The 56,117-nt window shown below is 66.4% G+C and carries 47 protein-coding genes, 11 tRNA genes and 1 other RNA gene; 40 read left to right on the top strand and 19 right to left on the bottom strand.

Annotated features, from left to right (window positions below; all coding sequences use genetic code 11):
- Positions 1-293 precede the first annotated feature (293 nt).
- The 4 genes from KVS69_RS07615 to KVS69_RS07600 all read left to right on the top strand — a co-directional run bounded on the left by KVS69_RS07615 (position 294) and on the right by KVS69_RS07600 (position 3,335).
- On the top strand, positions 294-1,379 hold the full coding sequence (locus KVS69_RS07615; protein WP_093534607.1) for an OmpA family protein: 1,086 nt from the start codon (positions 294-296) through the stop codon (positions 1,377-1,379).
- 178 nt (positions 1,380-1,557) lie between these two features.
- The gene (locus KVS69_RS07610; RefSeq protein ID WP_068849519.1) at positions 1,558-2,076 is read left to right on the top strand and encodes a hypothetical protein; all 519 of its coding nucleotides are present in this window, start codon (positions 1,558-1,560) and stop codon (positions 2,074-2,076) included.
- Positions 2,077-2,095: 19 nt separating this feature from the next.
- Positions 2,096-2,935: a pseudouridine synthase gene (locus KVS69_RS07605; protein WP_217537655.1), complete on the top strand. Its 840-nt coding sequence runs from the start codon at positions 2,096-2,098 to the stop codon at positions 2,933-2,935.
- Between the two features lie 55 nt (positions 2,936-2,990).
- The gene (locus tag KVS69_RS07600) at positions 2,991-3,335 is read left to right on the top strand and encodes a hypothetical protein (protein WP_095364542.1); all 345 of its coding nucleotides are present in this window, start codon (positions 2,991-2,993) and stop codon (positions 3,333-3,335) included.
- Between the two features lie 13 nt (positions 3,336-3,348).
- Here the strand turns inward: KVS69_RS07600 and kbl are convergent, their stop codons facing one another.
- Positions 3,349-4,560 carry a glycine C-acetyltransferase gene (kbl, locus tag KVS69_RS07595; protein WP_068849526.1) on the bottom strand — a complete coding sequence of 404 codons (1,212 nt, stop codon included), beginning with the start codon at positions 4,558-4,560 and terminating at the stop codon, positions 3,349-3,351.
- A gap of 150 nt (positions 4,561-4,710) precedes the next feature.
- Here kbl and KVS69_RS07590 point away from each other — a divergent pair, with 150 nt between their 5' ends.
- A complete protein-coding gene (locus KVS69_RS07590) occupies positions 4,711-5,412 on the top strand; it encodes a TorF family putative porin (protein WP_184124935.1) in 702 nt (233 codons plus the stop codon).
- Between the two features lie 186 nt (positions 5,413-5,598).
- On the opposite strand, the gene tdh is transcribed toward KVS69_RS07590, so the two are convergent.
- Positions 5,599-6,621, bottom strand: a complete 1,023-nt coding sequence (gene tdh, locus KVS69_RS07585) for an L-threonine 3-dehydrogenase (RefSeq protein WP_210131951.1) — start codon at positions 6,619-6,621, stop codon at positions 5,599-5,601.
- A gap of 345 nt (positions 6,622-6,966) precedes the next feature.
- On the opposite strand from tdh, the gene KVS69_RS07580 reads away from it, so the two are divergent.
- From KVS69_RS07580 to KVS69_RS07550, 7 genes are all read left to right on the top strand, one after another.
- Positions 6,967-9,132 carry a S46 family peptidase gene (locus KVS69_RS07580; protein WP_217537654.1) on the top strand — a complete coding sequence of 722 codons (2,166 nt, stop codon included), beginning with the start codon at positions 6,967-6,969 and terminating at the stop codon, positions 9,130-9,132.
- 566 nt (positions 9,133-9,698) lie between these two features.
- A complete protein-coding gene (locus tag KVS69_RS07575; RefSeq protein WP_068849534.1) occupies positions 9,699-10,343 on the top strand; it encodes a histidine phosphatase family protein in 645 nt (214 codons plus the stop codon).
- Between the two features lie 60 nt (positions 10,344-10,403).
- Positions 10,404-11,678: a bifunctional tetrahydrofolate synthase/dihydrofolate synthase gene (gene folC / locus KVS69_RS07570; RefSeq protein WP_217537653.1), complete on the top strand. Its 1,275-nt coding sequence runs from the start codon at positions 10,404-10,406 to the stop codon at positions 11,676-11,678.
- 101 nt (positions 11,679-11,779) lie between these two features.
- On the top strand, positions 11,780-12,805 hold the full coding sequence (locus KVS69_RS07565; RefSeq protein ID WP_217537652.1) for an SPOR domain-containing protein: 1,026 nt from the start codon (positions 11,780-11,782) through the stop codon (positions 12,803-12,805).
- Positions 12,806-12,820: 15 nt separating this feature from the next.
- The gene (locus tag KVS69_RS07560; protein ID WP_217537651.1) at positions 12,821-13,618 is read left to right on the top strand and encodes a CvpA family protein; all 798 of its coding nucleotides are present in this window, start codon (positions 12,821-12,823) and stop codon (positions 13,616-13,618) included.
- A 29-nt stretch (positions 13,619-13,647) separates the two neighbouring features.
- A complete protein-coding gene (gene purF, locus KVS69_RS07555; RefSeq protein WP_068849542.1) occupies positions 13,648-15,114 on the top strand; it encodes an amidophosphoribosyltransferase in 1,467 nt (488 codons plus the stop codon).
- A 72-nt stretch (positions 15,115-15,186) separates the two neighbouring features.
- Positions 15,187-15,975, top strand: coding sequence for a ferritin-like domain-containing protein (locus KVS69_RS07550; RefSeq protein WP_217537667.1), 789 nt, complete (start codon positions 15,187-15,189; stop codon positions 15,973-15,975).
- Between the two features lie 257 nt (positions 15,976-16,232).
- Here KVS69_RS07550 and KVS69_RS07545 read toward each other — a convergent pair whose 3' ends face one another.
- Positions 16,233-17,720, bottom strand: coding sequence for a DUF2235 domain-containing protein (locus tag KVS69_RS07545; RefSeq protein WP_217537650.1), 1,488 nt, complete (start codon positions 17,718-17,720; stop codon positions 16,233-16,235).
- Between the two features lie 218 nt (positions 17,721-17,938).
- Here KVS69_RS07545 and KVS69_RS07540 point away from each other — a divergent pair, with 218 nt between their 5' ends.
- On the top strand, positions 17,939-19,195 hold the full coding sequence (locus KVS69_RS07540) for a zinc-dependent metalloprotease (RefSeq protein ID WP_217537649.1): 1,257 nt from the start codon (positions 17,939-17,941) through the stop codon (positions 19,193-19,195).
- A 47-nt stretch (positions 19,196-19,242) separates the two neighbouring features.
- On the opposite strand, the gene lpxH is transcribed toward KVS69_RS07540, so the two are convergent.
- The 9 genes from lpxH to KVS69_RS07495 all read right to left on the bottom strand — a co-directional run bounded on the left by lpxH (position 19,243) and on the right by KVS69_RS07495 (position 32,745).
- On the bottom strand, positions 19,243-19,983 hold the full coding sequence (gene lpxH, locus KVS69_RS07535; protein ID WP_093533243.1) for a UDP-2,3-diacylglucosamine diphosphatase: 741 nt from the start codon (positions 19,981-19,983) through the stop codon (positions 19,243-19,245).
- A gap of 163 nt (positions 19,984-20,146) precedes the next feature.
- Positions 20,147-20,686, bottom strand: coding sequence for a phosphatase PAP2 family protein (locus KVS69_RS07530; RefSeq protein WP_217537648.1), 540 nt, complete (start codon positions 20,684-20,686; stop codon positions 20,147-20,149).
- The gene (locus tag KVS69_RS07525; protein ID WP_217537647.1) at positions 20,667-21,803 is read right to left on the bottom strand and encodes a glycosyltransferase family 1 protein; all 1,137 of its coding nucleotides are present in this window, start codon (positions 21,801-21,803) and stop codon (positions 20,667-20,669) included. The genes KVS69_RS07530 and KVS69_RS07525 overlap by 20 nt, the downstream gene beginning before the upstream one ends.
- 146 nt (positions 21,804-21,949) lie before the next feature.
- Positions 21,950-24,868 (bottom strand): TonB-dependent receptor, encoded by a 2,919-nt coding sequence (locus tag KVS69_RS07520; RefSeq protein ID WP_217537646.1) that lies wholly within the window; start codon positions 24,866-24,868, stop codon positions 21,950-21,952.
- A gap of 345 nt (positions 24,869-25,213) precedes the next feature.
- On the bottom strand, positions 25,214-26,740 hold the full coding sequence (ppx, locus tag KVS69_RS07515; protein ID WP_095364536.1) for an exopolyphosphatase: 1,527 nt from the start codon (positions 26,738-26,740) through the stop codon (positions 25,214-25,216).
- Positions 26,741-26,865: 125 nt separating this feature from the next.
- Positions 26,866-28,947 carry a polyphosphate kinase 1 gene (gene ppk1 / locus KVS69_RS07510; protein WP_093533246.1) on the bottom strand — a complete coding sequence of 694 codons (2,082 nt, stop codon included), beginning with the start codon at positions 28,945-28,947 and terminating at the stop codon, positions 26,866-26,868.
- Entirely contained in the window at positions 28,944-30,284 is a 1,341-nt protein-coding gene (phoR, locus tag KVS69_RS07505) for a phosphate regulon sensor histidine kinase PhoR (protein WP_068849559.1), read from the bottom strand. Before phoR ends, ppk1 begins: the two co-directional genes overlap by 4 nt.
- A gap of 18 nt (positions 30,285-30,302) precedes the next feature.
- Positions 30,303-30,992, bottom strand: coding sequence for a phosphate regulon transcriptional regulator PhoB (gene phoB / locus KVS69_RS07500; RefSeq protein WP_068849561.1), 690 nt, complete (start codon positions 30,990-30,992; stop codon positions 30,303-30,305).
- A 112-nt stretch (positions 30,993-31,104) separates the two neighbouring features.
- The gene (locus KVS69_RS07495) at positions 31,105-32,745 is read right to left on the bottom strand and encodes a M48 family metalloprotease (RefSeq protein WP_095364538.1); all 1,641 of its coding nucleotides are present in this window, start codon (positions 32,743-32,745) and stop codon (positions 31,105-31,107) included.
- Between the two features lie 107 nt (positions 32,746-32,852).
- Between KVS69_RS07495 and grxC the strand changes: the two genes are divergently transcribed.
- From grxC to KVS69_RS07480, 3 genes are all read left to right on the top strand, one after another.
- Positions 32,853-33,149: a glutaredoxin 3 gene (gene grxC, locus KVS69_RS07490; protein WP_217537645.1), complete on the top strand. Its 297-nt coding sequence runs from the start codon at positions 32,853-32,855 to the stop codon at positions 33,147-33,149.
- Positions 33,146-33,538, top strand: a complete 393-nt coding sequence (locus KVS69_RS07485; protein WP_217537644.1) for a carboxymuconolactone decarboxylase family protein — start codon at positions 33,146-33,148, stop codon at positions 33,536-33,538. Before grxC ends, KVS69_RS07485 begins: the two co-directional genes overlap by 4 nt.
- A gap of 190 nt (positions 33,539-33,728) precedes the next feature.
- The gene (locus tag KVS69_RS07480) at positions 33,729-34,736 is read left to right on the top strand and encodes an isocitrate dehydrogenase (protein ID WP_217537643.1); all 1,008 of its coding nucleotides are present in this window, start codon (positions 33,729-33,731) and stop codon (positions 34,734-34,736) included.
- A 184-nt stretch (positions 34,737-34,920) separates the two neighbouring features.
- Here KVS69_RS07480 and KVS69_RS07475 read toward each other — a convergent pair whose 3' ends face one another.
- Positions 34,921-35,679, bottom strand: a complete 759-nt coding sequence (locus KVS69_RS07475) for a Bax inhibitor-1/YccA family protein (RefSeq protein ID WP_068849571.1) — start codon at positions 35,677-35,679, stop codon at positions 34,921-34,923.
- A 162-nt stretch (positions 35,680-35,841) separates the two neighbouring features.
- Between KVS69_RS07475 and KVS69_RS07470 the strand changes: the two genes are divergently transcribed.
- From KVS69_RS07470 to KVS69_RS07395, 16 genes are all read left to right on the top strand, one after another.
- A tRNA-Pro gene (locus tag KVS69_RS07470) sits at positions 35,842-35,918 on the top strand.
- Positions 35,919-35,964: 46 nt separating this feature from the next.
- Positions 35,965-36,041, top strand: a tRNA-Arg gene (locus KVS69_RS07465).
- A gap of 47 nt (positions 36,042-36,088) precedes the next feature.
- Positions 36,089-36,165, top strand: a tRNA-His gene (locus KVS69_RS07460).
- 84 nt (positions 36,166-36,249) lie between these two features.
- Positions 36,250-36,325 (top strand) — tRNA-Lys (locus KVS69_RS07455).
- Positions 36,326-36,504: 179 nt separating this feature from the next.
- A tRNA-Lys gene (locus KVS69_RS07450) sits at positions 36,505-36,580 on the top strand.
- A 124-nt stretch (positions 36,581-36,704) separates the two neighbouring features.
- Positions 36,705-36,789, top strand: a tRNA-Leu gene (locus KVS69_RS07445).
- A 191-nt stretch (positions 36,790-36,980) separates the two neighbouring features.
- The gene (gene tig, locus KVS69_RS07440) at positions 36,981-38,276 is read left to right on the top strand and encodes a trigger factor (RefSeq protein ID WP_068849573.1); all 1,296 of its coding nucleotides are present in this window, start codon (positions 36,981-36,983) and stop codon (positions 38,274-38,276) included.
- Between the two features lie 65 nt (positions 38,277-38,341).
- Complete coding sequence (gene clpP, locus KVS69_RS07435; protein ID WP_038690153.1) at positions 38,342-38,968, top strand: ATP-dependent Clp endopeptidase proteolytic subunit ClpP; 627 nt, start codon at positions 38,342-38,344, stop codon at positions 38,966-38,968.
- A 125-nt stretch (positions 38,969-39,093) separates the two neighbouring features.
- Positions 39,094-40,383: an ATP-dependent Clp protease ATP-binding subunit ClpX gene (gene clpX / locus KVS69_RS07430; protein ID WP_068849575.1), complete on the top strand. Its 1,290-nt coding sequence runs from the start codon at positions 39,094-39,096 to the stop codon at positions 40,381-40,383.
- Between the two features lie 141 nt (positions 40,384-40,524).
- Positions 40,525-42,990, top strand: a complete 2,466-nt coding sequence (gene lon, locus KVS69_RS07425) for an endopeptidase La (protein WP_068849576.1) — start codon at positions 40,525-40,527, stop codon at positions 42,988-42,990.
- 205 nt (positions 42,991-43,195) lie between these two features.
- A complete protein-coding gene (locus tag KVS69_RS07420) occupies positions 43,196-43,468 on the top strand; it encodes an HU family DNA-binding protein (RefSeq protein ID WP_068849578.1) in 273 nt (90 codons plus the stop codon).
- An 11-nt stretch (positions 43,469-43,479) separates the two neighbouring features.
- Positions 43,480-43,554 (top strand) — tRNA-Val (locus tag KVS69_RS07415).
- Between the two features lie 27 nt (positions 43,555-43,581).
- Positions 43,582-43,658, top strand: a tRNA-Asp gene (locus tag KVS69_RS07410).
- A gap of 114 nt (positions 43,659-43,772) precedes the next feature.
- A tRNA-Asp gene (locus KVS69_RS07405) sits at positions 43,773-43,849 on the top strand.
- Positions 43,850-43,937: 88 nt separating this feature from the next.
- Positions 43,938-44,014, top strand: a tRNA-Asp gene (locus KVS69_RS07400).
- A 134-nt stretch (positions 44,015-44,148) separates the two neighbouring features.
- Entirely contained in the window at positions 44,149-46,122 is a 1,974-nt protein-coding gene (locus KVS69_RS07395) for a peptidyl-prolyl cis-trans isomerase (RefSeq protein ID WP_217537642.1), read from the top strand.
- Positions 46,123-46,194: 72 nt separating this feature from the next.
- On the opposite strand, the gene KVS69_RS07390 is transcribed toward KVS69_RS07395, so the two are convergent.
- Both KVS69_RS07390 and gloB read right to left on the bottom strand, forming a co-directional pair.
- Entirely contained in the window at positions 46,195-47,397 is a 1,203-nt protein-coding gene (locus tag KVS69_RS07390; RefSeq protein WP_217537641.1) for a lytic transglycosylase domain-containing protein, read from the bottom strand.
- Positions 47,394-48,161: a hydroxyacylglutathione hydrolase gene (gene gloB / locus KVS69_RS07385; RefSeq protein WP_217537640.1), complete on the bottom strand. Its 768-nt coding sequence runs from the start codon at positions 48,159-48,161 to the stop codon at positions 47,394-47,396. The genes KVS69_RS07390 and gloB overlap by 4 nt, the downstream gene beginning before the upstream one ends.
- A gap of 11 nt (positions 48,162-48,172) precedes the next feature.
- On the opposite strand from gloB, the gene KVS69_RS07380 reads away from it, so the two are divergent.
- From KVS69_RS07380 to dnaQ, 3 genes are read left to right on the top strand one after another with little or no spacing between them, the layout of a single operon-like run.
- Complete coding sequence (locus KVS69_RS07380; RefSeq protein WP_068849585.1) at positions 48,173-48,817, top strand: methyltransferase domain-containing protein; 645 nt, start codon at positions 48,173-48,175, stop codon at positions 48,815-48,817.
- 12 nt (positions 48,818-48,829) lie between these two features.
- Positions 48,830-49,282 (top strand): ribonuclease HI, encoded by a 453-nt coding sequence (gene rnhA, locus KVS69_RS07375; protein ID WP_068849587.1) that lies wholly within the window; start codon positions 48,830-48,832, stop codon positions 49,280-49,282.
- A 4-nt stretch (positions 49,283-49,286) separates the two neighbouring features.
- Positions 49,287-50,012: a DNA polymerase III subunit epsilon gene (gene dnaQ / locus KVS69_RS07370; RefSeq protein ID WP_068849589.1), complete on the top strand. Its 726-nt coding sequence runs from the start codon at positions 49,287-49,289 to the stop codon at positions 50,010-50,012.
- A 46-nt stretch (positions 50,013-50,058) separates the two neighbouring features.
- On the opposite strand, the gene KVS69_RS07365 is transcribed toward dnaQ, so the two are convergent.
- Entirely contained in the window at positions 50,059-50,763 is a 705-nt protein-coding gene (locus KVS69_RS07365) for a protein phosphatase 2C domain-containing protein (protein ID WP_068854556.1), read from the bottom strand.
- A 171-nt stretch (positions 50,764-50,934) separates the two neighbouring features.
- Here KVS69_RS07365 and KVS69_RS07360 point away from each other — a divergent pair.
- Positions 50,935-51,025: transfer RNA gene (locus KVS69_RS07360), tRNA-Ser, on the top strand.
- 240 nt (positions 51,026-51,265) lie between these two features.
- Positions 51,266-51,670 (top strand): DUF6165 family protein, encoded by a 405-nt coding sequence (locus KVS69_RS07355; RefSeq protein ID WP_217537639.1) that lies wholly within the window; start codon positions 51,266-51,268, stop codon positions 51,668-51,670.
- On the opposite strand, the gene KVS69_RS07350 is transcribed toward KVS69_RS07355, so the two are convergent.
- Positions 51,652-52,704, bottom strand: a complete 1,053-nt coding sequence (locus KVS69_RS07350; RefSeq protein ID WP_217537638.1) for a glycosyltransferase family 9 protein — start codon at positions 52,702-52,704, stop codon at positions 51,652-51,654. The two genes, KVS69_RS07355 and KVS69_RS07350, sit on opposite strands and share 19 nt — an antisense overlap.
- A gap of 21 nt (positions 52,705-52,725) precedes the next feature.
- Between KVS69_RS07350 and KVS69_RS07345 the strand changes: the two genes are divergently transcribed.
- On the top strand, positions 52,726-53,475 hold the full coding sequence (locus KVS69_RS07345; RefSeq protein ID WP_068849604.1) for a 3-deoxy-D-manno-octulosonic acid kinase: 750 nt from the start codon (positions 52,726-52,728) through the stop codon (positions 53,473-53,475).
- A complete protein-coding gene (locus KVS69_RS07340) occupies positions 53,475-54,230 on the top strand; it encodes an MBL fold metallo-hydrolase (RefSeq protein WP_210131920.1) in 756 nt (251 codons plus the stop codon). Before KVS69_RS07345 ends, KVS69_RS07340 begins: the two co-directional genes overlap by 1 nt.
- 38 nt (positions 54,231-54,268) lie before the next feature.
- Here the strand turns inward: KVS69_RS07340 and ffs are convergent.
- Positions 54,269-54,365: signal recognition particle sRNA small type (gene ffs / locus KVS69_RS07335), an RNA gene on the bottom strand.
- Positions 54,366-54,753: 388 nt separating this feature from the next.
- On the opposite strand from ffs, the gene sugE reads away from it, so the two are divergent.
- Entirely contained in the window at positions 54,754-55,071 is a 318-nt protein-coding gene (gene sugE / locus KVS69_RS07330; protein WP_093533257.1) for a quaternary ammonium compound efflux SMR transporter SugE, read from the top strand.
- 21 nt (positions 55,072-55,092) lie between these two features.
- On the opposite strand, the gene KVS69_RS07325 is transcribed toward sugE, so the two are convergent.
- Positions 55,093-55,713 (bottom strand): cation transporter, encoded by a 621-nt coding sequence (locus KVS69_RS07325; protein WP_217537666.1) that lies wholly within the window; start codon positions 55,711-55,713, stop codon positions 55,093-55,095.
- Between the last annotated feature and the right edge of the window lie 404 nt (positions 55,714-56,117).

Below are 56,117 nucleotides of genomic sequence, written 5' to 3'. Positions count from 1 at the left end.
ACAAACTGCATCAAATACTGTGGCGAGCCTTTGAAAACTCTGGGAAAGTCCTGAAAAGCCTTGCCATTGTTGGGTCTTGCGGAAGTTCACCAACCTGTATAGGGTGCCACCAGCTGGACCCGGAGGAGGTCTGGTCGCTGATTTCACATGTTACGTGACCGTTAACATCGCCTTCACTCCCCTGAGCATAATGTTCGCGGCGGTGGCGTGCTGAATCGGCAGTCTTAAACGACGCAGTAGTGCTGGCCCATGCCTCTACCGGTTTCATACCCCCGAAATAGGAGCTGTATTACATGAACAAGAAGATCCTCACTGCCGCGCTGCTGGGCGGCCTGGCGTTTGCCCAGGCAGCCTCCGCGCAGGATTTTGATGACCGCTGGTACCTGACCGGTTCGGCCGGCTTCAACTTCCAGGATAGCGACCGTACGACCAACGACGCTCCGTTCGTTACCCTGGGTCTTGGCAAGTTCATCAGCCCCAACTGGTCGCTGGACGGCGAGCTGAACTATCAGAACCCGAACTTCGACGACAACCAGGACCTGAACTGGAGCCAGTACGGCGCCTCGATCGACCTGCGCCGCCACTTCATCTCCGAAGGCCGTGGCTGGAACCCGTACCTGCTGATGGGCCTGGGCTACCAGAAGTCGGAAGAGGAATACAACAACTTCCCGTCGCCGGACAGCCCGGGTGAGCGCAAGGACGGCAACTTCGCCGCCAAGCTCGGCGTCGGCCTGCAGACCACCTTCGACAAGCGCGTTGCGGTCCGCGCCGAAGTGGCCTACCGCGGTGACTTCGACGACAAGAGCGTTGCCGCTGCAGACGAAAGCTGGTTTGGCGACGTGCTGGCCTCGGTCGGCGTCGTGATCCCGCTGGGCCCGCCGCCGGCTGCCGCGGTTGTTGCCCCGCCGCCGGTTGCCCCGAGCTGCGCAGACCTGGATGACGACGGTGACGGCGTCAACAACTGCGACGACAAGTGCCCGAACTCGCAGCCGGGTCAGACCATCGGTCCGGACGGTTGCCCGGTGCCGGTCTCCATCGACCTGAAGGGCGTCAACTTCGACTTCGACAAGTCGAACCTGCGTCCGGACGCCGTGGCGATCCTGTCCGAAGCTACCCAGATCCTGGTGCGTTACCCGGACATCCGCGTCGAAGTGGCTGGCCACACCGACCTGTGCGGCAAGGATGACTACAACCAGAAGCTGTCCGAGCGTCGTGCGACCGCCGTGTACAACTATCTGACCCAGAACGGCGTCGCCGCCAGCCGTCTGGCCGGTCCGATCGGTTATGGCGAGAGCCGTCCGCTGGAGCAGACCCCGCAGACCTTCCCGGCCTGCAAGAGCGAGAAGAACCGTCGTACCGAGCTGAACGTCCAGAACTAATCGTTCCGGAACATCAGTTTCAGGAAAGGGCCCGGCATTGCCGGGCCTTTTTTTTGCCTTGTTTGCCAGGAATCAACAATAAATCCAACAAGTTGCCGTATTCATTGAATGTGGGATCTTGAAAGCCGTTGTGGCGCTGTTAAACTCGGTGCGTCACCCTCTTTCCTGGATGCATCCCATGCTGCGTATCGCACTGGCCGCCGCACTCGGCCTGGCCCTGGTTCCCACCGCTTACGCAGCCGTGGATTGCTCCGCTTCGGCCACCAGCGTCAAGCCGCTGCCGTTGCCGGCCACCGCGATCGCCCCGGTGGCGTCCGAGCTGTACATCCGCAACGTGCAGCTGGGCATGCCCGCCGGCGTGCTGACCTCCAACTTCGACCAGCAGCAGTCGCTCGACCGCGTGCTGCAGCGCCTGCGCATCGATGGCTGCCAGAACATCGCCAAGGCGATGCCGGGCGCGCCTGCGATCAAGCCGAACGATCCGGCCGCCTACAAGCCGCAGACCGAGTTCGACAACACGCCGTGGCGCTTCGACATGAGCCAGAACGGCAAGCGCATGACCGCCGATGAGTTCGACGCCTGGATGAAGTCGCGCGGCGTGCGCGTGGTCAAGCCGCGTGCGGCCGCCGCCGCTGCACCCGCGCCCGCGCCGGCCGCCGAAGCACCGGCTGAGACCAAGCCGGGCGGCAAGAAGTAAGCAACGCGCGCGGCGCCCGATGCGTAACCGTCGCCCTCCCGCCGCGCCCACCGCTCGACCACGCCGCGATCCGCGGCGTGCGTACGCCCCCGCCAGACCTACAGCCCAGCCCAGCGATGCGCCACGCCACGGGCTGGCGCGCGTGCTGTCCAAGGCCGGGCTGTGCTCGCGCACCGAAGCGGCGCGCTGGATCGGCGAGGGCCGGGTGACGGTCGATGGGCGCACCATCAACAACCCCGAATTCCCGATCATCGACGGCCGTCACGTGGTGCGTGTCGATGGCCAGCCGTTGGATGCACCGCGCCGCCTGCACATCGTGCTCAACAAGCCGCGCGGCCTGGTCACCACCGCGCAGGACGAGCAGGGCCGCGACACCGTGTACCGCTGCTTCGATGGGGCGGGGCTGCCGTGGCTGGCGCCGGTCGGGCGGCTGGACAAGGCCAGTGAAGGCCTGCTGCTGTTCAGCAACGACCCGCAGTGGGCTGCGCGGCTGACCGACCCCAGCACCGGGCCGGACAAGACCTACCACGTCCAGATCGATGCCATTCCCGATGCCGCGCAGCTGGCTGCGCTGTGCAGCGGCGTGGACGACGACGGCGAATTCCTGCGCGCCCGCCAGGCACGCCTGCTGCGCAGTGGCGACAAGACCGCCTGGCTGGAAGTGGTGCTGGAAGAAGGCCGCAACCGCCATATCCGCCGCCTGCTGGCGGCCTTCGACATCAACGTGCTGCGGCTGGTGCGCGTAGGCATCGGCCGGCTGCCGCTGGGCACGCTGGCCAAGGGTGCCTGGCGCGAACTGGAGCCGCACGAGCTGGACCTGCTGACCGCCACGGCCGATGTCGCCGTGGCCGATACCTGAGATTGGGCAAGGGATGGCCTGCGACCGAGATTTCGTCACCTACCGGGAGAATGCCATGTACGCCCACCCCCTGACCCGTTCCCTGCTGCGCAGCGCCTGGCTGCTGCTGCCTGCCGCACTGCTCAGCGCCTGCGGCGGCCATAAGGAGGTGGCCAAGGCCACGCCGCCGCCGGTGACCGACAAGATCGTGGAGATCCAGCCCACCGAACGCGATGGGCGGGGCGCCTATCGCTTCCACATGAGCAACGGCGAAAAGCGCATGAGCGCCGACGAGTTCGATGCGTGGATGAAGGCCAACGGCATCCGGGTCGCCAAGGGCAACCCGAATGCAACGCCGGCGGCCAAGCCGGTGGTGGTGGCCAGCAAGGAAGACGCGAAGGGCAAGAAGAAAAAGAAATGACGCGCGATGCGCGTCAGCCCTTGATCACGCCCAGCTCCAGGCCGATCCGGGTGAACGCATCAATCGCCCGGTCCAGGTGTGCGCGGGTGTGCGCCGCGCTGATCTGGGTGCGGATGCGGGCCTGGCCCTTGGGCACGACCGGGAAGAAGAAACCGATCGCATAGATGCCTTCCTCGAGCAGGCGCTCGGCGAACTTCTGCGCCAGCGGCGCGTCGTACAGCATCACCGGGCTGATCGGGTGCACGCCGGGCTTCACGTCGAAACCGGCGGCGGTCATCTTCTGGCGGAAGTAGGCGGTGTTGTCGGCCAGCGTGGTGCGCAGGTCGTCTGCAGCGGCCAGCATGTCGAATGCCTTGATCCCGGCGGCGACCACGTGCGGCGGCAGCGAGTTGGAGAACAGGTACGGGCGCGAACGCTGGCGCAGCAGCTCGATCACTTCGGCGCTGGCGGTGGTGAAGCCGCCCAGCGCGCCGCCCATGGCCTTGCCCAGGGTGCCGGTGATGATGTCGATCTTCTCCAGCACGCCCTTGACCTCGGCCGAGCCGCGGCCGGTGGCGCCCAGGAAGCCGGTGGCGTGGCACTCGTCGATGTGCACCAGCGCGTTGTACTTCTTCGCCAGCGCGGTGATCTCATCGAGCGGGGCAATGAAGCCGTCCATCGAGAACACGCCGTCGGTGGTGATCAGCTTGGTGCGGCAGCCAGCCGCATCGGCCGCCTGCAGCTGGGCTTCCAGGTCGGCCATGTCGCAGTTGGCGTAGCGGAAGCGCTTGGCCTTGCACAGGCGCACGCCGTCGATGATCGAGGCGTGGTTGAGCGCGTCGGAGATGATTGCGTCGTTTTCGCCCAGCAGCGGCTCGAACAGGCCGCCGTTGGCGTCGAAGCAGGCCGCGTACAGGATGGTGTCCTGCTTGCCGAAAAAGCCGGCGATCTGCTGCTCCAGCTGCTTGTGCAGGTCCTGGGTGCCGCAGATGAAGCGCACCGAGGCCATGCCGAAGCCGTGGCTGTCCAGCGCGTCCTTGGCCGCCTGGATCAGGTCCGGGTGGTCCGCCAGGCCCAGATAGTTGTTGGCGCAGAAGTTCAGCACCGTGCGGCCGTCGTCCAGGGTGATCTCGGCCGACTGGGGGCTGGTGATGACGCGCTCGGACTTGAACAGGCCCTGGGCGCGGATCGCCTCCAGTTCCTCAACATAGTGCTGGGTGAGCGGGGCGGTCGGGGCATCGGTCATGGCAGGCGGTCATCGGCACGGGGAAAACCGGGATTTTACAGCCCACCGCAGGAAACGGTTGCAGATGGGATTGTTGCATCGCAATATCAATCAGGTTAAGAATCCGTAAACACTCGCTGCATCCACCCCCACGTCCCGGAGAGATCCCGCATGAACCACGCCACGCGCTGTACTGCCGCCGCTGTGCTCTGCGCCGCCTTGCTTGCCCCGTTTGCCGCCAGTGCGCAGGACGAGGCCGAATCGCCGTTCAGCTGGAACGTCACCGGCGTGTCCGATTACGTGTTCCGCGGTGTCTCCCAGACCGACGAAGACCCGACCGTGCAGGCCGGCTTCACCTACACCTCGCCGGTCGGCCTGTACGCCGGTGTGTGGGGTTCGGGCGTGGACTTCGGCGACGGCGGCCCGGATGCCGAAGTCGATTACTTCATCGGCTACGGCGTCGACGTCACCGACAGCGTCAACTTCGACGTGATGCTCAACCACTACAGCTACCCCGGCTCCAGCGAACTGGCGTACACCGAGCTGATCACCAAGACCAGCTTCGCCGAGCACTACAACGTGACCGTGGCCTACACCAACGATGTCTGGAACACCGACACCGATGGCTGGTACTTCGCCGCAGGCACCGAATGGGCGCTGCCGAACGAGTTCAACCTGACCGCCAACGTCGGCCGCAGCACGTTCGAAGACGGTGTTGCCAAGGACTACACCGACTGGAACATCGGCGTGAACCGCACCTGGGGCCTGTTCACCCTGGGCCTGGGCTACTACGGCACGGACGGCAACGGCCGCGACAATTCCGGCAAGCTCGCCGACAACCGCGTGGTGTTCACGGTCGCCATCGGGCAATAACGCGCGTTTGGCCGGCAAAGAAAAAGGCACCCGATGGGTGCCTTTTTCGTACCGACCAACGGTCGGCACCTACCGCAATTTTCGTACCGACCAACGGTCGGCACCTACCGCAATTTTCGTACCGACCAACGGTCGGTACCTACCGCAATCTGGGAGGTCACGACCGTTGGTCGTGACCTCCCGGCATCAGTTCCAGCTCAGGACCACCTTGCCGGCCTTGCCCTGTTCCATCAGGTCAAAGCCCTTCTGGAATTCGTCGATCGGCAGCTGGTGGGTCATCACCTTGCCGAGCGGGAAGCCGGACAGCACCAGCTGGGTCATCTTGTACCAGGTCTCGTACATCTTGCGGCCGTAGATGCCCTGCACGGTCAGGCCCTTGAAGATGATCTTGTCCCAGTCGCAGCCGGCGCCCTTGGGCATGATGCCGAGCATGGCTATCTTGCCGCCGTGGTACATGCAGTCGAGCATGTCATTGAACGCGCGCGGGTTGCCGCTCATTTCCAGGCCCACGTCGAAGCCCTCCATGTGCAGTTCCTTCATCACGTCCTTCAACGAGGTGTTGGCCACGTTGACCACGCGGGTGGCGCCCATGTCGGCGGCCAGCTTCAGGCGGAAGTCGTTGACGTCGGTCACCACCACGTTGCGGGCACCGATGTGCTTGCAGATGCCGGCGGCGATGATCCCGATCGGGCCCGCACCGGTGATCAGCACGTCTTCGCCGATCACGTCGAATTCCAGCGCGCAGTGCGCGGCATTGCCGTACGGGTCGAAGAAGGCGGCCAGCTCGGACGGGATCTGGTCGGGGATCGGCCACAGGTTGCTGGCCGGCATCACCATGTATTCGGCAAAGGCGCCGTTGACGTTCACGCCGATGCCCACGGTATTCGGGCAGAGGTGCGGGCGGCCGCCGCGGCAGTTGCGGCAGTGGCCGCACACGATGTGGCCTTCGGCCGACACGCGCTGGCCGATCTCGTAGCCGGTCACCCCCGGGCCGATCTCGGCGATGCGCCCGACGAACTCATGGCCGATGGTCAGGCCTGGCTTGATCGTGCGCTGGCTCCACTCGTCCCACAGGTAGATGTGCAGGTCGGTACCGCAGATGGCGGTCTTCTCCAGCTTGATCAGGACCTCGTTCGGGCCCGGCACCGGCACCGGCACTTCTTCGAGCCAGATGCCCTTGGCGGCTTCACGCTTGACCAGGGCCTTCATTGTTTGCTGCGCCATCGGGGTGGAACTCGTCTGGGGGGAAAGGAGGAATTATAGGGCGGGGCGGGGGATTCACATGTTGCGCTGCCGTACCTGCCGGTAGCGCCGGCCGTTGGCCGGCTGCTCTTCATTCGGGGCCCATGAACGCCTGACGGGTGGCGTCGGTGGGTCTAAACGTCGGACGGATGGCATTGATCGGGTGGGCAACCGGGTTCGGACGCTTGCGCCGCGCTGCGCGCGGTGTCCGGCCAACGGCCGGACCTACGAAATGTTACGGGCACACCGGGATCCGGATAAACGACCCATTGGCCCGGCTACAATCGGCGGTTCTTTCACCAGGGGCCGCCCATGCGCTCGAACCTGCTTGCCTTCTCCGTCGTCGCCAGCCTTGCGCTGGTCCAGGCCGCCCATGCCGCTGAGGGCATGTGGGTGCCGCAACAGCTGCCGGAAATCGCCGGGCCGCTCAAGCAGGCGGGCCTGAAGCTGTCCCCGGAACAGATTTCCGACCTGACCGGCGACCCGATGGGCGCGGTGGTCGCGCTGGGCGGCTGCACCGCCAGCTTCGTGTCCCCGCAGGGCCTGGTGGTGACCAACCACCATTGCGCCTACGGTGCGATCCAGCTCAATTCCACCGCCGAGAAGAACCTGATCAAGGACGGCTTCAACGCGCCGGCCCTGAAGGATGAGCTGAGCGCCGGCCCGAACGCGCGCGTGTTCGTGCTCGACCAGATCACCGATGTCACCGACCAGGCCAAGGCCGCCATCGCCGCCGCCGGCAAGGACCCGCTGGCCCGCACCCGCGCGCTGGAAGCCTTCGACAAGGCGCAGACCGCCGCCTGCGAAGCCGATGCCGGCTTCCGCTGCCGCCTGTACAGCTTCTCCGGCGGCAACACCTACCGCCTGTTCCGCAACATGGAAATCAAGGACGTGCGCCTGGTCTACGCGCCCCCGGGCAGCGTCGGCAAGTTCGGCGGCGACGTCGACAACTGGATGTGGCCGCGCCACACCGGCGATTTCTCGTTCTACCGCGCCTACGTGGGCAAGGACGGCAAGCCGGCGGCGTTCTCGGCCGACAACGTGCCGTACCAGCCCAAACACTTCCTGAAATTCGCCGACCAGCCGCTGGGCGCAGACGACTTCGTGATGGTGGCCGGCTACCCGGGCCGCACCAACCGCTACGCACTGGCTGCGGAATTCAACGAAACCGCCAGCTTCACCTACCCGACCATCGCCCGCCACTACAACGCGGTGCTGGACCTGATCGCCAAGGCCGGCAAGGCCGATCCGGACGTGAAGGTGAAATACGCCGCCACCGCCGCCAGCATGAACAACGTGGCCAAGAACTACGTGGGCCAGCTGGAAGGCTTCAAGCGCATCGACGCGGCGGGCCAGAAGCAGGCCGAAGAGGCTGCGGTGCTGGCCTGGCTGAAGAAGCAGGGCGCTGCCGGCAAGCCGGCGCTGGCCGCGCACGCGCAGCTGGTCAAGCACCTCGATACCAGCAAGAGCACCCGCGAGCGCGATCTGTTCGTGGGTCAGTTCAACAACACCTCCGCCGTCGGCGCCGCGCTCGCCCTGTACCGCCTGTCGATCGAGCGCGCCAAGCCCGACGCACAGCGCGAAGCCGGTTACCAGGAACGCGACCTGCCGACCATCGAAGGCAGCCTGCGCCAGATGGACCGCCGTTACGTGGCGGGCATGGACCAGCAGCTGCAGCAGTACTGGCTGAACCAGTACGTGGCCCTGCCGCCGGCCCAGCGCACCAATGAGGTGCTGAACCAGTGGCTGGCCGGCAGTGATGCCGCCGCCGTGGACGGCCTGGTCAGGAAACTGTCCGGCACGAAGCTGGGCAGCCTCGACGAGCGCCTGACCTGGTTCAAGGCCGACCGCGCCGCCTTCGAAGCCAGCACCGACCCGGTCATCCAGTACGCCGTGGCGACCATGCCGGCCCTGCTGCAGCAGGAAGAGCAGAAGAAGACCCGCGAAGGCGAATCGCTGCTGGCCCGCCCGGCCTACCTGCAGGCCGTGGCCGACTACAAGAAGAGCAAGGGCGAATTCGTCTACCCGGACGCCAACCTGTCACTGCGCATCACCTTCGGCAACGTCATGGGCTATGGCAAGGACGGGGTGAACTACACGCCGTTCACCACCCTGGAAGGCGTGGCAGCCAAGGAAACCGGCGAAGATCCGTTCGATTCGCCCAAGGCCCTGCTGGATGCGGTCAAGGCCAAGCGCTACGGCGGGCTGGAAGACAAGCGGATCGGTTCGGTGCCGGTCAATTTCCTCTCCAACCTGGACATCACCGGCGGCAACTCCGGTTCGCCGGTGCTGGATGCGCACGGCAAGCTGGTCGGCCTGGCCTTCGACGGCAACTGGGAATCGGTCAGCTCCAACTGGGTGTTCGACCCGGTGATGACCCGCATGATCGCGGTGGACAGCCGCTACATGCAGTGGATCATGCAGGAAGTGGCGCCCGCGCCGCAGCTGCTCAAGGAGCTGAACCTCACGGCCAGGTAACGCAAGGGACGGCGCAGCCGTCCCTAACGTCGCTTGTCGACGGCCCGAAGGGTGCCCACTCCGGTGGGCATACCGTTGGTCGTTACACCGGTTAAAGAAACCCCGCGGCAACGCCGCGGGGTTTTTTTCGTGCTGGATCAAACGCGGCTGCCGGTGAATCGAGCGCCGGGGCGGCATACCCTTTCCGGCGAATGTCCCCCGGCGTCGGCCGGAGGCCGACACCTCCTCCTTTAATTCGCCTCCAAGGGTATGCCGCCCCGGCACTCGATCCACCGGCGTTGCACCGTGACGTCCGCTTTTCCCTGCCAACCGCAAGCCGAGCCCCGTCGCGGCCGGTAGGTCCCTGGCAAATTAAAGGAGGAGGTGTCGGCCTCCGGCCGACGCCGGGGGACATTTGCACAGGGGCCTGCCGGCCGCGGCGGGGCCCTCAACGCTCGCGATGAACCTGATCGAAGATGGAGGAAGAACCGTTTGCTCGGCAAGGTATGATGGCCGCTCCCCCCGATCATTCACATCACGTGAACGATTGCGACTGTTCTCCTCTCCCCCAAGGACCTCTAGTTCGCATGCGCATCCTGCTTGCCCGCCACGGCGAAACCCCCTGGAATGCCGAAGGCCGTTACCAGGGCCAGATCGATATCCCGTTGTCGCCGATCGGCGAAGCCCAGGCCCAGGCCCTGGGTGAACGCCTGAAGTCGGTGGACATCACCCGTGCCGTCGCCTCGCCGCTGTCGCGGGCGCAGCGCACCGCGCAGCTGGCCCTCGGTGCCGAGCGCGCCGGCATGCTGCTGACCGAGCCGGAACTGCAGGAAATCGCCCACGGTGAGTGGGAAGGCCTGCTGGCCAGCGAAATCAATGAAAAAGACCCCTCGCGCCTGCAGGCCTGGCGCGACGAGCCCGATACGGTGCTCATGCCAGGCGGCGAATCGCTGCGGCTGGTGCTGGACCGCAGCTGGCGCGGCCTGGCCCGCGCCGCCGAAGGGCTGGGCGAGCACGACACGCTGTTGGTCGTGGCCCACGACGCGGTCAACCGGGTGATCCTGTGCCGGATCCTGGGCCTGCCGCTGTCGCGGCTGTGGACCTTCCGCCAGGCACCGACCACGCTCAACCTGCTCGAAGGCGCCGACCTGGACAGCCTGGAAGTCGTGCGCCTGAACGACTGCGCGCATCACACGCCGTTCTTTGGTGAAGCGAAGCATCGGGCGTTGTGAGTTTTTCGGGTTGCCGACTGACAGTCGGCACTACATTTGCCGTTACCACGATTTATTGCCATGACCAGTACCCGCCCGCATTCCCTCGCCGAATGGCTCAGCTACATCGAGCAGCAGCACCCGGCCACCATCGACATGGGGCTGGAGCGCGTGCGTGCAGTGGCCTCCGCCATGGGCCTGGGCCAGCCGGCGCCGCACACCATCGTGGTCGGCGGCACCAACGGCAAGGGCTCTACCGTGGCCTTCATCGAGGCGATCGCGCGGGCGGCGGGCTGGAAGGTGGGCGCGTACACCTCGCCACACCTGCTGCGCTACAACGAGCGCGTGCGCATCGATGGTGAAGACGCCTCCGATGCGGCGCTCATTGCCGCCTTCAATGCCATCGAAGACGCGCGCGGCAATACCACGCTGACCTACTTCGAGTACGGCACGCTGGCCGCATTGCACCTGTTCGCGCAGGCCGGGCTCGACCTGGCCGTGCTGGAAGTGGGGCTGGGCGGGCGCCTGGATGCGGTCAACATCGTCGATGCCGACGTTGCGGTGATCACCACCGTGGACATCGACCATGCCGACTGGCTGGGCGAGGACCGCGAAGCGATCGGTGTGGAAAAGGCCGGCATCATCCGCGGCTGGAAGCCGGTGATCCTGGGCGAGACCGATCCGCCCTCCAGCGTGCTGGCGCGCGCCTACCTGCTGGGCGCCAATGCGATCCGCGGTGGCAGCGATTTCTTCGCCGATACCATCGACGCCCAGCACTGGTCCTGGCGTGACGTGGGCTTCCGCATCGAACTGCCGATGCCGGCGCTGCGCGGCCCGATCCAGCTGCGCAATGCCGCCTCGGCCATCGCCGCGCTGCGCGCGCTGGACAAACCGCTGCCGCGCGCGGCCATCGTCGAGGGCGTGGCCCAGGCCCGCATCCGAGGCCGCCTGCAGGCGTTCGAGCGTGATGGCGTGGAGGTGCTGGTCGATGTCGGCCACAACCCGCAGGCCGCGCGCGAGCTGGCGGCGGCCCTGAAGGCCGCAACGATCACTGGGCGTACCGTGGCCGTGTTCGCCGCATTGCAGGACAAGGATGCCGTCGGTGTGGTCGAGGCACTGGCCGACCGCGTCGATGGCTGGCACCTGGCCGGGCTGGAAGGGGCGCGCGCACAGAGTGCGACGGCATTGCTTGCCCGCCTGGCGGGCACCGCCGCCGCTGCGGCTGCCACCCATGACGACGTGGACACTGCGTTGCAGCAGGCGCTGTCGGCGGCCAAGGCCGGCGACCGCGTGCTGGTCTTCGGTTCCTTCCACACTGCCGCGCAGGCCTTGCTGTGGCTCGAGAACGCCCGCTGAGGCGGGCAACTAGCGACAACGTTCAGCCGTCTTCGACGCCGCACGCGCGCGCGCCCGTATAATCGCCGTGGCATTCCGCCGCGCCGCCCTGCCAGCCTTCCGTGGATACTCCTCTGAAACAGCGACTGATTGGTGCCATCGTCCTGGTGGCGTTGGCCGTGATTTTCCTGCCCATGCTGGTCAAGGGGCCTGCCCCTGACAGCGGCGTGGCCAACGTGCCGATCACTGCGCCGGACGCGCCGGCCGATGGCCAGTTCCAGACCCGCGAACTGCCGCTGGTGGCCCCCACCGGTGGCGCCACCGGCCTGCAGAGCGGGGTGTCCACCACCCAGCCGCTGCAGCCCGATGCAACCGCACCGGCCGAGCCGGCGGCCGCCGATACCTCGCCGGCGGTGGCCGCAGGCAACTATGCGGTCAGCTTTGGCGCCTACGGCAGCCAGGCCGACGCCAACGCGGTGATCGCGTTCCTCAAGAAGGCCCAGCTGCCTGGCTTCAGCGAACCGGCCACGATCAACGGCCGCCAGGCCTGGCGGGTGCGCGTGGGGCCGTATGCCGATCGCGCGCAGGCCGAAGCGGCACGCCTGGAAGCGGTCAAGGTGCGCAATGACGTCAAGGCCGAAGTGGTGACGCTGGACGCGCGCGCCGATACCGCCGTGGCTGCGGCCCCGGCGCCGGCCACCGCAACGGCACCGGCTGCATCCAGCGCCGCTGCCGCGCCTGCTGCCGCCACGGTGAAGACCGAAACGCTGCCACCGGAACCGGTGGCGGCCGCCAAGCCGGCGCCGAAGCCGGAGGCCCCCAAGCCGGAGCCGAAGCCGGCGGCGGCCAAGCCCGAACCCGCCACCGCGGCCGCCAAGCCCGTGGCCGTGCCGACCGCACCGGCGGCCAGCAGCGTCGGCTTCGCCGTACAGCTGGGCGCGTTCGGCCAGGCGACCGAAGCCAACGCGCTGCGCGACAAAGTGCGCGCGGCCGGCTTCAGCGCCTTCGTGGAGCAGGTACGTACCGACAAGGGCACGCTCAACCGCGTGCGCGTCGGTCCCGTCGCCAACCGTGCCGAGGCGGAGAACCTCAAGGCCCAGGTTGCGTCGAAGGTCGGCGTGGCCGGCATGGTCCGGCCGCATCCCTGATGCGGCCCCCCGCACATGATTGATTTCGTGCTGCTGGCGGTGATCGGCATCTCGACCCTGCTCGGGGTCATGCGCGGATTCGTCAGCATCGTCATCAGCACGTTCTCGTGGCTGCTGGGCGGCTGGGCCGCACTGATGTTGGGGCGCAGCGCCGCTGCGTGGTGGTCGGCGCCGGCGGCGCCGGGCACCGGCCACTATTTCGCCGGCTACCTCACCGTATTCCTGCTGGTCATGGTCTCGGTCTGGGCGATCGGCCTGGTGATCCGCCAGGCGGTGCGCTCGACCAGCCTGAACGGCGCCGATCGCATGATGGGCGGCGGCCTGGGCCTGGCCCGGGGCGGCCTGATCGCCTGCGCGCTGCTGCTGCTGGGTTCGTACACCCCGCTGACCCGTGAAGCGACCTGGCGCGAGTCGCACCTGCGCGCGATGCTCGACCCCGGGGTGGGCTGGATGCAGGCCAAGATGCCGCGCATGCCGGAGCTGCCGCAGATGCCCAACCTGAAGGACATGCAGGGCCTGCAGGGGCTGCCGACGGCGCTGCCGGAGGTGAACATGGCGCAACTGCCCATCGGGGAGTTGGGCAAGCCGGGCGCGACAGGCGATAATGGCGTCCTTGGCCAGTTGCTGGGTGGGCGCGGATGGCCGCGACCGCTGGATGAGACCCCGCAGCAGGCGGTGGACCCCGCCGATGTGTGGGCCAACCAGGCACGGCCAGGCTCCCCCCAGAACATCGACCCGGCGCTCGTGCGCCCGGACGACACCGCTCCGGCACGGAACGGTTCCCCCGGCCAGGCACGGCCACCTTCACAGTAGATGGGCCCAGCCCAGCGGAGATTCGCACCATGTGTGGCATCGTCGGTATTGTCGGCAACCAGAACGTCGCCGGGCAGTTGTATGACGGCCTGACCGTCCTCCAGCATCGTGGCCAGGACGCGGCAGGCATCGCCACCGCCGATGGCACCCGGCTGCGCGTGCAGAAGGCCAACGGCCTGGTGCGCGATGTGTTCGACGCCAAGACCATGTCCACCCTGGAAGGCCGCGTCGGTATCGCCCATGTGCGCTACCCGACCGCCGGTTCGGAAGGCATGGACGAGGCGCAGCCGTTCTACGTCAATTCGCCGTACGGCATCGCGCTGGCCCACAACGGCAACCTGATCAACACCGAGGCGCTGCGCCAGCAGGTGTTCGAACAGGACCGCCGCAACGTGAACACCGATTCGGACAGCGAAGTGCTGTTGAACGTGTTCGCGTTCGAGCTGGACGCGCAGCGCCAGCTGACCCCGGAAGCGGCGATCCGTGCGGTGGCTGGCGTGCACCGCCGCTGCAAGGGTGGCTATGCGGTGATCAGCGTGGTGCTGGGCCTGGGCCTGGTCGCGTTCCGCGACCCGCACGGGATCCGCCCGCTGGTGCTGGGCAAGCGCGCCCACGCCGAAGGTGATGAGTACATCGTGGCCTCCGAATCGTCGGCGCTGGACGTGCTGGGCTTCCAGCGCGTGCGCGATGTGCGCCCGGGCGAGGCGCTGGTGATCACCGCGCGTGGCGAGCTGTTCTCGGAAGTGTGTGCCGAGCCGGCCGAGCACAGCCCGTGCATCTTCGAGTACGTGTATTTCGCGCGTCCCGATTCGATGATCGACAACGTGTCGGTGCACAAGGCGCGCATGCGCATGGGCATCAAGCTGGGCGAGAAGATCCTGCGCCTGCGCCCGGACCACGATATCGACACCATCATCCCGATCCCGGATACCTCGCGCGATGCCGCGCTGGAAATCTCCAATGTGCTGGGGGTGAAGTACCGCGAGGGCTTCATCAAGAACCGTTACATCGGCCGCACGTTCATCATGCCGGGGCAGGGTGAGCGGGTGAAGTCGGTGCGCCGCAAGCTCAACCCGATCCACCTGGAGTTCCGCAACCGGGTGGTGCTGCTGGTGGACGATTCGATCGTGCGCGGCACCACCAGCCAGCAGATCGTGCAGATGGCGCGCGACGCCGGTGCGCGCAAGGTCTACCTGGCCAGCGCGGCACCGCCGGTGCGCTATCCGAACATCTACGGCATCGACATGCCGGCGGCCGAAGAGCTGGTGGCGCACAACCGCAGCGTGGAGGAAATCGAGGCGCACCTGGGCTGCGACTGGTTGATCTACCAGGACATCGAGGACATGGAAGCGGCGGTGCGCGAAGGCAACCCGGAGCTGAAGTCGTTCGATTCGTCGTGCTTCAACGGCGTGTACCCGACCGGTATCGAGCCGGGCTATTTCGAGCGCATCCAGCAGTTGCGTTCGGACGATGCCAAGCACAAGCGCCGCGCCTGAGGCCTGGCGGTGAGCGCGACGTTGCCGCGGGACGAGGCGGCCGGTGATCTGCTGCGCGCGGCGCAGCAGTGCATGGCCGAGGCGGACCCGCTGCGCAAGGTGGCGCTGACCCAGCAGTACGCGGCGCAGTTCCGCGCGGGGCAGTTGAAGGTGCGCGCGGATGCGCCGCCGCCGGAGCCGATCCGGATGCCGGGGCGGCCGTCGCAGTTGCAGCTGGTGCATCCGCGCGATGTACCGCGGCGGGGCTTGGGCAATGCGGAGGGGCGGGCGGCGTTCATCCATGCGATCGCGCATATCGAGCTCAATGCCATCGATCTGGCGTGGGATGCGGTGTATCGCTTCCGCGGGCTGCCGGGGTCGTTCCATGCGGACTGGGTGGGGGTGGCCGACGATGAGTCGCGCCACTTCCTGCTGTTGCATGGGCGGTTGCAGGCGCACGGCCACGACTACGGCGATTTCGCCGCGCACAACGGGCTGTGGGAGATGTGTGAGAAGACGGCGCACGATGGCCTGTCGCGGATGGCGCTGGTGCCGCGGGTGCTGGAGGCGCGCGGGCTGGATGTCACGCCGGGGATGATCACCAAGCTGCGTTCTGCCAATGACCATGCTACTGCCGATGTGCTGGAGATCATCCTGCGCGAGGAAGTGGCGCATGTGGCGGCGGGGACGCGCTGGTATCGCTGGTATTGCGAGCGTGCGGGTGTGGAGCCCCGGGCGCGTTTCATCGCGCTGTTGAAGGAATATGCCAACGGGTTTCTATATGGCCCGTTCAATCTTGAGGCGCGGTTGTTGGCTGGGTTCGAGCAGGATGAGCTGGCGGACCTGATCGAGCAGGCGGGTCGTACGCCTTCAAGATCGTAGTGCCACGCCATGCATGGCTGCTCTCCGTTCCGGCGTCATGAACGCGTAGTGCCACGCCATGCGTGGCTGCTCTCCGTTCCGGCGTCATGAACGCCTGAGACACGGCTCCGGACACTCCTGACGCCGGACAAAATGATCGACGCGGAAACGATTCGCCTTCGGATGCTTGTGCCGCGCGTTGCGCGGTTGCCACGCATGGCGTGGCACTACGAATTGCTACGTGCTTGCGGCGGCTTCATGCTGGGAATCCCGCCGCGCTAAACGTTCCGTAACACTACGCGTGTTCCGTCTTCTGTTGGCCGGTTGATGTAAAACAATCCCGGCCCGGGCCGATACGGCAATTCGCGCGTTGCATCGTCGGCGGCATACAACAACGCGGTGTCGCCGAGCGCGTCGAAATTCCAGTGTGCTGATTGCATCAGGTAACGCTTTCGCAACAGCCGTTCCTGCGCTGCATCGAGTGCTTGGCCTGCCAGCAGGCGTGCGGCAATGGGCTTCAGCTCATCCGGCAGCGCCATTGCCGGATCCGCATCCGGCGTGCGTGCCCACATCACGCCGGCGGCTGCCGCGCGCTGGTGGATGAGCCGCAGTGCGACCAGCTGGTAGCGCCAGTCGATCTCCCGCTTCAACACCACTGCGGCATGCGCGAACAGCACCCATTGCGGCAGCACGCTGTCGCTGCCGGCCACGCGCATCTGCTGCCAGCGATGCCATACGTCGACCCAGACGTTGTCCTCGCCCAGGCCCAGTGCGGCCTGCCATCGCCGGCAGGCGGCCTGCGCGCGTGCGTAGACCTGGGTGCTGCGCAGCAGGGCCAGCGGCGGGGTGGTGGTGTCGGGTACGTCGTGGGTGCGGATGCGCTGGCCCTGCGGGCGGGTGAGTAGTTTTGGCCCTTCGATGCGCTGGTCGTAGCCGCCGCCGATGTTGGCGTGCACGCCGGGCAACGCGATCTCTTCGTGTTCGGGCGCGACGGAGGTCAGTGCGAAGTAGTGGCGGTGCTCGTCGCGCGCTGTGAGCTGGACCACCTTGTCGGCGCAGCCGGCGGGCAGGGTGACGTGGGGCAGTTCGTCGCGCTGGCGCGCGTCGATCGCAACCACGGTGTCGAACAGGCCGACGAAGCGCACCGGGCGGATGGCAGGGGCCGATGGCAGTGTCCAGCCGGTGCGGCGCAGCTGTTCCTGCAGCCAGAGGCGGCCGTCGGGGGCGTTGAGCCGGTTGATCGCGTCGCGCGCGGAGGCGGCGCCGCGCGAGAAGCCGAACAGGTCCAGGCGGACCGCGGTCAATGCGTGGGGCGGCAGGGTGCTGGCCAAGGCGCGCAGTGCTTCGGGCAGGCGTACGTCGAGGGCGCGGTGGACCTTGGCTATGACGCCGCTGGGGCCGATGCCGAACGCCAGCCCCATCAGGTCGTCGTCCTTGCCGGTGCGGGTGCCGGCGCCTTCGATGTAGATCGCCAGGGACAGCGTGCCGGGCAGTGTCGGCGTAGTCCGCCGGTGGTCGGGGTAGAGCGCGTGCAGTCGCGCGATGTTGGTCAGTCCGTTGCTGAAACTGCTGGTCAGGCGGCTCTGGTAGGGCGACGCGTCGTCGGCCAGGACGGCGGGGGCGGGTGGGCGCGGTGCGGGGGTGGTGCTGCCGGGGGGGCGCGAGGCGTGCAGCAGGTTGTCGGCGTTGTTGCGGGTGCCGTCGAAGAACAGGCCGATCTGCAGCGTGACCGGCACGGTGGTCGTCGGAGTGGGCTGCCCTGCCATGGCCTCGGTTCCCCTGTCGATGCGCGTTTAAGGTAGCGCGAAAGCGACACAGGCGCGACGTAACTGAACCGCTGTGGCCGCCGGTCACAGTTCGGAAATCTCATTGGTGCGCTCTATTGAATTCACGCGATCGATTGGCGCCAGATGGTGTGGCCTGCCGACAGGGGCGGTGGCGCGAACACGTTCACTTCCGAAGTTCACTCAACGAGAGAGGCGACATGATGTCCAGTTCGATGAGAAAGACCGCAGGTGCGATCACGTTGTTCCTGGCCGCCGTGGGTACGGCGGCGGCGGCTCCCCTGTTCCAGCCGGTGACGGTGTTGAGCCGGGCCGCTGCGGCCAGCCAGCCGGCCGCGCAGGCGGTGTTGTCGGCGCCCTCCAGCGCCGCCGTGCAGGAAGTCCGCGTTGAGGCCGGCGCGGTGGTGGCGGCGCAACGGCAGCTGGAGTTCGAGCTGCTCGGCACGCCCGTGCAGGCGCTGCAGCAGCGGGTGGAGAACCTGCCCGATGGCGGCAGCATCTGGTACGGCAGCCTGCAGAACGCGGGGTCGAAACTAACCCGCCAGGCCGGTACGCAGGATCCGGGCAACTCGGTGATCCTGGTGCGCAATGGCGATACCGTCACCGGTTCAATCCGCAAGGACGGCACGCTGTACCGGCTGCGTCCGCTCAGCGATGGCCGCCATGTGCTGGTGCAGGTGGATGAGTCGCGCATGCCGGCCGAACACCCGGCCGACTACAACACGCTGCCGAAGATCGAGATGCCGGCCAGTGATCGCGCCGGCATTGCGGCGGCCTCGTCGGGCACGCCGGCCACCATCCGGGTGCTGGTGGTGGCCACCAACGCGGCGGTGAACGCCTATGGCGGCAACATGCAGTCATTGGTGCAGCTGGCGGTGGCCGAGTCGAACCAGGGTTACACCAACAGCAACGTCGGCATCACCATGCAGCTGGCTGGGTACCAGGCCGTGGCGTACACCGAGACGGGGAATTTCAGCACTGACCTGGCACGCTTCCGCTCGACCAACGATGGCTACATGGATGCCATCCACGCCACCCGCAACAGCACCGCAGCCGACGTGGCAGTGCTGATCATCAACAACAGCAGCTACTGCGGGCTGGCATCCGGGATCGGCTCGACGGCATCGAGCGCTTTCGCGGCCGTGTATTGGGACTGCGCTACCGGCTACTACTCGTTCGCGCATGAGATCGGCCACCTGCAGAGCGCGCGGCACGATATCGCCACCGACTCCAGCACCTCGCCGTATGCGTACGGCCATGGGTATCGCTACCAGCCGGCCACCGGCGCGCGCTGGCGCACGATCATGGCCTACGACTGCACCTCAGGCTGCCCGCGCCTGAACTTCTGGTCCAATCCCAACATCAGCTACAACGGGATTCCGATGGGCATCGCCTCCAGTGCCGACAACCAGCGCGTGCTGGTCAACACCAAGGCAGCGGTCGCCGCGTTCCGGTAATCAACAAGGCACGCGGCGGATATGGATCCGCCGCGTGCTGGTTGGCGTCAGGCCAGCGAATCCAGCGTCCACCCCTGCGGGGTGACCCGCAGTACCGAGCCCTGTTCGTACCAGTCGCCCAGCACGATGCGCGTGCACGCGCGGCCGCCGGCTTGCAGGCTGTGGATCGCCGGGCGGTGGGTATGGCCATGGATCATGGTGTCCACGCCGTGGCGCACGAACGTGGCGGTGACCTCATCGGGCGCCACGTCGGTCACGGTCTCGAAGGTGGCGCGGTCACCCTGTTTCATTTCCGACTGGCGCGCCTGGCTGGCATCGCGCGCTTTCTGCGCGAAGGCGATGCGTGCGGCCAGCGGCTGGGCCAGGAACTGCGCCTGGAACACCGGGTCGCGGGTCTGTGCGCGGAACTGCTGGTAGGCCACATCATCGGTGCACAGCAGGTCGCCGTGCTGCAGCAGCACCGGGGTGCCGTACAGGTCGATCACGCTCGGGTCGGGCAGGATGCGGAAGCCGGCGCGACGGGCGTAGTCTTCGCCCACCAGGAAATCGCGGTTGCCGCGGATGAAGTACACCGGCACCCCGGCGTCTGCGACCGCCTTGAGCGCGTCGGCCACCGCATCGGCGGCGGGGGAGGGGGTGTCATCGCCGATCCAGGCCTCGAACAGGTCGCCCAGGATGTACAGGGCATCGGCCTGCATCGCCTCGCGGCGCAGGAAGTCCAGGAACAGGTCGGTGATGGCTGGACGGCTCGGGTCCAGATGCAGATCGGAGATGAACAGCGTAGTCATGCCGCCATTGTATTAGGTTGTCCCGGCACCGCGCAGACACGCATGGCGTGTCCCTACAAGGCGCCCGATCCCCCGCCCGGGGCGACCACGGATCGGGCGACCAAGGATCGTAGTGACACGCCATGCGTGTCAAAGCCATGACCCTGCGCACGTACACCCGCAATCAAACCGGCAACGGCAACCATTGCAAACTGGCGCCTGCCAACGCCGTGGCAATCGCCGTGGCGGCCAGTACGTCGCTGGGGTAATGCAGCCCGAGCACCACCCGCGACACCCCCACCGCCGCCGTGAACGGCACCAGCACCGGCGCCAGCCACGGGTAGTAGGCCAGCGCCACGATGGTGAACGACACCGCATGCAGGGTGTGCCCGGACGGGAAACTGAATTCGTCCAGCGGCGCCACCCAGGCACGGATGCGCAGGTCGGCCGCATAGGGGCGGGGGCGCCGGGTCCAGCGCTTCAGGCTTTTGTACAGCAGCAACGCCATCAGGCCAGTAGCGGCCATGTGCAGCGACGCGCGCAGGCCATCGAAGCCGTCCAGCAGCACCAGTGCGCCCATCAGCGCGTACCAGAACACCCCGTCGCCGAGGCGGCTGACCATCGAGAACGCGCGGCGCACGCGGCGGTGCCGGCAATAGTGGTTGGCGCGTCGGCACCAGCGGGTTTCGCGCCCGCGCAGGGCATCAAGCGGCGTGGTCCGCATGCGACCTCCGAGCACTGGCCAGTTCGGCAAGCAGGGCCTCGAACTCGGCCACGACCTGCTGCGGATGCAGCCGCGTCATCGCCACGGCCGCATTGCGGCCCAACCGGTCGCGCTCGGCGTCATTGCCGGCCAGGCGCACGGCCGCATCGACGAAGGCGTTGTCATCGTCCACCGCTACCCCGTTCTCATCGGTGCGCAGGTGCTCGCGGGCCGCGCCGTAGTCGAATGCCACCGTAGTCACGCCACTGGCCATCGCTTCCAGCGTGACGTTGCCGAAGGTCTCGCTGCGGCTGGGGAACAGGAACAGGTCGCCGCTGGCGAAATGGCGCGCCAGCGCATCTCCGCGCTGCACCCCACAGAAGATGAAGTCCGGGTTTTCATGGGCCAGTTTCTCGCGGGCCGGGCCATCGCCCACCCACACGAAGCGGGCCTTGGGCCGCACCTGCTGCAGCCGGCGGAACGCTTTCACCGCCAGCGCCAGGTTCTTTTCCGCCGCGATGCGTCCGACGTAGATCGCCGCGAAGCCGCTGCCGTCGATGCCCCATTCCTCGCGCAGTGCCGGGTCGCGCCGCGTCGGCTCGAACTGGCTGCTGTCCACCGCGCGCGCCAGCAGGCGCACCCGGTCGAAGCCCTGGTCGCCGAGGAACTGCTGCAGCTCCTGGGTGGGCACCAGGGTGGCATCGGCCTGGTTGTGGAAGCGCCGCATCCAGCGCAGGGCGGCGGCCTGCAACCAGGCCACGCCGTAGTCGGGCAGGTATTCGTCGAAGCGGGTGTGGAAGCCGGTGGCGACCGGGATGCCCAGGCGCCGCGCGGTGCGCAGTGCCGACCAGCCCAGCGGGCCCTCGGTGGCGATGTAGATGGCGTCGGGGCGCTGCTGCTGCCACTGCCGGGCGAGCCGCTTGGGGGCCGGCAGGCCGAAGCGCAGGCCGGGGTAGCGGGGCAGCCCGGCGCCCTGCACCAGCAGCGCGCCGCCGGCATCGGTGTCGTCGGCCTGGCGCGGGCGCACCAGGTCCACCTCATGCCCGGCCGCGCGCAGTCCCTGTTCCAGTCCCTGCACGGTCAGGGCAACGCCGTTGACTTCGGGGGGATACGTTTCAGTGACGATGGCATAGCGCATGGCGGGCCTCCGGTTTGAAGGCATGCTCGGGGCTGGCGATGTAGCCGACATGACATCGACATGACCGGCACATGACGCCGCGCCGGGCACAAAAAAACCACGGCCCCGAAGGGCCGTGGTCATCGTGCATCAACCGCGCGGGGCGATCAGAAGCGCTGCTGGTACTTCATGTAGATGAAGCGACCGATGTCGTAACCGCCGTAGTACGAGAAGGCCGAGTTCGGCTTGCTGTACATGATCGGGCCCAGCTTGTCGAAGACGTTGTTGGCGCCGACCGACACGGTGGCTTCCCACGGCAGGTTGTAGCGGAACTGCAGGTCGTGGAAGGTGACCGAACCACGCTCGTTGTAGTTGCGCGAGCCCTTGTACCACGGTGCGTACTGGTTCGGATCCGAGCACTCTTCCGGGTACAGCGCGATGTTGGCGCACTGCTCCTTCACCCCGGAGTAGTAGCGGGCGGTCCAGCTCATGCCGAAGTTTTCCAGGTCCCAACCCAGCACCAGGTTGGAGCGGACGCGGAAGCCGCTGCCGATGCCGTTGGTGGGGGTCGGCACGACGCTGGCGTCATTGGTCGAACGGTAGATGTTGCTCGACACGTAGGTGGTGGCCGAGTTCAGCGAGAACTTGCCGAAGTCGGTGTCCATCCGGTAGTTCAGGTCCAGGTCGTAGCCTTCGGTTTCGAGGAAACCGGCGTTGCGGTTGCCGAACTTCAGGTTGGTCACGATGCCGGTGACCGGATCGCGTTCGAAGCGCGAGCAGCGCGCGTCGATGCCCTGCTCATAGCAGTCGATCAGGATCTGGGTGGGGGTGTCGGCAATGATGGTGTTGTCGATGCGGATCTTCCACCAGTCCAGCGAGGCGTTGAAGTTCTGGATGAAGCCGGGGCTCCACACCAGGCCCAGCGTCTTGCTCTTGGAGGTTTCCGGGGTCAGCGTCGGGTTGGAGCCGGAGGTGAACGGCACCGGGGTGGCATCGGTAGCCACGGTCACCGGCGTGCCGCCTTGGCGCAGCTGGCGGAACGTGGCGGCGCTGGCGATGTCACGCGAGCAGCGGGCGCGCACTTCGGCGCTGGTGCGCGAGGAGCCGAACACGGTGTCGCACGGATCGCTGAACTGCGCGAAGGTTTCCGAACCGCCACCGAACAGGTCGTTGATGGTGGGCGAACGGAAGCCTTCGGCCCAGGTACCGCGCACCATCAGCGAGTCGATCGGCTTCCACTTGAAACCGAACTTGCTGTTGAGCGTGTTGCCGAAGGTGTCGTAGTCCGAGAAGCGGGTGGCGCCGTTGAAGGTCAGTTCCTTCGCGCCGGGCAGGTCGGCCAGCACCGGGATGTTGAGCTCCAGGTAGGCTTCGTTGACGGTGTAGTCGCCACCGGTCGGGCCGGCGGCCAGGTTGGTGGTGGCACCGGTCTGGGCCAGCGCATCGGGGGTGTACTTTCCTTCTTCCTTGCGGCTTTCAACGCCGAAGGCGAAGCCAAGGTCGCCGGCCGGCAGGGTGAAGATGGAACCGGCGATGTTGGCGAAGAAGTTCTTCGAGGTGGTGCGGCCCTTGGTGGTTTCTTCCGGGAACAGCCAGGCCTGCAGCTCGTCATTGCCATACAGGCCGTTCGGCGCGGTCACGCCGTACGCCACCAGCGGGTTCCACGGCTTGCACACGTCGAACGAGATCGGGGCGGCGGCGGTACCGCACTGCACCTGGCCCTGCGCGTTGAGGAACGACGGACCCACGCCGCCGGCGACACGCGCCTTGTGCAGGTTGCCGGTGGCCACCGATTCCAGTTCATTGCGGTTGTACTGGTAGCCCGCTTCCCAGTCGAAGTAGTGCTCGCCGATGTCGAACGAACCGTCGAACGAGGCCACCGCGCGATAGGTCTTCAGGTTGCTGGTGGTCACGCGCGGAACTTCCCAGGTACGACGGTTCCAGGCCACCGCGGTCGGCGTGGCATAGCCGTGCTGGTTGCCGAACGGATTGAAGTAGCTGTTGATCGACATCGAGCCGACCCCGGCGGTGCTGGACTGCAGCGGGTAACCGGCGATCTGGCGGGTCGACTCGCGCTCGTTGTAACCCAGCTCGGTGCGGAAGTTGATGCTGTCGGTGATCGCAAAGCGACCATCGAAGTACACCGAATCGCGCTTGAGCGGATACATCACGTGCATCTGGTCGTTGGCGTTGCTCACATCACCGGTGAACGGGGTGGTGTCGGTGCGGTGGTAGTTGCCCGGCAGGGTCGGGTCCGAACCACGGTTGAGCGAGTAGCCGCAGCCGGCAGTGGCGGTGCAGCCCGGGCCGCGCAGACCGGTGATCTGGCCGTACTGGCTGATGGTGGTCCAGTTGCTGGAATCCAGCGGGTGGCGATCGGTCATGCCGTACTGGCTGAAGCCACGGTCGCGCGCCCACACGCCCTTCTCTTCAGCATGTTCGGCCGACAGGGTCAGCGAGATGCGGTCATTGCTCCAGCCGGCCACCACGTCGAAGCGGTCGCGGGCGCCGTCGCCTTCGCTGTACTGCCCGTGGTAGACGTTGGCGGTGACGCCGGTGACATTGCCGCGGGTGATGATGTTGACCACGCCGGCCATCGCGTCGGAACCATAGATGGCCGAGGCGCCGTCCTTCAGCACTTCGATGCGCTCGACGGCGGAGACGGGCAGGGTCGACACGTCCTGGTAGCCGGAGGTGCTGATGCCAAGCCGCTTGCCATTGACCAGCACCAGCGTGCGCTGGGTGCCCAGGTTGCGCATGTCGATATAGGTGCCGCCGGCGTTCTCACCGGCGGTCAGCGCGTTGGCGCGGCTGATCGTCGGGCTGCCCATGGCGGTCACGTTCTGCAGGATGTCGGCGACCGAGCTGAAGCCCTGGCGCTCGATGTCGGTGCGGCTGATCGCAAACACCGGCTGCGCGGTTTCCACGTCCACCGTACGGATGCGCGAACCCGTGATCTCGATGCGATCCAGGTTGGTGGGGTTCGGCGCGTCCTGTGCCATGGCCGGGGCGGCCACCAGGCCAGCGGTACCGGCGACCAGGGCATAGCGGATCGCCTGCCCGAGTACGTTGATGCGTGAAGTCATTTGGCTCTCTCTCTGGTTCAGAACTGAATCAAAAGAGGTCGGCGGGGTCCCAAGTGCCCCCGCGTCCCTCGAAAACCAGCCCAAATGGGCCGGTGATTCGATCTTAGTCCCAGTCGTTAAGCCGGTGTAAAGCTTTTTGCCAAAAAAAATTCACCTCTTCGTAACCAAAGAGAAAAATTTCCTTATGCATCAATGGATTGTGAAGTTTTGCTGAATCTGTCCGATGTATCTGGATATGTCGCAATGTATCCGGATGCTGCGACGCAGCACGTGGATCTGCGCACACCGTCACGTATGGTGGCGCAGTGTCTGTAGCGGCAGCGAGGCGGGTGCCGCGGACGCGGCTCAGGCCACGAACGGGCGGAACTGGACGCCGAGCCCGGCCATGCCGTCGGTTTCGCCGATCAGGTCGGCGCGCAGCAGTGGGCGGGCATCGATGTAGGCCTGCGGCAGGATCAGCGACATCCGGCTGTCGTCCGCGCTGAGCTCCAGCGCCGGCACCGGGGTGTCTTCATGGGCACGGTTGAGCAGCACCGCCAGCCGGAGCAGGGCGGTCATGCGCCGGGCCGGCAGCAGCAGGCGTTCGGGCAGGGCATCGAACGCGGATTTGGAGACGTTGCGGCGGTGGCTGCGCACCAGCGCGGCCAACAGCTGCTGTTCCTGGCGCGAGAAGCCGGCGATGTCCGAGTTCTCCAGCACGTAGCTGCCATGCACGTGGTAGCCGCTGTGGGCGATCATCAGGCCCAGCTCGTGCAGGCGCGCTGCCCAGCCGAGCATGCGCGCGTCGTCCGGGTCCAGGTTCCAGCTGCCTTCGACCTGGGCGAACAGGTCCAGCGCGGTGCGCTGCACGCGCGCGGCCTGCACGGTATCGATGCCGTAGCGCAGGGTCAGCGCGTCCACCGATTCGTCGCGCAGGTCGTTCTCGCTGGCGCGGCCGAGGATGTCGTACAGGATGCCTTCGCGCATCGCCGCCTTGCTGACCAGCAGCTTCTGCAGGCCCAGCGCCTGGAACGCCGCTTCCAGCACCAGGATGCCGCCGGCGATGATCGGCCGACGGTCGGGCGACAGCCCGGGCAGGTTGATGTCCTCGATGCGCTTGGCCTTGAGCAGCTCATCGCGCAGCTGCGGCAGCGCTTCGGCGGTGATCGCGCCCTTGCTCAGCTTCATGGTGGCGCAGATTTCGCTGATCGCCTTGTGCGTGCCTGACGAGCCCAGCGCTTCGTGCCAGCCCAGCGCGCGGTATTTGGTGGCGAACTGCTGGAACTCGGCGCCGATCTCGGTCAGCGCATCCTTCCAGCGCCGTTTGCTCAGCTTGCCGCCCGGGAAGAAGCGCCGGGTGCTGGCGATGCAGCCGGCCTGCAGGCTTTCGCGCTCCAGGGTCTGCATGCCCTGGCCGATGATGAATTCGGTGGAGCCGCCGCCGATGTCGATCACCAGCCGGCGCTGGTCCGGCTTGGGCGGCTGCGCATGGGCCACGCCCAGGTAGATCAGGCGGGCCTCTTCGCGCCCGCTGACCACTTCGATGGCATGCCCCAGCGCGGTTTCGGCCGGCATCAGGAACGCCTGCGGCGAGCGCAGCTGGCGCACGGTGTTGGTAGCCAACGCGCGCACGCGTACCGAAGGAATGCCACGGATGCGCTGGCCGAACCGGGCCAGGCACTCCAGCGCGCGCTGGCGCGCGTCGGCCGACAGGCCGCCCTTGCCATCCAGGCCATCGGCCATGCGCACGGTCTCGCGCAAGCGGTCGACCACGCGCAGCTGCCCGAGCGTGTAGCGCGCGATGACCATGTGGAAACTGTTCGAACCGAGGTCGACGGCGGCGAGCAGGTCGCCATCCTGCAGGGCGGGCGGAGTCGTGGAGGTATGCGGCATTTGCGAATGGTAGCCGAAGGGTGGGTCGCGGCGTCACCGCACGGCCTTCACATGATGCGACCGGAGGCCGCACCGTACGAATCCCGACCAACGGTCGGGATCTACCCGGGTTGTAGATCTTCGATCTACAACCCTTGCATCAACGCCATCTGCGCCGAGTGCGGGGGCTGGTCGGGGCCGGGGCTGCATTTGCGGTACTCGCCGTCGGCGTGCAGTTCCCAGGCGTTGAGGTTGTCGTCCAGGTAGTTCTGCAGCACATCGCGGTAGACCTTGCGGGCCAGCTCCGGGTCCAGGATCGGGAAGCAGGTCTCCACCCGGCGCAGCAGGTTGCGCTCCAGCCAGTCGGCGCTGGCGCAGTACAGCTCGGACGCGCCGTCGTTGCCGAACCAGTAGACGCGGCTGTGTTCCAGGAAACGGCCCACGATGGAACGGACCCGGATGTTGTCCGAGACCCCCGGTACGCCCGGGCGCAGCGTGCACGCCCCGCGCACGATCAGGTCGATCTGCACCCCGGCCTGCGATGCGGCATACAGCGCACGCACCACCTGCGGTTCGTTGAGGGCATTCATCTTGGCGATGATCCGCCCCGGGCGGCCGTTCTGGGCCAGGTGCATCTCGCGCTCGATCCGCTGCAGCAGCCCGTCGTGCAGGGTGAACGGCGACTGCAGCAGGCGCTTCAGGCGCGTGCGCGGGGCCAGCCCGGACAGCTGCTGGAACAGCAGGTGCACGTCGTTGCCGATATCGGCATCGGCGGTGATCAGGCTCAGGTCCGTGTACGCCCGCGCGGTGCCGCTGTGGTAGTTGCCGGTGCCCAGGTGCACGTAACGGCGCAGCTTGCGGCCCTCGCGGCGCACGATCAGCAGCATCTTGGCGTGGGTCTTGTAGCCCACCACGCCGTACACCACCTGCACGCCGGCTTCCTGCAGGCGGTCGGCCAGGCCCAGGTTGGCTTCCTCGTCGAAGCGCGCGCGCAGCTCCACCACCACGGTGACGTCCTTGCCGTTGCGTGCGGCCTGGATCAGCGCATCGACGATCAGCGAATCCTTGCCGGTGCGGTACAGCGTCTGCTTGATCGCCAGCACGTTCGGGTCCACCGCGGCCTGCTTGATCAGGTCGAGCACGGCGGTGAAGGCGTCGAAGGGGTGGTGCAGCAGCACGTCCTTGCGTGCCACCACCTCGAAGATGCCGTCGCTGTCGCGCAGCGTGCGCGGGCTCATCGGCGGGTACTTGAGTTCCGGTCGGGCCAGCAGGTCGTACAGCTGGATGACACGGTTGAGGTTGACCGGGCCATCGATGCGGTACACCGCGTTCTCGGTCAGGCCGAAGTTCTGCAGTAGCGTGCGCACGATGTCGCGCGGACAGTCCTGGGCGATTTCCAGCCGCACCGCCGGCCGGTAGCCGCGATCGACCAGCTCGTCGCGCAGTGCCAGCGCCAGGTTTTCCACTTCTTCCTCGTCCACCACCAGCTCGGAATTGCGGGTCACCCGGAACTGATAGGCACCCTGGACTTCCATGCCCGGGAACAGTTCGCCGACGAAGGTGGACAGCACCGAGGACAGGAACACGAAGGTCTGCGGCCCGCCCAGGGTCTGCGGCAGCTGGATGATGCGCGGCAGCGAGCGCGGCGCGCGCACGATGGCCAAGTGGCCGGCGCGGCCGAACGCATCGGTGCCCTTGAGCACCACCACGATGTTCAGCGATTTGTTGAGGATCTTCGGGAACGGGTGCGAAGGATCCAGGCCCAGCGGCGACAGCACCGGCATGATCTCGTTGCGGAAGTAGGCGCGCAGCCAGCGCTTCTGGCGGTGGTTCCAGGAGTGCCGGCCCAGCACGTCGATGCCGGCCTCGTGCAGCGCGGGGCGCAGCGTGTCGTTCCAGCAGCGGTACTGCTGGTCCACCAGCTCCGCGGCGCGGTCATGGATGGCGTTGAGGATGGTCTGCGGCGCCATCCCATCCGGCGCCGGCGGCAGGCCGAATTCCTGCGCGTGGCGCACCGCGGCGGCGCGGATCTCGAAGAACTCGTCCAGGTTGGTGCAGGAGATGCACATGAAGCGCAGCCGCTCCAGCACAGGTACCTGCGGGTCCATCGCCTGGGCCAGCACGCGGAAGTTGAAATCCAGCTGCGACAGCTCGCGGTTGATGTACAGGGCCGGGTCGCGCAGTGGATCGGTTTCCGCCGGCATGGCGATGGGAACGAGGGTGCTCATGCGGAGGAGTCTTCTGCAGAGGAAAGGGTGGCCACGTCAGTGCGCTCGCGCACGTGGTCGGCATCGAAGTGGCACGAGAACACGCTGCCCTTGCCGACCTCGCTCTGGATCTCCAGGCGCGCGTGGTGCAGGCCCAGGATGTGCTTGACGATCGACAGGCCCAGCCCGGTGCCACCGCTTTCGCGCGAGCGGCTGCTGGAAACGCGGTAGAAACGCTCGGTCAGGCGCGGCAGGTGGGTGGCGGGAATACCATAGCCGGTATCGCGTACCGCCAGCACCACGCCGTGGCCTTCGCGGGCCAGCTCCACCTCGACCCGGCCGCCGGCCGGGGTGTAGCGCACCGCGTTGGTGACCAGGTTGGAGAAGGCACTGTGCAGTTCCTTGTTGGAGCCCTGCAGGTCCACCCCGGCGCTGTCGATCACGCTGATCTGGTGGCGGCCCTGGCTGTGCGCCTCGGCTTCGCGGCGCAGCGTGGCCAGCATCGGCGCCATCGCCACGGTTTCTTCTTCGGTGTGTTCCTGCGATTCCAGCCGCGACAGGGTCAGCAGGTCCTCGACCAGCTGGGCCATGCGCTGCGACTGCCTGCGCATTTCCTCCAGCATCGGCCCGGTGCCGGGGAAATCCTCCGGCTCCATCATGTCCAGGTAGCCGTGCACCACCGTCAGCGGCGTGCGCAGCTCATGCGAGACGTTGGCCACGAAGTCGCGGCGCACCTGCTCCAGCCGCAGCAGCTTGCTCACATCGCGCGCGATCAGCAGCCAGTAGTCCGGCGAATAGGGAATCAGGCGCAGGTTGAGCCGGATCGCCGGATCGACCGGGGAGGGCACGTCCAGGATCGGTTCGGCATTGCGGCCGCCGGCCAGCCAGTGCGCCAGCGGCATCGGCTGCAGGCGCGCGACCAGGGCCTCGCCCAGGTCGCCGGGATGGTGCAGGCCGAGCAGCGTGGTGGCCGATTCGTTGAACCACTGCACGCGCTGGCTGTTGCGGTCCACCACCACCACCGCATCCGGCAACGCGGCGGCAGCCGCGCGGTAGCTGCGCAGCATGTCCAGCAGGCGCCGCTTGCGCGTGCGCATTTCCAGCTGGTTGCGGTACAGCAGCCGGTCCAGTTCGTTCCAGACCCCGTTGCCGCCGCTCATGTCCCAGCGCTGGCGCGCGGTGAGCCGGCGCAGCACCTTGCGCAGCCGCCAGTAGTGCCAGGCCAGCGCACCAATGGAGGCCAGTGCGATGCACATCCACACATGCCCGGTGGCGAGGCCCACCAGGCCGGCGGCAAGCAGCAGCACGGCGAGGGTGGCAAGGGTTTTCAACCAGGCGGAGCGGATGTGGCGCGGCATTGCGGTCCAAGGAAAAAATCAGGTCGAGGTCGAGAACCGGTAGCCTGCACCGCGCACGGTCTGCACCATGTTTTCAGCGCCGAACGGTTCCAGCGTCTTGCGCAGCCGGCGGATGTGCACATCGATGGTGCGCTCCTCCACATATACGCTGCCGCCCCACACATGGTCCAGCAACTGGGCACGGGTGTATACGCGCTCGGGGTGGGTCATGAAGAAGTGCAGCAGGCGGTACTCGGTCGGGCCGATCGGCACCGGCTGGTCGCCGGCGAACACCCGGTGCGCGGCACCGTCGATGCGGATGCTGCCCACCGCCACGCTGCCGTCCTCGTCGTCGTCGCGCGCCCGCCGCATCACGGCGCGGATGCGGGCCAGCAGTTCGCGGGCCGAGAACGGTTTGACCACGTAGTCATCCACCCCGGCTTCGAGCCCGCCGACGCGGTCGTTCTCTTCGCCGCGCGCGGTCAGCATGATGATCGGCACCTCGCGGGTGAGGGCCTCCTTGCGCCAGCGCCGGGCCAGGTCCAGCCCGCTGGTGCCCGGCAACATCCAATCCAGCAGGATCAGGTCCGGCACGCGGTCGGCGATGGCCGTCTGCGCTTCGCGCGCGTCACCGGCGTGGATCGGGTCGTAATCACCCTTGCGCAGGGCAAAGGCGACCATTTCGCGGATCGCGGGTTCGTCATCGACGATCAGGATGCGTTTCTGCACGTGCCCACCGTATTGCTCATCAGACCGGGATTGAGCCCAGTAGACTACGGTTTCATGACATGTTTGTGACGGCCATGAGGGCATTGCCATCCCACGGTCATCCGGGCGCGGTTCAGCGCCGTTCCAGCTCCGGGTCGTTGATGCCCTGCCGGCGCATCTCCAGCACGGTGGGGGTGATGCTTTCGATCCGCGCATCCACCCGGGCCCGGCCCACGTAATCCAGTGCGGGCTGCTTCTTGAGCGCCTGCAGCTGCATCAACGCCTGCTCCGGCCGGCCGTTCAGGAACGCGGCCTCGGCGTAGGCCTCGCTGGCGCGCAGGGTGTCGCCGGCCAGCTCGCTGGCGCGGGCATAGCGCTGCTGGAACACCGGATCGTTGCCGCTTTGCGACAACAGCGGGCGCAGCATCGCCTGCGCGCGCTGGCCGGCTTCGCGCCCGCCCTGTTCGTTCAGGATCTCGGCGTAGGTCAGCGCCACCGGGCGGCTGCCGGGGTGCTGGCGCAGCAGCGCGTCGAAGCGGGCGTTGGCCTGGGCCGGCTGGCCCGAGCGCGACTCGGACTCGGCCAGCGCCAGTGCCACCCACAGGTTGTCCGGGTGGTCCTTGAGCAGTTCGGTGAGGTCGCGCCGGGCCTCGGCCGCACCGCTGTTGCGCAGGCGTGCCAGGGCCAGCCCATAGCGCTGGGCGTCGTTGAGGCCGCTCTTCTGCGCGCGCTGCAGGTTCTGGTACTCGGTGGCCAGCTCGCCCGGGGTATCGGCGCTGAGCACGCGCAGGCGCTCGCGCGCCCACTCGAACTGGCCAGTGCCGCCCCGGCTCAGCGAATTCACCGAGATCTGCATCGAGGAAGGCAGCAGCGGGTTGGTGCGCCGGACCAGCGGGTCGGACAGCGCCGGGTCGGCCGGGTCCACCCGTTCCTGGCGCACCCCGCCGGGCACTTCGGTGGTGAGCAGCACCGTGTCCTTCTTCATCTGCTCGGCGCGGGCCTTGGCTTCGCTGATGCGGGTGGTGTTGACCGGGTGGGTCTGCAGGAAATCCGGTACCGAATAGCCGCCGGCATTGCCGCGCATCGAGGCGGACATGCGTTCGAAGAAGCCGGCCATCGCATCCACGTCGTAGCCGCTGCGGGCCAGGGTGCGGATGCCCAGGCGGTCGGCCTCCGATTCGTTGCTGCGGGTGTAGTTGATCTGGCGTTGCTGCATCAGCCCCATGCCGGAGGTGATCGCGGCCATGGTGGCATCGCCGGAGGAGTTGCCGCCAGCCTGCTGCGCGGCCACCACCGCCGCCAGCATGCCCAGCAGGATCGGGATCTGGTCGCGCTGGGCCCGTTCCACCCCGCGCAGCACGTGCTGCTGGGTGACGTGGGCGATTTCGTGGGACAGCACCGCAGCCACCTCGTCCTCGCGTTCTGCGGTCAGCACCAGCCCGGCGTTGACCCCCACGTAGCCGCCCAGGGTGGCGAAGGCGTTGATCTGCCGGTCCCGGAGCATGAAGAACGTGTAGGACTGGCGCGGCTGGGCGCTGTTGGAGCCCAGCCGCGCGCCCATGGTCTGCAGCCAGTCGTCCACCAGCGGGTCATCCAGCAGGAAGCCGTAGTTGCGCAGCTCGCGCAGCATCATCCCGCCGTACTCGGCCTGGCGCGCCGGGGTCAGCAGTTCACCGGCCGACGAGCCGATGTCCGGCAGCTTGCTGTCCTGGGCCGACGCCAAGGGGGCGGCCAAGGCCAGGGTCAACGCGGCAGAGAGCAGCAAAGGGCGCAAACAGGAACTCCTGGGGCTGCGGGTGATCCGCAGTGTTGCGGTGATGACATGGAAAATCCAGCGCAGGGCTACCATATACAGACACTCGTTCTGCCGTGGAGTTTCCCGTGAGCCAAGATGTCGCTTCCAACCCGGGTGGGACGCCGCCCATCACCATCTATTCGACTGCCGTCTGTCCGTACTGCGTGGCGGCCAAGAACTTCCTGAAGAGCAAGGGCCAGAGCTGGACCGAGGTCCGCATTGACCTGGACCCGGTCGAGCGCGAGAAGATGATGGCCAAGACCCGCCGCACCAGCGTGCCGCAGATCTTCGTCGGTGAATTCCATGTGGGCGGGTACGACGACATGATGGCCCTGCACCGCGAAGGAAAGCTTGAGCCGCTGCTGAACGGGGAAGGCGCATGAGCGCTGCGGACGACGCCAGCAAGGACCGGATCGCCGAGTTCACCGAGTTCCGCCAGCGCATGAACCAGCGCATCCTGGGTGAGCCCAACCAGGTGGTGCGGCGCTTCTTCGCGCTCGACACCCAGACCTACCAGGCCGGCGCGCTGGATGTGAAGACCAAGGAGCTGCTGGGCCTGGTCGCCTCGATGGTGCTGCGCTGCGACGACTGCATCAGCTACCACGTGGCCCAGTGCAAGGACGCCGGGGTGACCCGCGAAGAGTTCTTCGAAACCTTCTCGGTCGGTTTGGTGGTGGGCGGTTCGATCGTGATCCCGCATCTGCGCCGGGCCGTGGACTTTTTGGACCAGCTGGAAGGCGGCGCTGCAGCCCCGGCCGTCCACGAACATTGATGCATGGCGCCGCCCGACCAACGGTCGGGCGCTACCCGGGTGCACCGTGGGCCGGCCAACGGCCGGCGCTACCTTGGTCTATTTGGGGTCCGGGGGCTGGCTGGGGCATAATTGCGGGTGAAACTTCCCTTGCGCCGACGCTCCGGACCCCGGACCCACGGCGCTCCCCCTCGGTTCGGAAACAGATCAAATGACGCAGAAAATCACGGTCATCCGCGGTGACGGCATCGGCCCGGAGATCATGGACGCCACCCTGTTCGTGCTCGGCAAGCTGGACACCGGCTTTGAGTACGAAGATGCCGACGCTGGCCTGGTCGCGCTGGAAAAACACGGCGACCTGATGCCGGCCTCCACCCTGGAATCGATCGCACGCAACAAGATCGCCCTGAAGAGCCCGCTGACCACGCCGGTCGGTGGTGGCTTCACCTCGATCAACGTCAGCCTGCGTCGCCACTTCGACCTGTACGCCAATGTGCGTCCGGCGGTGTCGTTCCCGAACACCAAGTCGCGCTTCGGCGACGGCGTGGACCTGGTCACCGTGCGTGAGAACACCGAAGGCGCCTACCTGGCCGAAGGCCAGGAAGTCTCGGCCGACGGTGAAACCGCGTTCTCCGGCACCCGCATCACCCGCAAGGGCTCCGAGCGCATCGTGCGCTACGCCTTCGAGCTGGCCCGCAGCACCGGCCGCAAGAAGGTCACCGCCGTGCACAAGGCCAACATCATCAAGTCGACCTCGGGCCTGTTCCTGGCCGTGGCGCGCGAAGTGGCGGCCAAGTACCCGGACATCGAGTTCCAGGAAATGATCGTCGACAACTGCTGCATGCAGCTGGTGATGCGTCCGGAGCAGTTCGACGTGATCGTCACCACCAACCTGTTCGGCGACATCATCTCCGACCTGTGCGCCGGCCTCGTCGGCGGCCTGGGCCTGGCCCCGGGGGCCAACATCGGTGAGAACGCGGCGATCTTCGAAGCCGTGCACGGCACCGCCCCGGACATCGCCGGCCAGGGCAAGGCCAATCCGTGCGCGCTGCTGCTGGCGGCCGCGCAGATGCTGGACCACGTCGGCCAGACCGACAACGCCGAGCGCCTGCGCAAGGCGATCGTGGCCACCCTGGAAGCCAAGGACTCGCTGACCGGCGACCTCGGCGGCACCGGCAACACCATGGGCTTCGCCCAGGCCATCGCCAGCCGCCTGTAACCGGGCGCTGTAGAGAGCCGCCGGTAGAGCCGACTGTTAGTCGGCTGCTCCACAGGTAGAGCCGACTGTCAGTCGGCTGCTCCAAAAAAAAGGGCACCCCATCGGGTGCCCTTTTTCGTTGCGTTTACGTGCGGTCGAACAGCAGCCGACTAACAGTCGGCTCTACCGGCGTTGATGCTACGCCTCAACGCTGCTGCAACTTCGACAGCAACCGCAGGAATTCCACATACAGCCACACCAGGGTGACCATCAGCCCGAACGCGCCGTACCACTCCATGTACTTCGGTGCGCGCGCGGCGGCGCCGGTTTCGATGAAGTCGAAGTCCAGCACCAGGTTCAGCGCGGCCACCACCACCACGAACAGGCTGAAGGCGATGCCCAGCCAGCTGGCTTCATGGATCACCGGCACGTTGATGTTGAAGAAGCTGAGCACGAACGAGGCCAGGTACAGCAGCGCGATGCCGCCAGTGGCTGCGACCACGCCCAGCTTGAAGTTCTCGGTGACCTTGATCAGGCCGCTGCGGTAGGCCGCCAGCAGGGCAAACAGGGTGCCGAAGGTGAGCAGCACGGCCTGGAACACGATGCCCGGGAAGCGCGCTTCGAACACCGCCGAGATCGCGCCCAGGAAGAAGCCTTCCACCAGCGCGTACATCGGCGCGGTGACCGGCGACCACTCCTTCTTGAACACCGTCACCAGGGCCAGGACCAGCCCACCGATGGCGCCGCCGATGGCATAGATCATCGCGCCCGGGGCGATCTGGCCGTCGGCGCCGATGGTCTGGCTCCAGGCGAAGGCAGCAGTGAGCACGGTCAGCAACAGCAGGATGCCGGTCTTGTTGACCGTGCCGTTGATGGTCATCACCTGGTCGGGCGAGGTCACCACCGAGCCGCTGGCCAGGTCGAGGAACGTCGACTCCGAAAGTGCGGGATTGCCGCTGCGCATTGCCAATCTCCTTGAAGGGTAGGGGTAGGGCCGTCCGGCCGCTGCAGAAAGCATAGCGCCCGATCACGAATGTGAAAAACCTTGTGAAAACCGTTGACAGATGCCTCGCCGATTCCCACAATAGCCGACTCTTTCGGGGGGAACCTCGAGGGATCAAACCACCGGGGTATAGCGCAGTCTGGTAGCGCGCCTGCTTTGGGAGCAGGATGTCGGGGGTTCGAATCCCTCTACCCCGACCACATCCCGCTGCTCAAAACGGGATGGGAATGCGACAATCCGGTCCGGGCGCCCGTAGCTCAACTGGATAGAGCACCGGCCTTCTAAGCCGGCGGTTACAGGTTCGATTCCTGTCGGGCGCACCATCGGTGCAAGCGTCAGGATGTTTCAAACGAATAAACAGGTTTCAGTGGTGGCTGTAGCTCAGTTGGTTAGAGTACCGGATTGTGATTCCGGTGGTCGGGGGTTCGAATCCCCTCAGCCACCCCACTGATTTGAAGGGCCCGTTTCACCGGAAGTGGATCGGGGTTGCAAAAAAAGGCGCAAACGCTACACTATGCGCCTGGGATTTCAGGGCTGTTAGCTCAGTTGGTAGAGCAGTTGACTCTTAATCAATAGGTCCAAGGTTCGAATCCTTGACAGCCCACCAAGACAGAAGCCGCCTGGTTCGCCAGGCGGCTTTTTTCTTGCCTGCGATCCGGTATGGCGCGGACACGCATGGCGTGACCCTGCGCGGTGCCCGCCCCCGTCGTCCGCGTCTGAACCATGTCCGCAGAAACCCCTTGCAACCCCGTGCGGCATTGCGTCATAATTCGCCTCCCGATTTTCGGGCTGTTAGCTCAGTTGGTAGAGCAGTTGACTCTTAATCAATAGGTCCAAGGTTCGAATCCTTGACAGCCCACCAAGACGAAAGCCATCCGGTCCGCCGGGTGGCTTTTTTCTTGCGCGCGATCCGGTATCGCGCGAACACGCATGGCGTGTCCCTACCGGCGACCTGCTTCCGGTCTTCACGTACAATGCGCACCAGCGCGAAAGTGGCGGAATTGGTAGACGCCCTGGATTTAGGTTCCAGTGCCGCAAGGCGTGGGGGTTCGAGTCCCCCCTTTCGCACCAGCTGACAGGGCAGGGGACTCCCCTGAACACGCCCCGGAATGACGTTCCCGGCACCCTGCTGGCGGCGCTGGCCGTTATCGGCCAAACTACAGGGCTGCGGCGGGCAGGCGCGTCCACGACCCCGCGTTCTCAACCCGTTTCATCCAATCACATCGTGCCGGGGGCGTCGCCACCGGTTGGCAGGAGTCAACATGCAAGCTTCGATCGAATCCACCGGCAATCTGGAACGCCGCCTGACCTTCTCGCTGCCGGAAGACCGCCTGCAGACCCACATCAGCGGCCGCCTGGGCGAAATCGCCCGCACCGCGCGCATCAAGGGCTTCCGCCCGGGCAAGGTGCCGGCCAAGGTGATCGAGCAGCGCTTCGGCCAGCAGGTTCGCAGCGAAGCCGTTGACGGCCTGCTGCGTGAGACCTTCGATGCCGCCATCCGCGAGCACGAACTGCGCATTGCCGGCGCGCCGCGCATCGACAAGGGCGACGCAGGTGAGTTCTCCTTCGTGGCCACCGTCGAGCTGGTGCCGGATTTCGGCGACGTCGACGTCAGCAAGCTGACCGTCGTGCGCCACACCGCCGAGATCAACGACGCCGACATCGACCAGATGATCACCAACCTGCGCGAACAGCGCCGCAGCTGGAGCCCGGTGGACCGTGGCGCCCAGGAGGGCGACCTGGTGGCGCTGGAAACCTGGTCGCAGGCCGGCGATGAGCGCCTGCCGGCCGAAGGCACCGAAAAGGGCAGCGTGGTGGTGGGCCAGGGCATGATGTTCGAGCAGATCGAACAGGGCCTGGTCGGCCTGGCCAAGGGTGAAGAAAAGACCCTGGACGTGGAGTTCCCGGCCGACTGGCGCGTGCCGGCGCTGGCTGGCAAGCAGGTCAAGGTCACCGTCAAGGCGGTGGACGTGTCCGCGCCGGTGCTGCCGGAGGTGGATGCCGAGTTCATCAAGAGTTTCGGCGTGAAGGGCGGCGACGTGGAGCAGTTCCGCAAGGACATCCGCGCCAACCTGGAGCGCGAGCTCAAGGGCGCCCTGATGAATCGCCTGCGCCGTGAAGTGGGCGAGCAGCTGATCGCCGCCTACGCCTCGGTCGAAATGCCGCCGCGCCTGGTCGACAACGAAGCCCGCGCCATGCTGGCCCAGCAGGTCGAGCAGATCCGCCGCAGCGGCCGCAACCCGGGCGAAATCCCGGCCGACGCCCATGAAGGCTTCAAGGACGCGGCCGCCAAGCGCGTGCTGGTCGGCCTGCTGGTCGGCGAAGTGGCCCGCCGCAACGACCTGCGCCTGGACCCCAAGCGCCTGAACGAAACCATGCGCCTGATCGCCTCGACCTATGAAGAGCCGGAGCAGGTCATTGAGATGTACCGCAACGACCCCCAGCTGATGAGTGGGCTGCAGAACCGCGTGATGGAAGAGCAGGTGATCGACTGGATCGCCGAGCGCGCCCAGCACACGGAAGAGCAGTTGTCGTTTCAGGACGCGATCCGCCAGTAAGCGGCCCGCGTTTTACGCCCCGCGCCCCGGCGCGGGGTCGTTCCCCCCAAAATAGGTGCCTCACAATGGACAACCGAACCACAGCCCTGAACATGGTTCCGATGGTGGTCGAACAGACCAGCCGCGGCGAGCGCGCCTATGACATCTATTCGCGCCTGTTGAAGGAGCGCCTGATCTTCCTCGTGGGCCCGATCGATGATCACATGGCCAACGTGGTGGTGGCGCAGCTGCTGTTCCTGGAAGCGGACAATCCGGAAAAGGACATCAGCATCTACATCAACTCGCCCGGTGGCGTGGTCACCGCCGGCATGGCGATCTACGACACCATGCAGTACATCAAGCCGGACGTGAGCACCATCTGCGTCGGCCAGGCCGCCTCGATGGGCGCGCTGCTGCTGGCCTCCGGCGCGGCCGGCAAGCGTTACGCGCTGCCGAATTCGCGCGTGATGATCCACCAGCCGCTGGGCGGTTTCCAGGGCCAGGCCACGGATATCGACATCCACGCCCGTGAGATCCTGACCCTGCGTTCGCGCCTGAACGAAGTGCTGGCCAAGCACACCGGCCAGTCGCTGGAGACCATCGCGCGCGATACCGAGCGCGACAACTTCAAGAGCGCGGCCGATGCGGTGGCTTACGGCCTGGTCGACCAGGTGCTCGAGCGCCGTCCGGAAGAGTCGATCACCCCGGCCTGATGTGCCGCCAGGCCGGGAAACCGGCCTGTTTCCGCAGGGTCGGGCTGGACTGGCGTCCTCCCGACCCTGTGCTATTCTCGAATCGAACCCCCGTTCAGCGGGTGGGGTAACTGGGTAAGCGAAGCATGAGCGAAGACCGCCAAGGTCGTTCCACGGAAACCGGCAAGATCCTCTACTGCTCCTTCTGCGGAAAGAGCCAGCACGAGGTGCGCAAGCTGATTGCTGGGCCAAGCGTGTTCATCTGCGATGAATGCGTGGAGCTGTGCAACGACATCATCCGTGAAGAGCTCGAGGAAAAGGCGCAGTCGGCGCGCAGTTCGCTGCCCAAGCCGCGCGAGATCCTCGAAGTCCTGGATCAGTACGTGATTGGCCAGAACCGGGCCAAGCGCACGCTGGCCGTGGCCGTGTACAACCATTACAAGCGCATCGAGAGCCGCCAGAAGAACGACGAAGTCGAACTGGCCAAGTCCAACATCCTGCTGGTCGGTCCGACCGGTTCGGGCAAGACCCTGCTGGCCGAAACCCTGGCCCGCCTGCTCAACGTGCCGTTCACCATGGCCGACGCCACCACGCTGACCGAGGCCGGTTACGTGGGCGAGGACGTGGAAAACATCATCCAGAAGCTGCTGCAGAAGTGCGATTACGACGTCGAAAAGGCGCAGCAGGGCATCGTCTACATCGATGAAATCGACAAGATCTCGCGCAAGAGCGAGAACCCGTCGATCACCCGTGACGTGTCCGGCGAAGGCGTGCAGCAGGCGCTGCTGAAGCTGATCGAAGGCACCGTGGCCAGCGTTCCGCCGCAGGGCGGTCGCAAGCACCCGCAGCAGGAATTCCTGCAGGTGGACACCAAGAACATCCTGTTCATCTGCGGCGGCGCGTTCGCCGGGCTGGACAAGGTGATCCAGGCCCGCTCCAACGATTCGGGCGGCATCGGGTTCGGTGCCAAGGTCAAGAGCTCCGAGCGCAAGCAGGAAGTGGGCAAGGTGCTGGCCGAAGTCGAGCCGGAAGACCTGATCAAGTTCGGCCTGATCCCGGAATTCGTCGGCCGCCTGCCGGTCGTGGCGACCCTGGAGGAGCTGGACGAAGCGGCCCTGGTCAGGATCCTGACCGAGCCGAAGAACGCCATCACCAAGCAGTTCAAGAAGCTGTTCGAGATGGAGCACGTGGAGCTGGAGTTCCGGCCGGACGCCCTGTCGGCCATTGCCCGCAAGGCGCTCAAGCGCAAGACCGGTGCCCGCGGCCTGCGTACCATCGTCGAATCGGTCCTGCTGGACACCATGTACGACCTGCCTTCGGCAGAAAACGTCAGCAAGGTGGTGGTGGACGAATCGGTGATCGAACACAAGTCCGAGCCCTACCTGATCTACCAGACTCCGCCGGCTCCTGAACAGAAGGCCGCTGGCGCTGAATAATCCATCAAGCATTTGAATTGATGGGATTTTTTCAGAGCATCTTGCATCTGGACGCCGATGGCCCCATAACGGGGCCATCGGCTTTTTTGTATCCGGGTGACGCTGCCCGGAGGCCATCCCCACTGCTCAACTGGAGCCCACATGGCCCGTTCCCCAACTGAGACTCTCGACCTGCCGGTACTGCCGCTGCGCGACGTGGTGGTGTTCCCGCACATGGTCATTCCGCTGTTCGTCGGCCGCGACAAATCCATGCATGCGCTGGAGCAGGCGATGGAGGCGGACAAGCGCATCCTGCTGCTGGCGCAGAAGTCGGCCGAGACCGACGACCCCACCGCCGCCGATCTCTACCAGGTCGGCACCTTGGCCCAGGTGCTGCAGCTGCTGAAGCTGCCCGACGGCACCATCAAGGTGCTGGTGGAAGGCCTGTCGCGCGTCAACGTCACCCAGGTCACCGAGCGCGACGGTTCGCTGCACGGCGTGGCCGAGGAAATCGAATCGGACGACGCGCGCGAGCCGCGTGAGGTCGAGGCGATCGCCCGTTCGCTGATGTCGCTGTTCGAACAGTACGTCAAGACCAACCGCAAGCTGCCGCCGGAGCTGCTGCAGACCCTGGCCGGCATCGATGAACCGGCGCGCCTGGCCGATACCATCGCCGCGCACATCAGCGTGCGCCTGGCCGACAAGCAGCGCCTGCTGGAAACCCTGCAGGTCGGCGACCGCCTGGAAATGCTGGTGGGCCTGGTCGACGGCGAGATCGATGTGCAGCAGATGGAGAAGCGCATCCGCGGCCGGGTCAAGTCGCAGATGGAAAAGAGCCAGCGCGAGTACTACCTCAACGAGCAGATGAAGGCCATCCAGAAGGAACTGGGCGACCTCGACGATGCGCCGGGCGAGCTGGAAGAGCTGGCTCGCAAGATCGCCGAAGCGGGCATGCCCAAGCCGGTGGAAGCCAAGGCCAAGGCCGAGCTCAACAAGCTCAAGCAGATGTCGCCGATGTCGGCCGAAGCGGCCGTGGTGCGCAATTATTTGGACTGGCTGCTGGGCGTGCCGTGGAAGAAGCGCACCAAGGTGCGCAAGGACCTCAAGGTTGCCCAGGACACCCTGGATGCCGACCACTTCGGCCTGGACAAGGTCAAGGACCGCATCCTGGAATACCTGGCGGTGCAGTCGCGGGTGAAGCAGATGAAGGGCCCGATCCTGTGCCTGGTCGGGCCGCCGGGCGTGGGCAAGACCTCGCTGGGGCAGTCCATCGCCAAGGCCACCAACCGCAAGTTCGTGCGCATGAGCCTGGGCGGCGTGCGCGACGAGGCCGAGATCCGTGGCCACCGTCGCACCTACGTCGGCTCCATGCCGGGCCGCATCGTGCAGAACCTCAACAAGGTGGGCAGCAGGAACGCGCTGTTCGTGCTGGACGAGATCGACAAGATGTCGATGGACTTCCGTGGCGACCCGTCTTCGGCGCTGCTGGAAGTGCTCGACCCGGAACAGAACAACGCCTTCAACGACCACTACCTGGAAGTGGACCTGGACCTGTCCGAAGTGATGTTCGTAGCGACCTCGAACTCGCTCAACATCCCCGGCCCGCTGCTGGACCGCATGGAAGTGATCCGCATCCCCGGCTACACCGAGGATGAGAAGCTCAACATCGCCATGCGCTACCTGGTGCCCAAGCAGCTCAAGGCCAACGGCCTGAAGCCGGAGGAGCTGGAAATCGAGGCCGACGCCATCCAGGACGTGGTGCGTTACTACACCCGCGAATCGGGCGTGCGCAACCTCGAGCGCGAAGTCGCCAAGATCTGCCGCAAGGTGGTGAAGGAAATCGCGCTGGGCGGTCCGGCGGTGCTGGCCAAGCCGGCCAAGGCCGGCAAGAAGGCGGCGGCGAAGAAGAAGGCACTGGTGGTGGTCAACGGCCGGAACCTGGAGAAGTACCTGGGCGTGCGCCGCTTCGACTTCGGCCGCGCCGAAGAGCAGAACGAGATCGGCCTGGTCACCGGCCTGGCCTGGACCGAAGTGGGTGGCGACCTGCTGCAGATCGAATCCACCCTGGTCCCGGGCAAGGGCGCGCTGATCCTGACGGGCCAGTTGGGCAACGTCATGAAGGAATCGGCCTCGGCCGCGCTGTCGGTGGTGCGTTCGCGCGCCGAGCGGCTGGGCATCGATGCCGAGTTCCTGCAGAAGCACGACGTGCACGTGCACGTGCCCGATGGCGCCACCCCGAAGGACGGCCCCAGCGCCGGCATCGCGATGGTGACCTCGTTGGTGTCGATGCTGACCAAGGTGCCGATCCGCGCCGAAGTGGCGATGACCGGCGAAATCACCCTGCGTGGTCGCGTCACCGCCATCGGTGGCCTGAAGGAAAAACTGCTGGCGGCGCTGCGCGGTGGCATCACCACCGTGATCATCCCCGAAGAGAACCGCAAGGACCTTGCCGACATTCCGGCCAACGTCACCCGCGACCTGAAGATCATTCCGGTGAAGTGGATTGAAGAGGTGCTGGACTTGGCCCTGGAAACGCCGTTGACCGCGCCCAAGCCAAAGAAGGATGGGCAACGCGTCACAGTGCGGGGCAAGAGCAAGACAGCATCCACAACGCGCGTCAAGCACTGACGCGCGCATGGGAAATGCCCGAAACCCGCGTCGTTATTGGCTTTTCAGCTTGCGCGGGTAGGGGTGCGCTGGTATAAAAGCACCACTCGCAAGTCAGCAGACGCTGACGGGTGCGAATCGAGAACTTCACTGGCGTCCGGCCACGTAGCGGGCCGGATGCTTCACTGTCGAACATGCGGAATCCCCGCCAAAGGAGCTGTACAGAATGAACAAGACCGAATTGATCGACGCCGTTGCCGAATCCGCTGACCTGACCAAGGCCGAGTCGCAACGCGCTGTCGATGCCGTCATCGCTGCTGTCACCAAGGCCCTGAAGGGCGGTGATGCGGTGACCCTGGTGGGCTTCGGTACGTTCCAGGTGCGCGACCGCGCCGCCCGTACCGGCCGCAACCCGAAGACCGGCGACACCATCAAGATCGCTGCGTCGAAGAATCCGTCGTTCAAGGCTGGCAAAGCCCTGAAGGATGCCGTAAACTAAGCGGCTTGCTGGGGTGCTTAGCTCAGCGGTAGAGCGTCTCCTTTACACGGAGAGGGTCGGGGGTTCGAAACCCTCAGCACCCACCATGCACCGCCAGTAAAAGTTTGAAATGTGGAGCGGTAGTTCAGCTGGTTAGAATGCTGGCCTGTCACGCCGGAGGTCGCGGGTTCGAGTCCCGTCCGCTCCGCCAGTTTCAACGAGGCCCCTGAGCAATCGGGGGCCTTGTTTTCTGTAATGAAGTTGTAGAGTCGTTTGTAGAGTCGACTGTTAGTCGACTGTAGGCCGACTTTGAAAAAATAAACGCGGAGCGGTAGTTCAGCTGGTTAGAATGCTGGCCTGTCACGCCGGAGGTCGCGGGTTCGAGTCCCGTCCGCTCCGCCAGTTACAAAAAATCCTCGAAAAGCAGTACTTCGGGGTGGGTTTTCTGAATATCTTCGGATATAATGAGCGCCTGCAAAGTTTCAAGCGCGGAGCGGTAGTTCAGCTGGTTAGAATGCTGGCCTGTCACGCCGGAGGTCGCGGGTTCGAGTCCCGTCCGCTCCGCCAATTCTTGAAGGCCCCTGGTGCAAACCAGGGGCTTTTCTTTTTGCTGCGATGCCCGGGCGCCGGGCGCCCCTGTTGGGGAGTGGCGCGAAGCGGGGTACACTGCCGGATTCGCCAATCGGGCCTTGATTTCTCCCATGCTGCAGAAACTTCGCGACAAGACCTCGGGCTGGATCGTTACCGTGATCCTGGGGCTGCTGATGATTCCGTTCCTGTTCGTGATCGACTCCAGCTACCTGGGTGGTGTCGGCGCGCAGAACGTGGCCAAGGTGGCAGCGCCGCCGACCTGGTGGCGCTCGGCGCCGTCGTGGTGGCCGATGTCCTTCCTCTGGCAGCACCATGAAATCAGTGCGGAAGAATTCCGTACCCGTTTCGAGCAGGCGCGCCAGCAGGCCCGCCAGCAGCAGGGCGAGAACTTCGACCCGCGCCAATTCGAAAGCGCCGAGAACAAGCGCGCCGTGCTCGACCAGATGATCGATGAGAAGGTCGTGCGCCTCGCCGGCGAACAATCCGGCATCGTCATCGGCGACGCCGCCGTGCGCGAAACCATCGCCTCCATCCCGGGCTTCATCGGCGCCGATGGCAAGTTCAACCAGGACCAGTACCGTCTGGCGCTTACCACCGGCAACCCGCCGCGCACCCCGGCGCAGTTCGAAACGCTGGTGCGCGAGAGCCTGCAGCAGTCGATCATTCCGCAGGCGCTGCAGGAATCGGGTTTTGTCACCAGCGTGGAGGCCGAGCGGCTGATGAAGCTGCTGGGCGAAACGCGTGACGTGGAAATCGCCGCGCTGCCGGAGCTGCCGGCCGATACGGCAGAAGTAACCGACGCACAGATCAAGCAGTGGTACGACAGCCACCCGAAGGATTTCCGCCAGCCGGAAACCGTGTCGCTGGAGTTCGTGGAAATCAACGCGGCCGCACTGCCGCCGGCGGCCGCCGCCGATGAAGCCACCCTGCGCAAGCGCTACGCCGACGAGAAGGCGCGCTTCTCCACGCCCGAAGCCCGTCTTGCGTCGCACATCCTGATCGCCGCCGATGGCAGCGACCCGGCCAAGCTCAAGGCCGCTGAACAAAAGGCCGCCGCACTGGCCACGCAGGCCAAGGCGCCGGGTGCGGATTTCGCCGCGCTGGCCAAGGCCAACTCGGACGACACCGGCTCCAAGGCCACCGGTGGTGACCTGGGCTGGGTGGAACGCGATTCCATGGTCAAGCCGTTCGAAGACGCGCTGTTTGGCATGAAGGCAGGCGAGGTGAGCGCACCGGTCAAGACCGAGTTCGGCTACCACGTGCTGCAGCTGCGCGAGGTCCGTGGTGGCCAGCAGCGTCCGTTCGAGGAGGTCCGCGACCAGCTCGCCGCCGAACAGCTCAAGGCCGACAACGAAGGCGCGTTCTCCGAACTGAGCGGCCGCCTGGTCGACCAGGTCTACAAGAACCCGACCTCGCTGCAGGGCGCGGCCGATGCGCTGAAGTTGAAGGTGCAGACCCTCGGCCCGTTCACCCGCGACACCGCCAGTGGCATTGCCGCCAACCCGGCGGTGCTGCGCGCGGCGTTCTCCGATGTGCTGGTGCAGGACGGCACCGTGAGCGACCCGATCGCGATCACGCCCGACCACAGCGTGATGATCCGCGTGACCGACCACAGCCCGGAACAGGCATTGCCGCTGGACAAGGCCCGCGACGGCGTGATCGCCGCGATCCGCGCCGACCGCAACCGCCAGGTCTCGGCCAAGGCCGCTGACGCGCTGCTGGCGAAGCTCAACGCCGGGCAGACCCTGCAGGCGCTGGCCGCCGAAGAGAAGCTGCAGCTCAGCCCGCTGCCGGGCCTGCCGCGCACCCAGCCGGTGCCGACCCCGGAGATCAACCGCGCCGTGTTCGCCGCCCCGGCCCCGGCCGAAGGCAAGCCGAGCTATGGCAAGGTCGCCGTGCAGGACCGTTACGTGGTGTTCGCGGTCAACAAGGTGACCCCGCCGAACCTGGCTGAGGTCCCGGCCGAGCAGAAGCAGCAGTTCAAGGACCAGCTGGACCAGGTAGACGGCATGGCCTCGGCCAAGGCCTTCATCCAGGCCATGCGCAAGCACTACAAAGTGCAGGTCGAAGAAGCCAACCTCTAAGGGTTGGCTGGCGTCCGCTTACGAAAAAGGCCCGGCAATGCCGGGCCTTTTTTTTGTTGCGCCTTGTCCGCCTCAATCCTCGACGCGCAACACCGCACCGGGCTTGAGCACGCTGCTGCCGCTGAGGTTGTTCAACGACAGCAGCGCCTTGAGTGGCATCCCGTAGCGCTTGGCAATCGTCCACGCAGACTCGCCGTTGCGCACGGTGTGGCGGCGCGCCTTGGGGCGGTCCGCGCTGGCAACGGCGCGGCTGGCGACCTGGGTCTGCGTACGCGGGCTGACCGTGTCAGCCACGGGCGTGTCAGCCTGGGCCAGCATCACCGAAGGGTCCACCGGCGCGTGGGTGGCCGGGGCCAGTACGGTCACCTGGCCGCTGGGGCGGCCCTTGCCGCTGGCCAAGGCCGGATTGAGCCGGGCGATGCGCGCCGGGTCCAGCGAGCGCTGTACGGCCCACTGCTGCACGCTGGTGCCGGCTGGCAGGGTGTGGCCCTTCAGCACCGGCACGGTGCGGTCCAGCGATGCCATCACCGCCGGCGTGGTTTCAGCGTTTTCCAGCACGCAGGCCAGCGCGTGCAGCTTCTCCACGTACGCGTAGGTCACCGGCGACAGCCCCGGCAGCTCGGCAGGGCGCGCGTTCTGCGCGTTCATGCCGGCCTTGCGCAGCGACTGCAGCACGCGGTATTCGCCAGCGTTGTAGGCCATGGTGGCCAGGCGCCAGTCGCCGCCGAACATCCCATGCAGGGTCTTGAGGTAGCGCACCGCGGCCTGGGTGGAATCGGCCGCCGACAGCCGGCCGTCGTAGCCGCTGGTCATCTGCACGCGGTGGTTCCTGGCGGTGGAGGCGATGAACTGCCACAGCCCGGCCGGGCCGGCACCATTGCGCGCGTTGGGCCGGTAACCACTTTCCACGAACGGAATCAGCGCGAACTCAGTGGGCAGGTTGGCAGCGCGCAGCTCTTCGACCACATAGCCGAACAGCACCAGTGCATCGTCATCCTGGTTGGCCAGGCGCGAGGGCGCATGGGCGAACTGTTTCTGCCAGCGTGGGCTGGTGGCCTCGACGTCGCAGGTCGGTTCGGCCAGGCCATCACGGAAGCTGGCGAAGATGTCCTGGCCATTGCGGACCGAAGCGGGGGGCAGGGCAGTACCGTCCAACGGCAACTGCGACAAACCGGCCACGTTCTGCGACATCCCCGCACTCAACGACTGGGCGCCCGCGGTGCCGGCGATGGCGATCGCCAGGCCTGCCGCGAGCGGCAACCATCGCCGACTCATGTTCGGAATCCGTCTTTCCAGCCCCGCAGACCTGCCAGGACATCGACTTCATCGGTGACGGGACGACCGAGGTGCTGGCTGACGGCAGCGCGGACAGCGGGTGTATCGGTTCGCAGGAACGGGTTGCATTCCAGCTCGCTTGCCAACGTAACGGGCAGCGTAGGGCGTTCATCGCGGCGCATGGCCAGTGCCTCCTCATGGCGTCGCGCGAGCGCGGCGTTGGCGGGGTCGACATGCCGCGCGAAGACGGCATTTGACACGGTGTACTCATGGCCGCAGCACAACAACAGGTGCGGCGGCAGGGACGCCAGCTTGTGCAGGGAAGCCAGAAGCTGGGGTGGCGTACCTTCGAACATCCGGCCACACCCCAGGCTGAACAACGCATCTCCGCTGAAAAGATGTTCAGCGCTGTGAAATGCGATGTGCGTCCGGGTGTGTCCGGGCACGGATACTACGTCGATCTCCAGCCCCAGTGCCTGAATGCGTTCACCTTCACCTACCCGGCGGGTGGCGCCGGGAATGCGAGGATCGTGCGGGGCGATCACCTCCAGCCCCGCAAACCGGGCCTGCAGCTCCGTCACGCCGCCGATGTGGTCGTCGTGGTGGTGAGTGAGCAGGATGGTGTGCGGGCGCCAGTTCTGCTGCGCTGCGGCGACCACCACGGGGGCCGCCTGGCCGGGGTCGACCACGATCGCGCGGCCGTCGTCGGCGACCAGCGCCCAGATGTAGTTGTCCGCGAATGCGGGTAGGGCAGTCAGTCGCATAGAATTGGACCATGCCCGCCGCGCCGAGCCCCCGTCAAGCTTCCGTCGCATCCTGGTTTGATACTGAACCGGCGCAGGCGCTGCGTGAGCTGGAGCGCAAGGCATTGGAGCCGGTGCTGGCCTCGCACCCGCTGAACCCCTGGTTGTGGATCGCGCCGACCCCGGCCTGGCTGGAAGATGCCGCGCTGCCGGGGCAGGGCGTGCGCCTGCACCGCAGCGCCGGCGGCTACACCGGCGACGTTACCTGCGCGCTGCCGCTGCCGTTCCAGACCGAGAGCCTCAACGCCATCGTGCTGCAGCACGTGACCGCCCGCGACGCCGAACAGCTGATCGCCGAATGCGAGCGGGTCCTGATGCCCGGCGGGCGGCTGTGGCTGTCCACGCTCAATCCGTTCAGCCCATTCCGCAGCCAATGGCGCCGGCACGGGTTGGTGGTGCGCACCCCGCAGCGGCTGCGCCACACCCTGGAGCGGGCCGGGCTGGCCTGCGACGACCTGGCCTGGCTGGGCCCGATGTGGCACACCCGCGCGCCCGAGCGCGGCAGCATCGCCGCCCTGCGCGCGGCCTGCCTGTTCACCGCCGAAAAACGCACCCTGGCCCTGCCAGGACCTACGCCACTGCCGGTACGCCGTTGGCACGGCACCGTGGCGACCTGATCTGGAGTTGTATTGAAAACCATTGAAATCCACACCGACGGTTCCTGCCTCGGCAATCCCGGCCCCGGCGGCTGGGCCGCGTTGATGCGCTACAAGGGCCACGAGCGCGAGCTGAGCGGTGGCGAAGCGCACACCACCAACAACCGGATGGAGCTGATGGCCGCCATCTCCGGCCTGGAAGCACTGACCGAACCGTGCGAGATCGTGCTGTTCACCGATTCGCAGTACGTGCGCCAGGGCCTGACCCAGTGGCTGCCGGGCTGGATCCGCAAGAACTGGAAGACCGCTGGTGGTGACCCGGTCAAGAACCGCGACCTGTGGGAGCGGCTGCATGCGGCCACCCAGAAGCACAGCATCGACTGGCGCTGGGTGAAGGGCCATTCCGGTGACCCGGACAACGAGCGTGTGGATACGCTGGCGCGCGACGCCGCGATCCGGATCCGTGCCGCCGGCCCGGTACACTAAGCCCATGCGTCAGATCATCCTCGATACCGAAACCACCGGCCTGGAATGGCGCAAGGGCAACCGCATCGTCGAAATCGGCTGCGTGGAACTGCTGGAACGCCGCCCGAGCGGAAACAACTTCCATCAGTACCTCAAGCCGGACTGCGAGTTCGAACAGGGCGCCCAGGAAGTCACCGGGCTGACCCTGGAGTTCCTGGCCGACAAGCCGGTGTTCGCGCAGGTGGCCGAAGAATTCCTGGCCTACATCGACGGCGCCGAGCTGATCATCCACAACGCCGCGTTCGACCTGGGCTTCCTGGACTACGAACTGTCGTTGCTGGGCGACCAGTACGGAAAGATCACCGACCGCTGCACGGTGATCGATACGCTGAAGATGGCGCGCGAGCGCTATCCGGGCCAGCGCAACTCGCTGGATGCGCTGTGCAAGCGGCTGGGCGTGGACAACGCGCACCGCCAGCTGCATGGCGGCCTGCTCGATGCGCAGATCCTGGGCGATGTGTACATCGCACTGACCTCCGGCCAGGAGGAAATCGGCTTTGGTTCAGCCGATGACGTCCGCCCGGGTACGGCACACGCGCAGGCCTTCGATACCAGCCGCCTGTTGCCGCGCCCGCGCGTGGTGGCAACGGCCTCGGAACGGGAGGCGCACGAAGCGCGCCTGGCCAAGCTGCGCAAGAAGGCCGGGCATGCCATCTGGGATGGCCCTAAGGTGGAAGAATCGGCGGCGTAATGCCGTCGATTCGGTAGCCCCTGCCGTTGGCAGGCAACCGGTTAAATCAATGGCAACGCACCAGAATCACCGTGATGTTGTCCGACCCGCCCCCATCCAGCGCGGCGGCCACCAACGTATCCACGCACTCCTGCGCGCTGGCGTCGTCGTAGGCCAGGGTGCGGGCGATCCCGGTGTCTTCCACTTCCTCGGTCAGCCCGTCGCTGCACAGCAGCAGCTGCATGCCCGGGCGCAGCTCGCCGGCGGTGGTGGCCACGTTCAGGTGGGCCGGATCGGTCACCCCCAGCGCCTGGGTCACCACGTTTCGATGCGGGTGCGCGCGCGCCTCTTCGGCCGTCAGGTTGCCCTGCGCCACCATTTCCTGCACCACGCTGTGGTCCTGGCTGAGCTGCGCCAGCTTGCCGTCGCGCCACAGGTAGGCGCGGCTGTCGCCGACCCAGGCCACTTCATAGCGGTTGCCCTGGACCCGGGCGGCCACCACGGTGGTGCCCATCGGCAGGCTGTCGTTGCGGCGGCGCGAGGTGCGGATGATTTCCTCATCGGCCACCCGGATCGCGTGCGCCAGCGTGGCGCCCTGGCGGATCTCGCGCACGATGGTCTCGCGCGCAAGCGCGCTGGCCACTTCGCCACAGGCGTGCCCGCCCATGCCATCGGCCACCAGCCACAGTGCAAGCTCCCCGTCCCCGTAGTAGGTGTCCTCATTGAGATCACGGCGCAAGCCAGGGTGGGTCAGGTGTCCGAATTCGATCATGGAGGTGCGCAGGCCAGGAGTGTCATTGCTGAGGGATAACGGCATGATCGCGGCCCTGCGGACATCCGGCAAGGCATCGATACAGAAGAAATTCATCGGAAGCGCGGGAATGGCTTGCCGTCGGCGGCTCCTGACCGTATTATTCGCTCCCCGGTTCGCCGGGGACCATCTGGAGAGGTGGCAGAGCGGTTGAATGTACCTGACTCGAAATCAGGCAGGCGTTTATAGCGCCTCGGGGGTTCGAATCCCCCCCTCTCCGCCAGACACGCAAAAAAGGCTGCCCTTCGGGTGGCCTTTTTTGCGTGTCTGGCGGAGAGGGGGGGATTGCAACGGCGCGTAGCGCCGTTGCCCCCGCGATGCTTCCTCTCCCCGCCCCTGTCGGGGCAGCCCCTCAACAGAGGGGCTTGTTACGGCGTTGGGGGGTGCGAACGGTGACAGCGCGGACGCTGCGCTCGCGCTGGGTTCGCTAGACTGGTCTCATTCAAAACGGAACATCCCCCCTATGACCGCTGAAATTTCTGTTCCCGTGTCCTTTGGCGAATTGCTGGACAAGATCTCGATCCTGCAGATCAAGTCCGAGCGGATCAGTGATCCGGGCAAGCTGGCCAACATCCGGGCCGAGCTGAGTGCGCTGGAGAAGACCTGGATGGCGCATCCGGCCGGCGGCACGGACATCGCCAAGCTGCGCATGGAGCTGAAGGACATCAATGAGCAGCTCTGGGATATCGAGGACAACATCCGGCTGAAGGACCAGGCCGCTGAGTTCGATGAGGTGTTCGTCGCCCTGGCGCGCAGCGTCTACCAGAAGAACGACACCCGCGCCCGGATCAAGAAAGACATCAACCTGGCGCTGGGCTCGGTCTACGTCGAAGAGAAGTCCTACAAGGATTACAGCGGGCGCGGCTGATCCGCCACGTAGCGTTCGAAGGCGGCGATGCCGTCGTCGACCGTGATCAGCTGCATCACGTCATCGAACTCGACCTTGGTGCCCCATTTGAGTTCGCTGGCCGGCTTGCCCAGGAACTTCCGCGCCGCGTCGTCATAGCGGTCCACGCAGTAGCGGCGGTCCGAATAGGGACCGCTGCGGTGCGGGTTGCTGGCCGCGTGCAGGCCCAGCACCTTGGTGCCCATCGCGTTGGCGATGTGCATCGGGCCTGAATCCGGGGTCATCACCAGCGCCGCGCGGGCCAGCAGGGCCGGCAGCTGCTTGAGGGTGTCCTTGCCCACCAGGTCCAGCGCGGGGGTGGTGAGCTGGGCCTGGATGGCGTCGGCCATGCCGCGCTCCAGTTCGCTGCGGCCGCCGCACAGCACCACCCGCCAGCCGCGTGCAACCGCATGGTTGGCCACTGCCGCGTAGCGGTCGGCATACCAGTTGCGGCGTACGTGGCTGGAGCAGGGCGAGATCATCAGCACCGGCCGGCCATCGTCCTGCCATTGCGCCTGCGCCCATTCCACCGCCGCCGGCGGGATCGCCAGGTCCCAGCTGACCTCGGTCTGGCGGATCCCCAACGGTTCGCAGAAGCTGCCGATCGCATCCAGCACGTGGATGCCGGGGCGGTCGGGGATGCGTTCGTTGATGAAAAGACCGTGCAGGTCCTTGGAACGCGCCTTGTCGTAGCCGATCCGGCGCACCGCCGGGACAAACGCCGACAGCACATTGGCGCGGAAGGCCACCTGCATCTGCAGCAGCGCCTCGAAGCGGCCCGGCGGCAGCGACGCGCGCAGGGCGCGCATGCCGGCCATGCCGGTCTTCTTGTCGTAGGCATGGAACACCACGCCCGGCAGGCCGTCCAGCAGCTTGTGCCCGGCCTTGTCGATGATCCAGTGCAGTTCGGTCCCAGGCCGTGCCTGCTGCAGGGTGCGCACCAGCGGCACCACGTGGGTGACATCGCCCAGCGCGGACAAACGCAAAAGACACAAGGAAGAGGACGCTGATGCCATGGTGTTGTTAGACTCGAAGGAATGGTCGCATTCGACGCCACTGAAGCGCTGACGCCCTGCCGCGATGGACGCGGCATGGGTGCCATTCTGTTCGACCGCGAACGGCTGCGGCAAGCCGAGATGAGCCTGTTCTCCCCGGGCCACTGGGGCGACCGGGCGCGCCCGGTCGGCGATGGTGGACGGGGCGGGGCCTGGTTCGTCGATGCGCCGTTCGGCCATTGTGTGCTGCGCCAGTACCTGCGCGGCGGCATGGCGGCCAAGCTGAGCCACGACCAGTACCTGTGGCGGGGCGCCAACCGCACCCGCAGCTTCGCCGAGTTCCGGCTGATGCGCGCCCTGCGCGCGTTGAAGTTGCCGGTGCCGCGCCCGATCGCCGCGTTCTACATGCGCGAAGGCATGCGCTACCGCGCGGCGATCCTGATGGAACGGCTGGAAGGCGTACGTTCGCTGGCCGACCGCGCGCTGGTGGCGGGGCGGGGCGCGCCCTGGGAAGAGACCGGCCGGCTGATCGCGCGTTTCCACCGCGCCGGGCTGGACCATGCCGATCTCAACGCCCACAACATCCTGTTTGATGCCAACGGCCACGGCTGGCTGATCGATTTCGACCGTGGCGTGCAGCGCATCCCGGCCACCGCCTGGCGCGAACGCAACCTCAAGCGCCTGCACCGTTCGCTGGTGAAGCTGCGCGGCGAGCGCAGCCACGACGAGGTCGAGAAGGACTTCGCGCGCCTGCGCCGGGCCTACGACCTGGCCTGGAACCGGGGCTACTGATGGACTGGGCACTGCGCTTCATGGGGGTCGGCAACGCGTCGGCCGTGCAGCTGGGTTCGCCGATGGCGGTGATCGAGCGCGGTGGCGAGCCATGGCTGACCATCGACTGCGGCGGCGAGGGGCTTACCGCCTTCCTCGCCCAGTACGGGCGCATGCCCGAGGCGCTGTTCGTCACCCATGTGCACCTGGACCACGTGGCCGGCTTCGAGCGGCTGTTCGTGGATGCCTACTTCTCGCCGCACCGGCGCGGCCGCATCCGGCTGTACGTACCCGCCACCGTGGTGCCGCTGCTGCACCGGCGCGTGGCCGATTACCCCAACGTGCTGGCCGAAGGTGGCGCCAACTTCTGGGATGCCTTCCAGCTGATCGTGGTGGGCGAGGCGTTCTGGCATGACGGCGTGCGCCTGGAAGTGTTCCCGGTCCGCCACCACTGGCCCGAAACCGCCTACGGCCTGCGCCTGCAGGGCGCGCTGGTGTGGAGCGGCGACACCCGCCCGATTCCGGAAATGCTGGCGCGCCATGCGGCCGACAACGAACTGATCGCGCACGACTGCGGCCTGCACGGCAACCCGTCGCACACCGGCGTGGACGATCTCGAACGCGAGTACAGCGCCGAACTGCAGGCGCGGATGATGCTCTATCACTATGCGAGCGAGGCCGATGGCGAAGCGCTGCGCCAGCGGGGGCATCGGGTCGCAATGCCGGGCGAGTGCGTGGCGTTGGCCGAGCCAACGGCTCCCAGGCCCACGGCCTGATCAGCCAAACGTGGAATGGACCGCCCAAACGGGTGACGGCCCCGCCGGCTGACCTCGGCGCCCGCGTCGATCGATACCGTTGCTGCCTTCCGGCCCTGGCGGGATTTTCGACCTAGCGTCGCGAGGGGCCGACGGGGCCGCCATAGAGACGTTGCACCGAAGTGCAGTCACCCAGTATAGCGCGGCGTAGCCAAGCGCGGTAGATCCGCAAGCGCGGTAGATCCGCAAGCGCGGTAGATCCGCAAGTGCGGTAGATCCGCAAGTGCGGTAGATCCGACTGTTAGTCGGATTCGGCACTTGGCGCAGAACCTCCCGAGTAGCGACACGCCGCGCGTCTCCCCGACCCACCCTGACCACCTCGTAACCCCCAACACGCCTTCGGCCCCCATCCGGTGCCCCATCCCCTAAAATCGCCCTCATCGTAGAGCGGGGCTCTGCCCCGCTGCACGCACCCCAGGAGGAACGGCCTCCCCCATACCGGGCAACAATGACCAGGACGACCTGGCCCCATAAGGAGGGCCACATGGCCTGGATATATTTGCTCGTAGCCGGTGTTCTGGAAATCGTCTGGGCGTTCTCGATGAAGCAATCCGAGGGCTTCACCCGGCTCACCCCGTCGCTCATTACCTTCGCCGCCATGGCTGCCAGTTTCTGGCTGCTCGCCCTGGCCATGCGCACGCTGCCGCTGGGCACCGCCTACACGATCTGGACCGGCATTGGCGCGGTCGGCGCGTTCATCGTCGGCATCGTGTTCCTGGGCGAACAGGTGAGCGCGATGCGCATTGCCGCGGCGGTGCTGATCGTGAGCGGGCTGGTGTTGATGAAGGTGTCGAGCGCGTAACGGCGGAAGGAGACGGCGGGTTCAGCCCTGAACCCGCATCTCCCGCCAGGCCGAACGCAGCACCCGCAACGCTGAGCGCAGGAACATCACCAGCAAGGCGGCGGCGATCAGCAGGTCCGGCCAACCCGCGCCGAACGCCCACACCGCGAGCGCGGCCAGCAGCACCGCCACGCCCTCGAAAATGTCATTGCGCGAGCATTCCCACGCCGAGGCCATGTTGACGTCGCCGTTGCGGAACGGATTCAGCAACCACAGGCACACACCGTTGGCGGCGAGGTTCAGCGCACCGGCAATGCCCATGCCTTCAAACAGCGGCACGGCCGGGTGGGTGAGCCGCCAGCCGATCTGCACGGCTACGGCAATGGCCGCGCCGAGAATCAGCAGCCCTTTCAACAACGCCACCCGTGCCTTGGCCTGCATCGATGCGCCGACCACGGCCAGGCTGATCGCGTAGGTCAACGCGTCACCCAGGTTGTCCAGGCTGCCGGAGAGCAGGGAGGAGGAATGGCTCCACCAGGCCGCGGCCGCCATCATCACGAAGGTAGCGAGATTGATCGCCAGGACGATGCGCAGGACGCGGCGCTGCTTCGCCTGAAGGGCGGCGACGTCGACGATTTTTCCGCAGCCGCAGCAGTCGGACATGGGGGTAGGGGATCTGAAGGGGTACCCCATTGTAGAGCCACGCCATGCGTGGCTTCGCGGTGCTGGGCGGATGGCAGCCACGCAGGGCGTGGCTCTAGCTGACTTCGCGATAGACGCAGGTTGCTCTTCGCCGCTCAATGCATTGGACAAATCGAATGGCCTGTCTCGGCGCTTCCCAGCAGGATCATGGGTTTACGACCCCGGGAAGGGTGATGCCCTTCTACGACAACGCGCCGACCCTCATTCTGGACCAACTGCACAGAATCGCGGGCGGTGAGCGGGGTCGGCATCTTTGAAATCGGTGCGCTTACGGTCAGTCAGTTCGCTCAACTGCGCGACAGAAGGGGGAAATGGGGCATGAGCCATTGGGGTGACGGCTGGCGGCTGGCACCGTGGTCCGTACC

The sequence above is a fragment of the Stenotrophomonas sp. GbtcB23 genome, from assembly GCF_019091045.1.
Taxonomy (GTDB): Bacteria; Pseudomonadota; Gammaproteobacteria; order Xanthomonadales; family Xanthomonadaceae; genus Stenotrophomonas; species Stenotrophomonas rhizophila_A.
The sequence above is the reverse complement of the archived record's forward strand: the minus strand, read 5'-3'. Positions and strand labels throughout refer to the sequence as shown.

What these genes read in the sequence shown, in the direction of transcription:
- KVS69_RS07615 (WP_093534607.1), top strand. Translation starts at nt 294, where the DNA reads ATGAACAAGAAGATCCTCACTGCCGCGCTGCTGGGCGGCCTGGCGTTT.
- KVS69_RS07610 (WP_068849519.1), top strand. Translation starts at nt 1,558, where the DNA reads ATGCTGCGTATCGCACTGGCCGCCGCACTCGGCCTGGCCCTGGTTCCC.
- KVS69_RS07605 (WP_217537655.1), top strand. Translation starts at nt 2,096, where the DNA reads ATGCGTAACCGTCGCCCTCCCGCCGCGCCCACCGCTCGACCACGCCGC.
- KVS69_RS07600 (WP_095364542.1), top strand. Translation starts at nt 2,991, where the DNA reads ATGTACGCCCACCCCCTGACCCGTTCCCTGCTGCGCAGCGCCTGGCTG.
- kbl (WP_068849526.1), bottom strand. Translation starts at nt 4,560, where the DNA reads ATGACCGATGCCCCGACCGCCCCGCTCACCCAGCACTATGTTGAGGAA.
- KVS69_RS07590 (WP_184124935.1), top strand. Translation starts at nt 4,711, where the DNA reads ATGAACCACGCCACGCGCTGTACTGCCGCCGCTGTGCTCTGCGCCGCC.
- tdh (WP_210131951.1), bottom strand. Translation starts at nt 6,621, where the DNA reads ATGAAGGCCCTGGTCAAGCGTGAAGCCGCCAAGGGCATCTGGCTCGAA.
- KVS69_RS07580 (WP_217537654.1), top strand. Translation starts at nt 6,967, where the DNA reads ATGCGCTCGAACCTGCTTGCCTTCTCCGTCGTCGCCAGCCTTGCGCTG.
- KVS69_RS07575 (WP_068849534.1), top strand. Translation starts at nt 9,699, where the DNA reads ATGCGCATCCTGCTTGCCCGCCACGGCGAAACCCCCTGGAATGCCGAA.
- folC (WP_217537653.1), top strand. Translation starts at nt 10,404, where the DNA reads ATGACCAGTACCCGCCCGCATTCCCTCGCCGAATGGCTCAGCTACATC.
- KVS69_RS07560 (WP_217537651.1), top strand. Translation starts at nt 12,821, where the DNA reads ATGATTGATTTCGTGCTGCTGGCGGTGATCGGCATCTCGACCCTGCTC.
- purF (WP_068849542.1), top strand. Translation starts at nt 13,648, where the DNA reads ATGTGTGGCATCGTCGGTATTGTCGGCAACCAGAACGTCGCCGGGCAG.
- KVS69_RS07550 (WP_217537667.1), top strand. Translation starts at nt 15,187, where the DNA reads ATGGCCGAGGCGGACCCGCTGCGCAAGGTGGCGCTGACCCAGCAGTAC.
- KVS69_RS07545 (WP_217537650.1), bottom strand. Translation starts at nt 17,720, where the DNA reads ATGGCAGGGCAGCCCACTCCGACGACCACCGTGCCGGTCACGCTGCAG.
- KVS69_RS07540 (WP_217537649.1), top strand. Translation starts at nt 17,939, where the DNA reads ATGATGTCCAGTTCGATGAGAAAGACCGCAGGTGCGATCACGTTGTTC.
- lpxH (WP_093533243.1), bottom strand. Translation starts at nt 19,983, where the DNA reads ATGACTACGCTGTTCATCTCCGATCTGCATCTGGACCCGAGCCGTCCA.
- KVS69_RS07530 (WP_217537648.1), bottom strand. Translation starts at nt 20,686, where the DNA reads ATGCGGACCACGCCGCTTGATGCCCTGCGCGGGCGCGAAACCCGCTGG.
- KVS69_RS07525 (WP_217537647.1), bottom strand. Translation starts at nt 21,803, where the DNA reads ATGCGCTATGCCATCGTCACTGAAACGTATCCCCCCGAAGTCAACGGC.
- KVS69_RS07520 (WP_217537646.1), bottom strand. Translation starts at nt 24,868, where the DNA reads ATGACTTCACGCATCAACGTACTCGGGCAGGCGATCCGCTATGCCCTG.
- ppx (WP_095364536.1), bottom strand. Translation starts at nt 26,740, where the DNA reads ATGCCGCATACCTCCACGACTCCGCCCGCCCTGCAGGATGGCGACCTG.
- ppk1 (WP_093533246.1), bottom strand. Translation starts at nt 28,947, where the DNA reads ATGAGCACCCTCGTTCCCATCGCCATGCCGGCGGAAACCGATCCACTG.
- phoR (WP_068849559.1), bottom strand. Translation starts at nt 30,284, where the DNA reads ATGCCGCGCCACATCCGCTCCGCCTGGTTGAAAACCCTTGCCACCCTC.
- KVS69_RS07485 (WP_217537644.1), top strand. Translation starts at nt 33,146, where the DNA reads ATGAGCGCTGCGGACGACGCCAGCAAGGACCGGATCGCCGAGTTCACC.
- KVS69_RS07480 (WP_217537643.1), top strand. Translation starts at nt 33,729, where the DNA reads ATGACGCAGAAAATCACGGTCATCCGCGGTGACGGCATCGGCCCGGAG.
- KVS69_RS07475 (WP_068849571.1), bottom strand. Translation starts at nt 35,679, where the DNA reads ATGCGCAGCGGCAATCCCGCACTTTCGGAGTCGACGTTCCTCGACCTG.
- tig (WP_068849573.1), top strand. Translation starts at nt 36,981, where the DNA reads ATGCAAGCTTCGATCGAATCCACCGGCAATCTGGAACGCCGCCTGACC.
- clpP (WP_038690153.1), top strand. Translation starts at nt 38,342, where the DNA reads ATGGACAACCGAACCACAGCCCTGAACATGGTTCCGATGGTGGTCGAA.
- clpX (WP_068849575.1), top strand. Translation starts at nt 39,094, where the DNA reads ATGAGCGAAGACCGCCAAGGTCGTTCCACGGAAACCGGCAAGATCCTC.
- lon (WP_068849576.1), top strand. Translation starts at nt 40,525, where the DNA reads ATGGCCCGTTCCCCAACTGAGACTCTCGACCTGCCGGTACTGCCGCTG.
- KVS69_RS07420 (WP_068849578.1), top strand. Translation starts at nt 43,196, where the DNA reads ATGAACAAGACCGAATTGATCGACGCCGTTGCCGAATCCGCTGACCTG.
- KVS69_RS07395 (WP_217537642.1), top strand. Translation starts at nt 44,149, where the DNA reads ATGCTGCAGAAACTTCGCGACAAGACCTCGGGCTGGATCGTTACCGTG.
- KVS69_RS07390 (WP_217537641.1), bottom strand. Translation starts at nt 47,397, where the DNA reads ATGAGTCGGCGATGGTTGCCGCTCGCGGCAGGCCTGGCGATCGCCATC.
- gloB (WP_217537640.1), bottom strand. Translation starts at nt 48,161, where the DNA reads ATGCGACTGACTGCCCTACCCGCATTCGCGGACAACTACATCTGGGCG.
- KVS69_RS07380 (WP_068849585.1), top strand. Translation starts at nt 48,173, where the DNA reads ATGCCCGCCGCGCCGAGCCCCCGTCAAGCTTCCGTCGCATCCTGGTTT.
- dnaQ (WP_068849589.1), top strand. Translation starts at nt 49,287, where the DNA reads ATGCGTCAGATCATCCTCGATACCGAAACCACCGGCCTGGAATGGCGC.
- KVS69_RS07365 (WP_068854556.1), bottom strand. Translation starts at nt 50,763, where the DNA reads ATGATCGAATTCGGACACCTGACCCACCCTGGCTTGCGCCGTGATCTC.
- KVS69_RS07355 (WP_217537639.1), top strand. Translation starts at nt 51,266, where the DNA reads ATGACCGCTGAAATTTCTGTTCCCGTGTCCTTTGGCGAATTGCTGGAC.
- KVS69_RS07350 (WP_217537638.1), bottom strand. Translation starts at nt 52,704, where the DNA reads ATGGCATCAGCGTCCTCTTCCTTGTGTCTTTTGCGTTTGTCCGCGCTG.
- KVS69_RS07345 (WP_068849604.1), top strand. Translation starts at nt 52,726, where the DNA reads ATGGTCGCATTCGACGCCACTGAAGCGCTGACGCCCTGCCGCGATGGA.
- KVS69_RS07340 (WP_210131920.1), top strand. Translation starts at nt 53,475, where the DNA reads ATGGACTGGGCACTGCGCTTCATGGGGGTCGGCAACGCGTCGGCCGTG.
- sugE (WP_093533257.1), top strand. Translation starts at nt 54,754, where the DNA reads ATGGCCTGGATATATTTGCTCGTAGCCGGTGTTCTGGAAATCGTCTGG.
- KVS69_RS07325 (WP_217537666.1), bottom strand. Translation starts at nt 55,713, where the DNA reads ATGTCCGACTGCTGCGGCTGCGGAAAAATCGTCGACGTCGCCGCCCTT.